Consider the following 56964-nt stretch of genomic DNA (forward strand, 5'->3'; position numbering starts at 1 on the left):
GGTGGGTGGGAGGCGCCTTCGGTGGCTGGGCCTCGCCGGGATGGACGCAGGATGCGCGCCGGCAAGGCATTCGGCCAATTTATCTGTTGAATTTCAGATATATGGAATTCAATATGACTGCATGCGCTACGACCTCAACCTGTTGCCCGTCTTCCTGGCACTCATGGACGAACGCAGCGTGACCCGTGCCGCCGCACGGCTGGGCATCACCCAGCCCGCACTGTCGAATGCGCTGGTGCGGCTGCGCGAGATGCTGCAGGACCCGTTGTTCATCCGTGAGCGCTACGGGATGCAGCCGACGCAGAAGGCGGTGGAACTGGCGCCGGCCATCGCCGCCGCGCTGTCGCAGGTGGATGCGCTGGTGCTGGGCCAGCGGCAGTTCGATCCGGCGAAGGAGGAGCGTCTGTTTACGCTGGCGCCAAACAGCTACGTGGAGTACGTGCTGGTGCCGGCGATCGCGGCGCGGCTGCGGGAACGTGCGCCGGGCATCCGGCTGCGACTGACGCCTTACGGCACCGATCTGGCCGCGACCGGTGCGATATCCGGCGAGACCGCGATGGTGCTGGGTCGCATCGTCGATCCGCCCGAGAACCTGGTGGTGCAGCACCTGATGGATGACGGCCTGGCCTGTGTGGTGCGTGCCGATCACCCGGTGGTCAACAAGCGTCTTTCAAAGCCGCAATACGAGCAGTTGAAGCACGTCAACGTGCTGCCGCCCGGACGGCTGCGCGCCGGCTTGTTCCAGGCGCTTGAAAGACAAGGGTTGCGACGCGACGTGGTCGTGTCGGTTTCGCACTTCCTGTCGGTCCCCGAACTGGTCGCTGCGACCGACTACTGCGCGACGTTGCCCCAGCTGATCTGTCGACGCCTGGCGCGCGATCCGCGTCTGAAGGTGCTGCCTACGCCGGTGGACCTGGGCACGTTCCCGCTGGAGATGGCATGGCACGTGCGCTACCGCCACGATCCGGCGCACCAGTGGCTGCGTGCGCTGGTCGCGGAGGCGGCGAAGGATGTCGCGCGGGGCGCGGCATCCCCTTGACCGGAAAGCCGGCGCCCGTGCAGGACGCCGGCCTCCGTCGATCGATCAGAACTTCCAGCCCACGCGGGCGTAGTAGAAGCCGCCGTTGAAGCCGTACGGCGAATGCACCGGATACGCCGCACCGGCGACCGACGCGCCCCACGGATTGTCGTCCGGGGTCTCGTCGAACAGGTTCTGCGCACCGACGTTGACGTACAGACCGGAGGGGAAGGTCCAGCCCACTTCGGCATCGACGATCAACTTGCTGTCCTCGTAGATCGGCAGGCCACCGTCTTCGATGGTGATCGCGCCGCTGTCCAGGTGATCCTCGTACCACGAGCCGTAGTAGCCCAGGCGCAGGTTGGCGTGGAAGACCTCGCGCTGGTGGTTGACGCTGAAGTAGCCCTTGGTCTTCGGCAGCGATTCCTCGATCTTGTAGACGCGGGCTTCGTTGATGAAGTTGGCGTCGTAGCGGTCCACTTCGGTCTTGTTCCAGTTCACCGCGAGCGAATACGTGGTCTTGCCGCCGAAGTGCGCCGTCTCCACGCTGGTCACCAGGTCGACGCCGGTGGTGGTGGTGTCGAAGGCGTTGCCGAAGTAGGTCACCGAACTGAGCGAGGCGGCTTCCGGATTGCCCGAGGCGACCAGGGCGTCGCGCTCGGCCGGCGTCAGCGCGAAGCTGGTGCTCAACGCAATGCGGTCTTCCACCTCGATGCGATAGCCGTCCACGGTCACCAGCCAGTCGCCGCTGCTCCATACCATGCCCAGCGACAGGTTCTTCGATTCCTCGGGCGTCAGGGCGCGTGCGCCCTTGAGGATCGCGATGGGGTTGGTCGGCGGCAGCGTCGCGATGTCCTCCAGCACGCTGCCGTTGAACGCCGTGCTGATCTGGCTGATGTTCGCCTGGCCGGGCGTGGGGGCGCGGAAGCCGGTGTTGTATGCGCCACGCAAGGCGAAGGTGTCGGACACGTCGAAACGCGCGGTCAGCTTGCCGTTGGTGGTGCTGCCGAAATCGTCGAAGTCTTCATGACGTACTGCGGCGGCCAGCAGCAACTGTTCGGTGAACTGCGCCTCCAGGTCCAGGTAGACCGCCCAGTTCTTGCGATCCCACTCGCCGGCCGTGCGCGGACTGAACCCGTTGAAGCCGTTCGAGCCCAGCGCGAAGCCCTGTTGCGTCAGCGGGCCGATCGCGGTGGAAGGACCGTCGCCGGCTTTCACCTCGAAACTTTCCTCGCGCCACTCCGCACCGGCCGACAGGCGCAGGGGCTGCGCGGTGAACGAGGTCTCGAAGTCGGTGCCGACGTCGAAATTCACGCCCTTCTCGGTCTGCGTGTTGCCGCCGGGACTGAAGCGCAGGCCTTCCGGCTGCGCCGCACCGAGCGATGCGTTGACCGTGTTGTAGATAGTGAAGTCGATGTCGTTGCGGCCGTAGGTCACGCTGGCATCCCAATGCCAGCCGTTGCCCCACGTGCCCTTGATGCCGCCGACCACCGACACGTCTTCCAGGCTGCCGCCGAAGCGTGGCGTGAAGCCGCCGGGCAGCGACGAGAGGAAGGTGAAGCAGTTCGACGGCAGCGCCGACACGGCCGAGCTGACCGTGCTGTACGGAATCAGGTTGCCGTTGGCATCGCGCAGCGCGATGGTCGGGCAGGTGCCGACGCCCGTGGTGTTGCCGATCAGCAGCGTTTCGCCGCCGTCGTTGGAATACACGCCCGAGCGCGCGGTGGGATCGCGGAAATAGAAGCCGCCATCGACGTCGCGCTTCGCGTAGTTGCCGAACAGGTAGAGGTCGACGCTCTCGCCGGTGATGCCAAGGTTGGCGACGAACTTGAGGTCGTCGTTCACCTCCGGCGAACCCCAGATCTGCGCCGGGACGGGCACGCCGGGATAACCGGCGGCGATCGCGGCCGCCGCATCGTCGCGCTGCACGCTGCGCGAGGTGGCATCGGCATTGCGCCATTCGGCAGTGAACGTGGCGTAGCCGTTCGCGGTCAACGGCAGGCCGATCTGCACCGAGTACTGGGTGGTGAAGCCGTCGCCTTCGTAGTACTGGCCGGCGAAGGCTTCGAACGCGCCACCTTCGCTGATCTTCTTCAGGCCGAAGTTGACCACGCCGGCGATGGCATCGGAACCGTACTGGGCCGCCGCGCCGTCACGCAGCACTTCCACCTGCTCCAGTGCCATCGACGGGAACACCGAAAGATCCGGGCCCTGGGAGCCATCGGACAGGCCATGGCCGAGGAAGGTGATGACGGCCGAGCGATGGAAGCGCTTGCCGTTGACCAGCACCAGTGTGTTGTCCGGCGGCAGGCCACGCAGGTTGGCGGGACGCACCAGGCTGGCGGCGTCGTCGATCGGAATGGTGCTGACGTTGAACGACGGCACGAGCACGCGCAGCTGGTCGAGTGCGTCGGTGGCGCCCTGGTTGCGGAATTCCTCGGCGCTGATGATGTCGATCGGCACGGCCGACGACGAGACGGTGCGGGGTTGGCCGCGACTGCCGAGGACCGACACCGTATCGAGCGTGGTCGCCTCCCCGGTTGACGGCGGGGTGGCCGGCTCGGCGGTCTGCGCGATGGCGGTGCCGCTGCCCGCCAGCGTGGCGGCGATCAAGGCCCATCTGACAGCGGACGCCAGCGGCGTCCTGGAAACACGTGCGTACGGCTGCTCTCTCTTGCCCATGCGATGCGCCCCTGAATAGTGCGTTGGAAGTGGTGGATCCCTCTCGTGTGCGGGATGCAACGAATGAAGCGTTGTCCCAGGCACATCGGTAACCGGCGTAACGCTGTTGCGCAACAGCATCGGGTTACTCGAATCACCTTAGGCGGCGGCGAAGTGTGCGAAGTGAGGTGGCGATCACATGGCGACGCGCGATGACGCGAAAGTAATCGACGTTATTTCCAGAACACCCGTGTCTCCATACGGTTTTTCGACGGCGCACTCGCGTGGTGCGCAAAGCATCATTCCTGTGCATGCACTGCTGAACGCGTGAACGAGGCGGATAAACGGATGCGGTCGCCGTGTTCGTACGGCGATGTGCGGCATGCCGTCTTCACGACGTACATCCGCGTGTCCGGTCGATGGTGTCGGCGCCGGAGCGGAACGAATTCCGCTCCGGATGCCGCGATCAGGCGCGCAGGTCGACCACCGGCATAAAGCCGCCATAGACCATGCGCTGGCCGTCGAACGGCATCGGCGTGTCGCCCTGATTGGCGGGGTCCATGCGCGGATCTTCCATCACCTTCCTGGTGCCGGCATCGCGCGACGCCTTGTCCGGCCATTCGATCCACGAGAAGGCGACGTTCTCGCTCTCCGTGGCCTGCACGGCGCGGAAGAAGTCGGTCTGCGTGCCGCGCGGCACGTCGTCGCCCCAGGCCTCGATGATGCGCGCCGCGCCGTACTCCATGAAGATCGCGTCGAACGTGGCGGCGAAGTCGGTGAACGCCCCCTTGCCGTCCGCGGGTGCGGCAAGGATGAAGCCGTCCACGTACGACGACGGCGCGCCTTCCGGCCCCAACGTCACCGTGGGGACGAAGCCGCCGTAGATCAGCCGCTTGCCGTCGAATGGCATCGGATTGACCTCCGGCGTCATCCGCGGGTCGTCCATCATCTTCTTCATGCCGACATCGCGCGTGGCCTTGTCGGGCCATTCGATCCAAGAGAACACCACGCTCTCATCCGCCTTCGCCTGCACGGTCCTGCGGAAATCGGTGACCTTGCCGTCGGATACGTCGTCCTCCCAGCATTCGACCACGCGCGTCGCGCCCTGCTCGATGAAGACGGGATCGCCGAGGTTGGCGTGGTCGATGAACTTCTGCTTGTTGGCGGTGGGCACGGCGGCCACGAAACCATCGATGTACGGCATGGAAACCTCCGGGGATGCGGCACCGGAATGGCGCCTTCCTGAACGCGACGAGCGGGCCGGGCCGATTTCGACATCCCGCCTCGCATCCCGTGCCCAACCTGCACGAGCGGGCGGAACAGTGGCGTGACGATCTCCGTGCGCGCCGGCGGAGGGAACGGCTCAGCGCTGCAGGCAGTTCCGGTAGCGCTCGTCCACGCGGGTGGCGAACCAGGCGGTGGTCAGTTCGCGGGTGATCTTGGGGCTTTCCAGCCGGATGCCGGGGATAACGGCGCGCGGCAACGGTTTTCCTGCACGCGCTTCGGCCAGGGCATAGACGCGTGCGTACAACTCGGTATCGCCGAAGTCGAGCCGGTTGCCGCGCTCCAGTGCATCGCGGATGGCGCGGTCGTCCATGCGCAACTCGGCCGCCAGCGTCCGCACCGCGCGCTCGGTCTGGCCAGGCCTGGCCAGTGGCGCCCCCGGAGTCAGCAGATCGCCATCGAGCGCGAGCGTGGCACCGGTCGCGATGCCGACTGCGCTCTGGAACGCCGCGTTGCGGCTGGCGTACCAGCCGGCGTTGTAATCGGCGAAGCGGTGCACCTTGCGGGTGTAGGGCGTGTCGTAGCCCAGCAGATGGGCGATGCCGAAGTACAGGCCACCGCGTCGGGTGAACACTTCGTCGCGGATGCTGCCGTCGACCGGATACGGATAGCCGGCGGCTTTCGATTCGGCGAACGGAATGCCGACCTGCATCGGGCCGCCGGTCTGCACCGGGTTGTAGTCCGCGAACAGGCGCTTGCCCAGCGGCACGCTGCCGATCATGTCCTGGTAGATGTCGCTGAGGTCGCGCTCGGTGCGCACCACGCGCAGGCGTTCCGAGTACGTGCGTCCGTCCGGTGAACGCAACGCCAGCGCGGCGTCGACGAGGAACGTCGGCACGTGCATGGCCGCGGCGCGACGGTCGATCTCGCCACGCGCGATCTTCGGCAGGTTGGCGACGGCAGGATTGGCGACGTAGCCCGACTCCTGTTCGGTGACGGCCAGCACCGCGCAGATGTTTTCGCTGTTCGGGGCGATGCGCTGTGCGGCGAACGCGGTTTCGATGTCGGCCGCCCAGCGTTCCCGGTCGGCCACGGTGGCCGGCATCCGTCGCACGATCTCGCTGCGGGTGTCGGCGGGCGGTCGGGTCGGCGCGGGTGGTGCGGTGACGCAGCCGGCGAGCAGCAGCGCGAGCCACGGTGCGATGTGGCGCAATGGACGACAGGTGGCAGGCAGGGTCATGCGCGCAGCATACGAAGCGCGCCGTCCGGATGCACCCGCGTGCAGCGCAGCGGTGGGCCGCCATGGATAATCGGGGCTCCCCCGACAGCCGCCGCCATGGACACTGCCCTCGACAATCCCTTCTGGTCGGCGCTGGATTCGATCCATCGCGAGGTCGCCGTGCGCTCCGGCGACTTGTCGCGCTACCCCGCGGCGTTCGCCCCGTTCCTGGGCGTCGCGTCCGTCGACACGGCGGCGGGGGACGCATTCGACCTGCTGGTCGCGCCCGGCGAATCCGTCTACCTGCTCGGCATCGCGCCGGTATTGCCCGCGGGTTGGCGGCTGCAGGCCTTCCGCCCGCTGGCGCAGATGGTGTGCGACGCGCCGTTGCCGATGGCCGACGGCCCCGACATCGTGCCGCTCGGCGATGCGCAGCGCGAGGACGTGCTGGCGCTGACCGCGCTGGTGTACCCGCATTACTTCCGCGCACGCACGATGGACCTGGGTCGCTATTTCGGCATCTACGAACAAGGCCGGCTCGCGGCGATGATCGGCGAGCGTCTGGGCAGCGCCGGCAGCCGCGAGATGAGCGCCATCTGCACGCATCCGGATTTCACCGGCCGTGGCTACGCACGGCATCTCACCGCATGGCTGACCAACGCGACGCTGGCGCGCGGCGTGCAGCCGTTCCTCCACGTCAGCCATGAGAATGCGCGCGCGAAAGCCCTGTACGAGCAACTCGGCTACCGGGTGCGGCGCGATATCGAGTTCTGGTCGCTCACGCGCGAAGCGCGCTAGCGCGTGCCGGCACGATGCAGCTTCGTGAAGCGGATTTGACACGCGGTGCCGCCGGCACGGGCTAAGGTCGCCGCTGGTTTTCATGGAGCGCGCGCATGATCGAGATCCTGGCGAGCCCGCCGCACGTCGCGGGGTACCGCTTTACCGATGAACTCACCGGCGCCGACTACGCCGCCTGCATCGCCGACCTCGAATCGCGGCTGGCGCGCTTCGAGCGCATCGCCGTGGTCAGCGACATCAGCGACCTGCATGGGCTGGCGCTGGACGTGATCGGCAAGGATCTGCGCTATGCGTTGTCCAGACGCGGCGAGTACGACCGCTTCGCGCGCGCTGCGGTGGTCACCGACAAGCGCTGGCTGGTGACGGTCACCGGACTGGCGGACAGGGTGATGCCGCGGACGGAAATGCGCACCTTCGCCCCCGAGGAACGGACCGTGGCCCTGACGTGGGCGACAAACCTGGAGCCGGCGCCGCCGACGTCCTGATCGCTCAGGGGAACAGCGCCGCGCTGAGCACCGCGAGCGTCATCCCCAGGCCCATGAAGGCCAGGCGATGCAGCAGCGAGAACGGGGCAGGTGCGCGGTGCATGGCGGTATCCAAACCTGAGTGGCGCGAACGCGCCGTGAAGCCCTGTTCTCCCTGGAACGCCTGTGTCGGGAGCGACCGGCCAGCCCTGCCGATGGACGGCGCGCAGCGTCGTTGCCTATAGTGGAGGCATCGGGGAGGGGCCTATGGAGCTGCAGGGACGCGGGGACGCCGTTGCACACGGCCGGAACGTCGCATGGACGAGGAGCAGGCATCGCGGATTCAAGGGCCTGCTGCTGGCGATGCTGTTGCCGGTGCTGTCCCAAGCGTCACCTTCCACGCCGCCCACCCTGATTACCCTCGCGGGAGGCGGTAGCCAGCTGGGCGATGGCGTGCCGGCGACGCAGGCCGCGCTCGGCCAGCCCGTCGACGTCGCCATCGATGGCCACGGCAACACCTACATCGCCGATCGCGGGCACGCGCGCGTGCGGAAAATTTCCGTCGACGGGACCATGACCACGGTCGCAGGCAATGGTTCGACGGCCTACAGCGGAGACGGCGGCGCCGCCACGGCGGCGGGCATGCAGCCCGTTGCGGTCGCCGTCGATGCGTCCGGCACCCTCTACATTGCCGACCACGCGGGTTCGCGCATACGCAAGGTCACCCAGAACGGCATCATCTCCACGATCGCGGGCACCGGTACGCGTGGATACAGCGGCGACGGTGGGCCAGGCGTCGCCGCGTCGCTGTACGATCCGGCGGACGTCGAGGTCGATGCGGCGGGCAACGTCTACATCGCAGACTTCGGCAACCATCGTATCCGCAGGCTCGCGCCGGGTGGCACGATCACCACCATCGCCGGCACGGGATCGGACAGCTTTGGTGGCATGGGCCTGCCTGCCACGCAGGCCGATGTGGGCTATCCGCAGGGCCTTGCCGTCTCGCCGCAGGGCGAGGTTTACGTCGTGAACGGCTTCGTCGTCAGCCGGATCGATAGCAGCGGGATCATGGTGATGGTTGCGGGTCAAGGGAGTATCAGTGGGGATCCGGCGGCCAACAGCAGCATGAGCGACGTCCGTGACGTCGCGGTCGATGGGCGCGGCAACGTCTATGTCTCGACCAGCCATACCATCCAGATGGTGACCCCGGAAGGCGGCATGCACCACGTGGCGGGCACGCAGGACACGCGTGATGGCCAGCGGAACACCGCCTATGGTTTCGGCGGCGACGGTGGGCCGGCCACCGGGGCATGGCTTTCCGGTCCGTCGGGCATCGCACTGGATGCCGCTGGCAACCTGCTGATCGCGGACCGCTATAACGCCCGCGTCCGTCGGCTCAGTCCGGTCCCGCATCCCGAGCCGCCTCCGGGGATCGGCGCCTTCCATGGCCAGGTCAACCGCTACAACAACTTCTACAAGGACATGGTGACCGGCGACTTCAATGGAGACGGTCGCGACGATGTCGCTTTTTCGACTGCCAAGGACGCAACGACGGAGTACAGCACCAGTATCCCGAGCCGGGTAGGCATCATGCTGCAGACGGCGCAGGGCACCTTGTCGCCGCCCGTCTACGTCGACTTCCCGGCCGTCGTCCGACCTTCCTCGGTCATGGATTTCCACGGAGGCGGCCTGGCGGTCGCCGACATGGATGGCGACCGCATCGTCGACATCCTGGTGGCGCAAGGGGATGGCATTGGACTGATCGCGGGATCGCGGTCCGGACAGTTCTGGCGGACGTCGTTCAGCGGTGCCCATGGCGTGCCCGCCGATCGGCTGCTGGTCATGGATGTCAATCGCGATGGGCGCAAGGATGTCGTCGCACGCAGCCTTGAGGCCCCCGGCAGCGCGCAGGTGGGAGTGAGCATCTACGTCGGCGGTGGTGCGCAGGCCGTCCGGAGGGATTTCATCGCGCTGCCACACCTCCCGTTCGGCAGCATGGCGGCAGGCGACTTCAACGGAGATGGATTGCCTGATCTCGTGCTCGCCTACACCTTCACGTTCACGAATACGAACACGGACGATGGCGGCGCCGCGCTGCTCCTTCAGGACGGCCGGTCCGGTTTCGAGCCCCCTGCGCTCTATCCCGCGCCTGGCACTGGAAAAGCCAATCTGGCGATCGGAGATCTGGATGGCGATGGCATGCTCGACATCGTCATCACGCGTAATCGCACGAGGACGAATGCGGACATCCTGGTCCTATACCAGCGCTTCGCCGGGCAGTTCCAGAGAATCCCGCTGGCGACGGCGCCGGAACCCGACAACCTGGTCATCGCCGACATCGACCGCGATGGGCGGCAGGACCTGATCGTCCTCCACGTCAACAATTCGTCGGTCGGCTACTTCCAGCAGCATCCTTCGCGGGGCCTGACCACCGAGGCGCGATACTCGGGTGGTGGCATGTACAACCATGCGTTCAATCCCGTCGCGGTCGGTGACGTCAACAGCGATGGTCACCTGGACCTGGTCCTGCGCGAGGGCAACAGTGGCGTCTACGTGCGACTCGGCACCGGACGCAAGATCGGACTGCGCGTGAATGGAGGTCAACCTTTGATGCCTTCCGGTGCTGGCGGCAGCATGCCGCTCGTGCCGTCGGTGGCGAATGTCGCAGCGCCGACCCGCGTGCCGCTGTTAACCGCCGACAATGCATCGACGGCCATTGATACCCGCGAGACGGGCGTCGTGTCGCGTGGCGCGAGCTGGGTGCGGGCCTGGCAGCCACAGGTCGCGATCCGGCGCATCCAGCAGGTCGTCCAGCCATGGACGGCGAGGGCGGCCGTCATCGCCCGCCGGTGGTTCGGCACGCCGCAGGAAGAGGCGCGCGTGTCCGCGCCCGTTCGGGCCGTCCGCGTATCGACCGCCTCCCTGCCTGTACGGGTAGTAGCGGCTGCAGCGCCGGCCACGGTCGCGTGCCCCCTGTTCGTCCGCCGTTCCATCGTCTGCGAGCGGCTGCGTTGATGTGCCGGGTCGCGCGGTGACGGTGTCAGGCGCGGAGCGGCTCCACCCTGCATCCGTCGCCATCGCAAGCGGGCGCATGTTCCGTCGGGTCCGCTGGTAGCGGCAGTCGCGAGGTGGCTTCCGCCTCATGCACCAGCGATGCGATCTGCGCGCCCAGCACCAGATCGCCGACCTGGCCGAAGTGCTGGTGGCGGATCCGGCCCTGTGCGTCGATCAGCACCAGCGTCGGTGTGCCGCGCATCGCGTAGGCCTCCATCGTCTGCGGAATCGGGCCGCGCGTGCCGGGCCGGTCCACGCCGACGGGGAAGCCAATGCGGTACTCGTGCAGGAACGCTTCCAGCGCGACCGGCGTCATCGCCGCGTGGTGCTCGAAGACGGTGTGCAGTCCGATGACGGCGACCTGGTCGCGCGGGAACGTGGCGTGCACGCGCGCCGCCTGGGGTAGGCCGTGCGCGACGCAGCCGGGGCAGAGCATCTGGAAAGCTTCCAGCACGACGACCTTGCCGCGCAGGGATTCGAGGGTGATGGCGTCAGGCGTGTTGAACCAGCGGTCCACCTGCAACGGTGGCGCCGGGCGATCAATGGCGTTCATCGGGATGTCTCGTGGGTTCGCGACCGGCCTGGTGCAGGCCGGCGCGAGGGAGAGGGATTACTTGTTCGGCTTGCCCGGCAGACTGAGGTTGCCGGAGGCGACCTTGAGCACGTCCGCCACGCACAGCAGCGGGGCATGCACGCTGGCGTTGACGCGCAGGCCGGCGGTGACGCCGTCGAAGCTGCCGGCGGTGACCACGCCGATGTCGTCGAACGGCACCTTCACTTCCACCGTCTCCGCATTGAGCGTCGGGCTCCAGCCGGGGCTGTCGAGCAGGATGGGGAAGCCCGGCCAGGTCTTCGGCAGGCGCGGCTTGCTGCCTTCCGGAATGTCTACCACGCCCAGCGCGCCCGGACCGCAGGCCTCGTTCGGCTGCAGCACGACCCAGTGGCTGTGCCAGAGGTCGCCATCGTTGTCGAGCTTGCCGTCGCCGTTCTCGTCGTACAGCGGCGTGTCGTCGAAGTCGGGATGCGCGGTGACCGCCATCGCGAGGATGCCGGCGCCCTTCTCGAAGCCGACCTCGTACGGGTCGATGGTGGTCGGCCACACGTAGGAGAACACATCGCTGCCGGCCAGCTTGCCGGTCGCCGCCGGCGTGGTCTTGCCGGCCTTGCCGGAGACGGCCATGTGGAAGGTGGCGATGTTCTTCTCGGTGGTGATCTTGGTGTGCACGATGTCGAAATCGGCCGTCACGGCTTTGTTGGCGGCTGACGCGATGCCGCCGGTGTGGGCCTTGCCGTCGTGGGCGTGCGCGCCGCCGATGGCCAGCGCGAGTGCGGCGGCCAACGCGAAACGTCGGGTGGTGTTCTGGCGCATAATTGAACTCCTCTTGCTTGCTCTCTCAGGGTGGGTGGGAGGTACCGGGCGGCGTCCGATTGCAGTCGGGCGCCGCCCATCTTTTTCCGCCTAGGGCGGAGTCGGTTGCCGGAAGCACAGGACGCTTGCCTCGCGTTGATCGTCATCGGCGGGCTGCTGCTCCGCGCAGTCCACGCGCAGTTCCGCATCGCCGAACGCCTTGTCCAGAAACGCGCAGACATGCGGCGCGTCGCGTCGGCCCGAGGCGAACGGACGGAAGAACCCGCAGCCCAGGCAGGTGCGCAGGCCGGTGGCCAGGCCCTGTTCCTGCGCCTCGTTGACCAGCAGCTGGGTCACGCGCAGCAGCGCGCCGAGATCGGCTTCGCCCAGCGACTCCACCAGCGAGCCCATGCCCTGGTCGGGGCGCTGCAGCTGCGTGGCCATGCGCGAGCCGGCGGACGTCAGGCGTACGCGCGCGGCGCGCGCATCGTCGGGGTCGGGCGTGCGACGGATCCACCGTTTGCCTTCCAGCGCCTTCAGCGAATCGCTGAGACTCGCCGCCGAGACCCCCAGGCGCTCGGCGATCTGGCGTGCACGCAGGCCGTCCTGCACGCCTTGCAGCATGCGCAGCACGGCGGCTTGGGTCGGTGGCAGCGACGGTGTGCCGTCCTGGCGCCAGGACTGCGCACGGACCAGCGAGGACAATTGCTCGAGTCCGCGCGTGGCCTGCCTGCGTTGGAAGGGGGTATCGATCATGGCGTATAAGTTAGGACTCCTAACTATATAAGTCAACGACCGTCCGTCGGCGTGGGCAGGACTGGCCTGCATGTCACCACCGCATCATCGGCAGCGGCGAGAAGGGATGCCGATACAGGCGTTGCAGGGTGAACTGCAGCAGGCGGCGATGGAATCCCGCATCGGGAAACCTCACCCTGACCTCGTGCACCACGTCGCGGCTCAGGCCGAAGCGCAACGCGCCGTTGCTGACGTCGATCCAGTCGGCACGCCGAAACGTCTCCACGCTCGCATGCGTGTCCGTTGGCATGCGCCGGATCCGGTGGTGATGGTCGATCATCGCGTCCACGTCCTCCTGCCACTCCGGCCTGCCGATCGCCTGCAGGTGGTTCCGGGCGAGCAGGCGCGACGGCGGGAGATAGTCGAAAGTGCGTGCCGTCCAGATGCCGAGGTCGTGGAACGCCACGGCGATGCAGAGCTTCTCCAGCGCCTCCGCATCGCCGGGCGCCAGCAGCCAGTAGAAATTCGCGACCCGGTATGCGTGATGGCGGTAGCCGGCCGCATCGCCGCCGAGGTGCGGGGCGTGCGCATGGAGCAGGGCATCCAGCGTGGGCAGCGACGTCAGCATGGCCGCTGCACGCCAGCGCTCAGGTCGCAGGATGGGCCAGCTGCACCCGCCCGCGGCGCAGTGCGCGCACCTGCAGGACCATGCCCACGAGGAACACGAGGAACGTCGCGCCCACCAGCTTCTGCAGCAGCGGATCCTGCGGACCCGACACCAGCGGTGCGCCGATCGGCACGCGCGTCAGCGTTTCGGTGAAGCCGGGGATGAAGTGGAAGTACACGGTCAGCGTGAAGGCCAGCGATGCCGCGACATGCCGCCACGAACCGAGCACGGCGTTGCGGCCCAGCAGCACCGCGATGGCGAGCACGAGCAGGGTCAGCACGGTCAGGCCATGCGCTTCGCTCAGCTTGCCGGTCCGCATCAGGAAGAAACTGGTCAGGCAGGTGGCGACGGTGAACCAGGTGTAGGTCTTGCCCAGCGCGGTCGCATAGCGGATGTCGTGGAAGCGCAGCAGCGCGTACAGGCCGCCGAACAGCGACACGAGGCTGATGGCGGTGTGGAACCAGCCGAACGGCGTGATGTTGAGCATGGGAACTCCTCAGCGGGCATGCGGTGGCGGATCGGGAAGGTCGAACTGCATGAGGTTCCAGCGGGTGACGTCCTCCTCCCATTCGTCCCCCGCGACAGGCGTGAGCGGCAGGGCGAGGTTGGCGACGATCATCCGCCGTCCCTGCACGACGGATGCGGCAGGGAACAGCAGCCCACGCGGCAGGCCATCGGCGGTCACGCCGAGGAAATCCCCCGCGCGGTGGCGCAAGCGGCCGCGCTCGTCGAGTGCGACGAGGGTGTCGATCTGGTTCGCCGCCACCCACAGCAGTCCCTGGTGGAACAGCAGGCCGTCGGCGCCGTAGACGCCGTCGGCGAGTACCTCGATGGCACCATCCGGCACGCGCTTGCGCAGGACGCGGCCGTCCCCGGCATTGTTGAGGTAAAGGATCGATTCGTCCGCGTTGAACGCCAGTCCGTTCGCACCGAACGGCAGCGCGCCGGTAGTCGCCAGCAGCGGATCGCGTGCGAACACCTCGACATGGCATGGCCTGCACGTCGCGACGTCGGCGATCCGGTAGATTGCGCCCTGGAAGGAATCCGACACGTAGAGGTCGCCGGCGCGGTCGAAGACCATCCCGTTGATTGCCGGGAATCCCTGCGAGCCGTAGGTGATGGCGTCCTGGCTGCCGTCAGGATTGGCGATCTCGCGCGGTGGCGGGGCCGCAGGTATCAGCGCGGCGAACATCACTACGTCCTCGACCGGCGTACCGGCGGTGAAGCGTGCATCGAGTCGCTGCAGCTTCGACGCACCGAAGTTCAGCACGTATAGCTTGCCGTCGCGGAAGGCGATGCCGGTCAGCGGCGTCGCACCGAACCGGCGCTGGGCGAGCAGGCGGCCGTCGGCATCGAAGCGCAGCAGTTGGTTGTCGCGCGCTGCCGCCGGTTCGCGCGCGTCGAAGGTGCCGGCGTAGACCTCGCCACTGGCGGGATCGGTGGCCAGGCTTTCCGGATGGCGCACGTTGTCGGGCAGCACCACGAAAGGCGTCACCGGCAGGCGCGCCAGGTCCGCCGCCTGTGCGTACGCGCCTGCGAACAGGCCTGCCAGGCATAGCAGCGTGAGTCGAACGGGCATGTCGGGATCCGCGGCGAGACAGCCTGCACGCTCGCATGGCGCCCGCGTCCGCTGCTTGTACCGGCGTGCGGTCGCGGATTCCCACAACGACGAACGCCGGCACGGGGCCGGCGTCGTCCTGTCGCAGGGCTGCGATGGATCAGCTGTTGTCGACGCTCCAGCCGCCGGCACCGCGTGCCGCCAGCGTGATGAAGCCGCCGGCGATGGCGATGTTCTTGAGGAGCATGATCTGCTGGATCTGGTCGCCGAGGTTGCTGTGGAAGATCACCGCGCTGGCGATCGAGAACGCGGCGAGCAGGCTGGCGACGATGCGCGTGCGGTAGCCGGCGACGATGGCCAGGCCGCCGACCACTTCCAGCGCGATGACCAGCGGCAGCAGGGCGCCGGGGACGCCGACCGATTCCATGTAGCCGGCGGTGCCGGCGTAGGCGGTCAGCTTGCCGAGGCCGGAGATGACGAACAGCGAAGCGAGCAGGGTGCGGCCGGCCAGGTCGGCGGCGCCACGAAGGGCAGGGGTACGGGTGAGCGGGGCGGTAACGGTGGACATGATGGACTCCGGGGAATGAGGTAGGTGCAGCGGGTACGGGGCGCAGGTTAGGCCGTCGCCATGCATCCAGGAAGCCTATATATTTCGATGAAATCCATCGTCTGGAGCGATACATGCTTGATGCCGTCACCCTCGACCAGCTGCGCACCTTCGTCGCGGCGGCCGAGCAGGGCAGTTTTTCCGCCGCCGGACGCAAACTGCGGCGTGCGCAATCCGTCGTCAGCCAGACGCTGGCCAACCTGGAACTGCAACTCGGCGTCACCCTGTTCGACCGCAGCGCCCGCTATCCGCAGCTCACCGATGCCGGCCGCGCACTGCTGGTGGAAGCGCGCGCAGTCGCCGAGCGCATGGACACGTTCAAGGCCCGCGCACGGAGCGTCGCCGAGGGGCTGGAACCGGAACTGTCGGTGGCGATGGACGTCATGTTCCCGATGCAGGCGCTGACGCGCGCGGCCGCCTACAGCGGTACCGCCTTCCCGCACACGCCGCTGCGGCTGTATGTGGAAGTGCTGGGTGGCGTCATCCAGCCCGTGCTGGACGGCACCTGCGGCTTGGGCGTCGTCGGCTCGCTGCCGGAACTGCCCGCCATGCTGGCGGTGGAACCGTTGCTGTCGGTTCCGCTCGTCACCGTGGTCGCGCCGTCGCACGCGATGGCGGCCGTGCGCGGTGCAGTGCCGACGAAAACGCTGGTCGGGCACGTGCAACTGGTGCTCACCGATCGCACGCCGTTGACCGCCGGCCGCGATTTCGCGGTGCAGTCGCCGCTGACGTGGCGTCTGGCGGACCTGGGTGCGAAGCATGCGTTCCTGCGTGCCGGGCTGGGCTGGGGCAACATGCCGCTGCATATCGTCGAAGAAGACCTCGCTGCGGGACGCCTGAAGCGCCTGCGCCTCGCCGACGCCGATCCGCGCTATGCGCAGATGCCGATGCGTGCGGTCTGGCGCAAGGACGCGCCGCCGGGCCCCGCGGGTCGCGCCTTCCTCGCGCAACTGCGCGGAGAAGCTCGCTAACCGCCCTTGTTCACGCGAGTGAATCCGCGACGACATCGCTGAAGCTGGTCGGCGCGATGTCAACGCGTGCGCGTACGGCGCGTTGAAACTCCTGTCGTACCCACGGAGCCCCAGCATGATCCGACGTGAAGCCGTCAGCGCCGCCAACCGGTTCGGGCTGGGTGCACGACCGGGGACGCTCGAACGCATCGACGATCCGCGCGCCTGGTTGCAGTCTCAGCTGGGTACGCCACCTGCGACGTCCCCGGCGGCACTGTCGTCCAGCGCGGACTACTTGCAGGCGGAGTACGACTACCTGCGCGAACGGCGCGAGATGCGTGAGGAAGGCAAGCCAGGCGAGGCGGCGATGGGATTCCGCGAACGCTTCGGCAGACAGCAGCAGGCGGAACTCGGATGGCGCTATCGCCAGGCGGTCGTGACCGAACAGGATTTCGTCGAACGGCTGGTACGGTTCTGGTCGAACCATTTCGCCGTTTCCGTCGACAAGCGCACGGCGACGCTCTACGCCGCACCGATGGAGCGCGAAGCGATCCGTCCGCATGCGACCGGCGATTTCGCCGACCTGCTGCTGGCGGTCGAGCGGCATCCGGCGATGCTGCGCTATCTCGACAACGTACGCTCGGTCGGCGAGCAGTCGCGGCTGGCCGAGCGGCAGCGGCAGCGGCGGCGCGCGCAGGACGATGCGGCGCCACGCGCCGGCCTGAACGAGAACCTCGCGCGCGAGATCCTGGAACTGCACACCCTCGGCGTCGACGGTGGCTACGCGCAGGACGACGTGCGCGAACTCGCGCGCGCGATCACCGGCTGGAGCGTGCCGGCGGCGCGCGGCCGCCAGGCCGGCGACGGCAATGCGAGCTTCCAGTTCCGTCCCAATGCGCACGAGGCCGGCACGCGCCAGGTGCTCGGCCGCCGCTACGCCGCCGACGGCGAGGCGCAGGGACGCGCGATCCTGCGCGACCTGGCCGTGCATCCGGCGACCGCACGCCACGTCTGCGGCAAGGTGGCGCGGCATTTCATCAGCGACACGCCACCGCCGGCGGTGATCGAGCGCATGGCCGCCGCATGGCAACGGCACGGCGGTGCGTTGCGGCCGGTGTACACCGCATTGATCGACAGCGACGAGGCGTGGTCCGGCGATGCGCGGAAACTGAAGACGCCGGACGACTTCGTCGTGTCGACGCTGCGCAGTACCGGCACGGCGACGATCGCACAGCCGCGCGTGCTGGCCGGCCTGCTGGGCCGGCTGGGGCAGCCGCCGTTCACGCCGCGGTCGCCGGAAGGCTTTGCCGATGCGGCCGCCGACTGGAGCGGCGCCGATGCGGTGTGGAAGCGCATCCAGGCCGCGCAGTCACTGGCGGAAACCGCTGCAGGCGAAGATCCCGATCCGCTGCGCACCGCGGCGGTCGTGTTCGGCGATGCGCCCGATGCCGACACGCTGACCGCCCTGCGGCGCGCGGAATCTCCTCGCGAGGGACTCGCGCTGCTGTTCGCCAGCCCCGCCTTCCAGTGGAGGACCTGACCATGTCGATCACCCGACGCCATTTCCTCGCCGCCGGTGCGGCCGCCACCACGCTCAGCCTGTGGCCGCGTTTCGCGCAGGCGAGCGGACGAGACGATACACGCCTGCTGGTCGTGCTGCTGCGTGGTGGACTGGATGGCCTGCATGCGGTCGTCCCCACCGGCGATCCGCAGCACGCGGCCTTGCGCGGTCGCCTGGCCGTGGCCGATGCGCGGCGGCTGGATGCGGATTTCGCCCTGCATCCGGCGCTGGCCTTCAGCCATGACCTGTATGCGCGTCGCGAATGGATGCCCGTGCTTGCGGTGGCGCCGCCGTACCGGCAGCGCTCGCACTTCGAAGCGCAGGACAACCTGGAGAGCGGCACGGCCGCCACCGGCGGCGCCTCCGGCGGCTGGCTCAACCGCTGCGTGGCCGCGCTGCCGTCATCGCGCGCGCTGTCGGTCAGCACGGTGATGCCGCTGATCCTGCGCGGTCCGGCCGAGGCGACGACGTGGTCGCCGCCCTTGCCCGACGACGTCAACCCGATCCTGCTGCAGCGCCTGCAGACGCTGTACGCCGCCGATCCGCACCTCGCGCATCCGTTCGAACAGGCGGTCGCCGCGCAGGGCATGCAGGCCGGCGGCAACGTCGCGCGCCTGCCGCAGGCGATGGCCGCGGCGGCACGCTTCATGGCGGCGAACGGCGGGCCGCGCGTCGGCTTCGTCGAGAACACCGGCTGGGACACGCATGCGCAGCAGGGGCCGGTGCTGGCGCGCAAGCTGGCCGAACTCGACCAGGGCCTGCGCCAGTTCCACGACGGTATCGGCGAAGCGTGGTCGCGCACGGTGGTGGTGGTGACCACGGAGTTCGGTCGTACCGCGGCGGTGAACGGCACGGGCGGCACCGATCATGGCACCGGCACGCTGGCGATGCTGGCCGGCGGCGCCGTCGCCGGCGGACGGGTCGCCGGCGATTGGCCTGGCCTGTCGCCATCGCAACTCAACGAAGGGCGCGACCTTCGCGCGACCGCTGACTTGCGCAGCGTGTTCAAGGGCGTGGTGGGCGATCACCTCGGCATCGCGCGCACGACGCTCGATGCCCGGGTGTTCCCCGACAGCGGTGGCACGACCGCGATGAAGGATCTGCTGCGCGGTTGAGCGTCAGCCGGCGCCGTGGCGCAGTTCGCCGCGCGCCAGCGTGGTGGCCTCGTCGACCTCCATCGGTCGGCCGAAGAAGTAGCCCTGCATCTCGTCGCAGCCCATCTGCTGCAATGCCTGCATCTGTTCGGACGTTTCCACGCCTTCGGCGATCGTGCGCATGCCCATTTCGTGTGCGAGCACGAGGATGGTGCGTGCGATGGCGCGGTCGGTGCTTTCGGTGGCGATGCCGTCCACGAAGCTGCGGTCGATCTTGATGATGTCCAGCGGCAGGCGTTGCAGGTAGGCCATGCTGGAATACCCCGTGCCGAAATCGTCCAGCGCCAGCCGCACGCCCAGCGCGTGCAGCGCCTGCAGCATGTCCTGCGCGGCGCCCATGTCTTCCACCAGCACGCTTTCGGTGAGTTCCAGCGTCAGCGCGTCGGCCGGCAGGTCATGGCGCTGCAGGCAGTCGGCGATCCACGGTGCCAGCGTGGGCTGGCCGAGCTGGCTGGGCGACAGGTTCACCGCCATGCCCAGCGTGCGCAGGCCCATGGCGCGCCAGCGCGCCAGCTGTTGGCACGCCTGCTCCAGCACGAAGTGGCCGATGTCCTCCATCAGCCCCGCGCTTTCCGCCAACGGGATGAAGACGGACGGCGGCACGTCGCCCCAGGCGGGATGGCGCCAGCGCGCCAGTGCTTCGAACCCGATGAGCTGCGACGAATCGCCGGCGACCACGGGCTGGTAGACCAGCCTCAACTGGCCCCGGGCGACGGCCTCGCGCAGGGCCGTGACGCGGCTCAGGCGGTCGCTGGTCTCCTGCTGCGTGGTGGCCGACGGCAGGCGCACCTGGTTGCGCCCCGCGCGCTTGGCGAGGTGGCGGGCGTCGTCGGCGCAGCGCAGCAGCGTCTGCAGGTCGGCACCATGCTCGGGTGCGTGTGCCAGGCCGATGCTGGCGGTGACCGTGAACGACGGATGGGTGGAATACAGCGCGACCGGCTGCCCCACGGCGCGACGGATCTCTTCCGCGCACCGGTTGAGCTGGTCGATGTCCATGTCGGGGAACAGCACCAGGAACCCTTCGCCGCCGTAGCGGTACACGCCGCCCTGGTCCTCGCAGGCCGCGGAGATCCGCTGGCCCATCCTGCGCAGCACTTCGTCGCCGCCGTCGTGCCCGAACGAGTCGTTGACCATGCCGAAGCCGTCGAGGTCGACGATCGCCAGCCCGTGCCCGTGCCCGTGCGCCGCCGGCGCGGCGATCCGCTCGGCGATGAGGCTGGCCTGCGCCGAGAAGCGCGGCAGGCCGGTGGCGCTGTCCATCGCGGCGGCATCGTTGAGCCGACGCTGTGCATCGAGGCGGCGTTCGGTTTCCAGCAGCAGCGAGCGTGCGGTTTCCGCCGCTTCCGACGAGCGTCGGCGCGAGATGTCCAGCAGGAACAGCACGAAGGCGATCAGCAGGCCGCTGCTGAGGCCGCCGACCACCAGCGCGCGTGGCAGCGTGAACGAGGTCAGCGATGGCGGCGCCCACAGTTCCAGCTGCACGTCGTGACCCGGCAGCGAGACGCGTTCGATGGACAGTGGCGTGCCCTGCGGCTGCCCCTGTTCCACCGCCGGCATGCCCACGGCGGTAGCGCGCACCGGCCGGTCCGACAGCACCGCCTTGCTCAGCGTCCTGACGAAATCGTCCAGCGCGATGAAGCCCTGCGTGCGGCGCCCTGCGGTGTCGACGGTGAGCCACCAGCCGCCCGCGACCGGCAGCAGGTGGCCCGCGTCCGCGACCGGCACGGGCGGCGAAGGGGCCACCGGCGCCTCGAACCCCGGCTGCACCCAGCGGAACTCGCGACCGTCGTCGCCCACGCTGCGGACCACGCGGAAGCCGGCGAAGGCACCGACCATGTCATGGACGTAGTGGTCGAACAGGGTCTCGGCGGCCTCCGGCGTGGCCGCGCTCAGGGACGCGGACAACTGGCGCAGCGCGCTGCGGCGCAGTTCGATGCCGCGCACGAACGTCGGCGTGGTGGTGGCCGTCTGCGTCTTCATGACGTTGCGCGCCATCGCATCGCGATCGCCGGACGCGGCTGTCCAGTACAGTCCGCCCAGCATCAGCGCCGCCGCCATCGGCAGCACGCCGAACATGCGCTCGCGCAGCGAGTTCTCGCCCGCCACCGCCAGCGCCAGGCCCAGCGCCACGATCTGGGCGGAGGCCGTCAGCGATATCTGGTAGATCGACAGGCCTTCCTGGTGATACGGCAACTGGATCAGCAGTCCCAGCGTCGCCATGCCTGCGACCGATGCCATCGCGATGCCGAGGCCGCGGGTGATGCCCCAGCGCACGCTTTCCCACCGCTGCAACGGCGATGGCAGCACGGCGACCGCCAGCCACGCGGTCAGCACGCCGTAGTCGGTATAGCCACCGATCAGGGGCAGCGTCGGCGTCGGCAGCCAGCCCAACCGGTGAAGCAGCGCGTTGACGGGTGTTGTGATGCCGCCCAGCGTCTGCAACAGCGTGAACAGCAAAGGCACCGTGACCAGGGCCAGCACGATCCACGCGGCGCGCTCCTGTTCGCGCTGCCGCAGCAGCAGCGCGAAGGCGACGCCGGCGACGCACAGGGTGGAGATCGGTCGCATCGGCGGAAAGTCCACGCCCATCTTGCCGACCAGACTGCCGGGCACGTGCCAGCCGATCAGCGCGATCACCGCGAACGCCAGGACGAAGGCGACCAGTTCGGTACTGATGTCCAGCGTGCGCCCTTCGCGCAGCGACGGCGTGTACACCAGCAGGAACATCGCCAGCGCCGACAGCGACAGCGCCCAGCCGATTTCCGGCACGCGGCTGCCGGCCTGCAGCGCGCCCAGTACCGGCTGCATCGCGAGCAGCAGCAGGGCCGCGGCGAAGACGCGCATGACGAATTCCGGCCAGAAACCGCGCCAGACCCGTGCCCAGGCGATCACCGTCGCCGCAATGAGCACCAGGCACGTACCCAGTGCGTGGAACTGCCACGCGTGCAGCAGGAGCAGGATGCTCAGCAGGCCTGCCACGGCCAGGCGGACAGGACGTTGCGTGTTGCGCCACGTGGCGATGGCCACCAGCACGCCGACCACCGGCACGCTGTCGTCGAGGAAATGGCCGCTGCCTGCATCCACCAGGGTCAGCGTGGCGGCCAGCAGCCACGCGAACGCGGCCGCAAAGCGCTGTGCCCATTGGACAGGCCGCCAAAGGTCCTGGTGTATTGCCAATGCATTCCCCTGCGGAGCCGACGCTCCGTGGCACTGTGATACCCAAATCACCTGCTGGCCGCAAGCGCGACCGTCCTCGTTCAGGAAGGGCAGGGCCCTTCGCCCGCAGGCGAGGCGCCGGCGTGGAAGAAATGCGTGTAGTGCAGGCCGGAAGTTCGTGGAAAGCGGCATCGTCATGCGATGCACGCGTGTGACCTGCGTCAATCTTTGGCTGGCTGCGGTGTGCGATCGGGCGCCGCGTCCCATCGACCGGAGATGCCGCCCCGGCCAGCGGCGCATCCAGCGGCGTGCCGTCGAGGTTCGCTTCGTGCAGATCACGCCGCGTCCATGATCCGATGGCTGCCATGTCGCGCGCTGCATGAACGCGAATGACGTTGCGCCGGCCGCTTCCAGCGGCATACCGTTGTTCAGTTCGCCACCCTGTGCGAACAGGCCACACGGCTGCTGGCCGACGTCGTCCGCGTGGTCCGCGCCAACGCCGTATGCGGCGGGTCATCGGTTGCGCCAGCGCGAAGCGCAGCGTGGTGAGGGGAGGCGAGCGGGACATCGTCTCCATGCCGCCGGTCGGTACGGCACGCAGGCCGCGGGCTGCGCTAGAGTGGCGGCCCTTCGCCCAGGAACGCGCTGCCATGCCGATCGAACTGGAAATGCTGGCCTGGTCCGTCGCCCTGGGCCTGGTGCACGTGTTGCTGGGCGCGGCGCTGACCACCCACCAGCGCGGGCTGAAGTGGAATGTCGGCGCACGCGATGCCGTGCTTCCGCCGCTGACCGGCGTGGCGGCCCGCACGGACCGCGCGCTGCGCAACTTCCTGGAGACGTTCCCGTTCTTCGCTGCCGCCGTCCTCGCGGTGGTGGTGCTCGACCGTGGCGATGCCACGACCGCCCTGGGTGCGCAGTGCTACTTCTGGGCGCGACTCCTCTATGTTCCTGTGTATGCGGCGGGCATTCCCTACGTGCGCACCGTGATCTGGGCCGTCTCGCTGTGGGGGCTGCTGCAGGTGCTGTGGGCGCTGTTGTGAGGCGAACCTGCGGTCCCGGGTTCATCGCACGGTGGGCCGGCGCGCGCGATTTGACCCTAGACTAGGTCGCCCCCCTCCATGCCAGGCCCTCGCGGTCTGGCGTCGCGCCGTGATCGACCGGATGCTGTCCCGCAAGCCCCATCTCGCCCTCGCTTCGCTGCTGATCGCTGTCCTGTTGGCCGCCTGTGGTCCGTCGGCTACCGAGGGTGCGCCCGATGCCGTGGCCGAGGCGCCGCCCGCATCGACCACCGACACGCCGGCCAGGCAGGCCGAGCGCGGCGACGGCGCGGTATCGACCGGGCCGGTGGTGTCTGCGCCGGCAGACGCCCCGAGCGCGCGCACGACGACCGACTGGCCGCTGTCGAAGGTGACCTCAGGCAAGGCCTGGATCAGCTGCCAGGCTGAATACAACACCGAAGAGGGCGACGGCACCCCGCTGGAGTCGCTGGCGTTCTTCAGCGTGGTCGATGCGCTGTCGCCGTGCCAGAAGGGCGGGGTGCTGCGGCTGCGCTACCAGGGCAAGATCGCCGCCGATTTCACCGATCTGGTCACGCGGGTCGCCGACATCGCCGGCCGCATGGGCATCCACAAGCGCATCCTGGACCTCGATTCCGCCGGCGGACAGGTCGAGGACGCGATCCGGGCAGGCGACGCCATCGGCGCCGGCGGCTGGACCATCTGGGTGCGCGAGGGCTCGGTCTGCCACAGCGCCTGCGTGTTCGTGCTGGGCGCGGGCGACAACCGGATGATCTCCGGCAAGGTCGGCGTGCACCGCATCATCCGCATGAGTTCCACCGCTACCACCCGCGCCGAACTCAACGAGGAACTGCGCGGCGTCTATGACCGCGTCAAGGACTACCTGTCCCGCAACGGCGTCGCGGTCGCGGTGGCCGACCTGATGATGACCGTGCCCAACCGCCGCCTGCGCCTGCTCAGCAAGGACGAGCTGCAGGAATACGGCCTGGACGGCACCAACGCCGCACAGGACGACCTGGACCGCCTGCAGCTGATGCGCCGCTGCGGCGACGACTTCGTGATGCGTCGCGACGCCTTCATGCGCAGCTTCGACAGCAGCTGCAAGAAGTCGGGCGCCGGGCTGGACGACATGCAGGCGTGCGGCCTGGAACTGCGTACCCAGTTCGGTTTCCCGGACACCAAGTGCCCGGCGGACAGCCCGCTGTCGGAGTTCGACCGCATGGCGGATGCGGACGCCGCGCCCGATGCGGCGGACGACACGCCGGATGCCGCACCACTGGACGCCGGCGCCGCGCATTGAGTTTGAGGTCCGCGCGGGGAGAGAGTCAGCGCGAACCGCGGCAGTCTTTTCCACTGGTACGCCAGGCTGAAAGAGTCAACGCCCAGTCGTCGTGTGACTAGAGCGGGTCTTTTTCACTGGCGCGCGGGGCAGAAAGACTCAGCGGCGAGTCCTTACGTGAGTAGAGCCAGTCTTTTTCACTGGCACGACAGGCAACAAGACGCGACGCCCAGCCGTCGTGTGAGTAGAGCGAGACTTTTTCACTCGCGCGTCAGGCAAAAAGACTGGACGCCCAGTCTTTGTGTGAGGAGAGCGTCGCTGGGCCCTCACAGGGCCATGACGCCGGCGTCTCCTGCGCGTCCCGCGTCCGTCAGCCCTGGATCCGGATCTCGGCGTCGTCGATCCGCACCACCTGCCCGGCACGGATCTTGGCGGTCTTGCGCAGTTCCACCGCACCATCCACCGTCACCGCGCCGCTGGCCACGATCGCCTTGCCCTGGCCGCCGCTGTCGGCGATGCCGACCAGTTTCAGCAGCTGGTTGAGTTCCACGAAGTCGTGGCCGGCGTCCAGGTCGAAGTCGATGCGTTGCATGCACGCCAGTCTACGCGAGGGCCGCTCAGTCGGCTTCGAAGCGTGCGACCTCGTCGATCCGCGCCTGCGCACGCCGCAGGCTGCCGCCGGTGATGCTGGCCTCCATCGCACTGGCCAGCCGCGGCCGCGAAGGATCGCGCGACCAGCGATGGAACCAGGCCGTCGCGGCCAGGCCCGCCACGCCCACGCCCAGGCCGATCCACACCAGCGCCGGCGCCTTCGCATACAGGTCGTTCCCACCCAGCCCGGCCAGCACCATCAGCAGCGGTACCCACAGGAACCACCACGGCAGGCCGGCGAGCATGCCGTTGACGAGGTAGGTGCGGCGTACGGTGGCCAGCCGCTTCTGGATGTCGACGACAGGTTGCGTGCAGTCGATCTCGCGGATGCGCAGCAGGGTCTGGCCGGCCATCGCGATCGTGGCGATGCCGTACAGCTGCACGACGATGCCGGCCACGATCGTCGTCCATGGCAGTCCGCCGGACTGCCCGCCGACGATCCACAGCAGCGCCGCCAGCAGGAGGAAGGGAATGCCGAACAGCGTCTGCACCACCTGGCCCCAGAACAGCGGGCGCAGGCTGGTTAGCGCCTTCTGCTTGCGTTGCTCCAGCAGCACATGGGTCTGCAGGGCGTCGTGGCGTTCCAGGCGGCGCGACAGCGTCTGCCAGGCGAGTTTCAGGTCATCGGGTTCCATGGCGGCGTTTCCGTAGGAAGAAGTCATCGGTCAGAGTTCCTGGCGCAGCCGCTGTTTCAGCCGGCCGATCTTGGTGGCGACATTGGTTTCGCTCAGGCCGAGCACGTCGGCCATCTCGCGGTAGCTGTGGTCTTCCAGGTAGAGCAGCAGCAGCGCGCGGTCGAGCGGCGGCTGCGCCTGGATGAAGCGGTACAGCAGGTCGACGTGCTGGCGGCCCTCGTGGTCGTGCGCCCGCGGGTCGGCCAGGTCGTGGTGGTCCTCGTGCCAGGCCTCCGGCTGCATGCCGCGGGTACGGCTGCGGACGTGGGAGATGGCCACATTCAGCGCGATCCGGTACATCCAGGTGGAGAACGGCCGCGCCGGGTCGTAGTCCGGCCAGGCGCGCCACAGCTGGGTGGCGATCTCCTGCACCAGGTCGTCGCGGTCGTCGGGGTGCCAGGCGTAGGTGCCGGCCACCTTCATCAGGACGCCGCGGTGCTGTTGCAGCAGGCGCGGGAAGTCCGTGGAGGCGTCCGTGTCCGTCAGGGGGTTCATGATCGTGATCGTTTCCATCCCGGCACCCGTCGATTGTGCGGTCTGGAAGGTAATTCGCCGGGGCGGCGGAAAAATCACGGCCCCGGCCCCCGGTTCGTGCTGCAACGCGACAGGAGCCCCCCGAAGGCGCACAATACGCGGCTCGGCGTGCGGCTCCGCGACGCCACCGGAGTGTCCGCATGTCTACCGAATCCCCCTCGTCCGCCCCCCTGTTGTTCGCCGATCTCGGCCTGCCCGCGCCTGTCATGGCAGCGGTCACCGAGGTGGGCTACGAGACCCCGTCGCCGATCCAGGCGGCCACCATCCCCGCCATGCTGGCCGGCCGTGACGTGCTGGGCACGGCGCAGACCGGCACCGGCAAGACCGCCGCGTTCGCGCTGCCGGTGCTGGCCAACATCAAGCCCAACGCCACCAGCCCGCAGGCGCTGGTGCTGGCGCCGACGCGCGAGCTGGCGATCCAGGTGGCCGAGGCGTTCCAGAAGTACGCCGGCAAGATCCCCGGCTTCCACGTGCTGCCGATCTACGGCGGCCAGAGCTACTACCCGCAGCTGCAGGCGCTGAAGCGCGGCGTGCATGTCGTCGTCGGTACGCCCGGCCGTGTGATCGACCATCTCGAGCGCGGCTCGCTGGACCTGTCCGGCCTGACCACGCTGGTGCTGGACGAAGCCGACGAAATGCTGCGCATGGGCTTCATCGACGACGTCGAGACCGTGCTGAAGAAGACGCCCGAGACGCGCCAGGTGGCGCTGTTCTCGGCGACGATGCCGCCGGCCATCCGCCGCATCGCGCAGACCTACCTGAAGGACCCGGTCGAGGTGAACATCGCCTCGAAGACGACCACCTCGGCCAACATCCGCCAGCGCTACTGGTGGGTCAGCGGCATGCACAAGCTGGATGCGCTGACCCGCATCCTGGAAGTGGAACCGTTCGACGGCATGATCGTGTTCGCCCGCACCAAGGCGGCCACCGAAGAGCTGGCCGACAAGCTGCAGGCGCGCGGCCTGGCCGCCGCCGCCATCAACGGCGACATGCAGCAGGCGGCGCGCGAGAAGACCATCCAGCAGCTCAAGGACGGCAAGCTCGACATCCTCGTGGCCACCGACGTGGCGGCGCGCGGCCTGGACGTGGAGCGCATCAGCCACGTGCTGAACTACGACATCCCGTACGACACCGAAAGCTACGTGCACCGCATCGGCCGCACCGGCCGTGCCGGCCGCGCCGGCGACGCGATCCTGTTCGTCACGCCGCGCGAGAAGGGCATGCTGCGCTCGATCGAGCGCGCCACCCGCCAGCCGATCGAAGAGATGCAGCTGCCCAGCGTGGAAGCGGTGAACGACCGCCGCGTGGAGAAGTTCCTGGCGCGCATCACCGACACGCTGGCGTCGGGCAAGGCCGGCGAATTCCGCGCGCTGATCGAGCGCTACGAGCGCGAGCAGAACGTGCCGGCGGTGGACATCGCCGCCGCGCTGGCGCAGCTGGTGCAGGGCGACACGCCGCTGCTGCTGTCGCAGGAACGCACGCCGCGCGAACAGCGCCCGGTGCGCAGCGAGACCTACGGCAATGCGCCGCGCCGCGAGCGCGACGAGCGTCCGCGCCGCGACGACAGCCAGGGCGAACGCCCGGCACGCAGCTTCGACAAGCCGGAGCGCTCGAAGATCGAACGCCCCGACACCGACCGCCCGCGCGCCGACAAGGCACCGCGCAGTGCGCCCGAGGTCGGCATGGAGACCTACCGGATCGAAGTGGGCCATGCCCACGGCGTGAAGCCGGCCAACATCGTCGGCGCGATCGCCAACGAGGCCGGGCTGGAAAGCCGCTACATCGGCCGCATCGACATCCAGCACGACCACACCACGCTGGACCTGCCCGAAGGCATGCCGCGCGAGGTGCTGATGCACCTGAAGAAGGTCTGGGTGTCCGGCCAGCAGCTGCGCATCCACAAGCCGGGCGAGGGGGGTGGCGCCGGTGCGGGCGCCGCGCCGCCGCGCAAGTTCGGCGGGCCGGGCAAGGGCAAGCCGCGCGGCGACAAGCCGTTCGGCGCAGGCAAGCCGCACCGCAAGGGTCCGCCGCGCGAGTGACCGTTGATGTCCACCGGCGCGGACGGGCCGGGGAACGGAGCTGGGCCAGCGTGCCGGCATCGGGACATCCAGTGACGGCGCAGCCATCGCGTCGGCCGTGGCATGGAAATTGCATTTCGTAGGCGCACGCCAGCGCACCGGAGGTCGGTAAGCGGCGACGTACCGGAGTGTCAGTGAAGCGGAGCAGGGGGCGAATCGTCGGAATCACGGGGTGGCTGTGGCTGCTCGTGGCCCTGTCGTGCCCGGCGCTGGCCGCCCCCCAGGTCGGCCGCGACTACCTGGTCACCGGCGCACCCACGTCCGAACAGGCCCCGCAGCGTCACTGCACGCCCGAAATGCAGGCGGAACTGACCGAACGCGTCGAGATTCCCGCGCCGCCCGGCGGCTGGTCGGGCGCGCCGCAGGCGATCAATGTCTTCAACATCTTCGCTGGCGAGGTGCGCGTGCACCACGGCGACCGCGAGATCTGCGGGCGCATGCACGACGCGCGCACGCGCGACTCGCGCTTCCGCGCAGGCGTCGGCATGGTGGTGGTGCCCCCGGCCGGGAACCATGAGCCGATCCAGGTTGCGTGGGAAAAGCCGCTCAAACCCGGCTGGATCCCGACCGTGCGCATCGGCGCACCCAGCCCCGTGCAGCAGTTCGACACCGCGCGCCTGCTGGTGCGCACCGCCTGCGTGGCCATCGCCATCGCGCTGGCCTTCATGGCGTTGATGGGCTTCCTGAGCACGCGCGACCGCGTCTTCTTCGGCTACGCGCTGCTGTGCGCGTTGAGCGTGCTGGGGCAGTCGGTGCTGAGCGGCCTGAGCGGCTATCCCGAACCGTGGCTGCCGGTCGACGGGCAGGAGACCCGCTGGCTGGTGGCGTTCTCCTGCGTCGGCCTGCCGATCCTGCTGTACGTGATGTGGCTGCTGGTCGGCGGTGCACGCCTCTGGCCGAAGACCCAGCGCTGGTTGCCGTGGTTTACCGCTGGCCTGTGTGCGCTGGCCGTGGCGGCGGCGTGGCTGCCGACCGCGGGCCTGTCGCGGCTGGCGACGGCGATGGACAGCGGCTTCGTGATGGGGGGCGTGGTGGTGTTCGCGCTGGGCGTCGCGCTGCTGCGCCGCCATCGCGCCGACGCCGTGCCGGCGATCGCCGCGGTGCTGCCGTTCCTGGCGATGGCGGCGATGGACCTGGCCGACAACTGCCTCCTGATCGAATACCGCGTCGAAGCCATCCAGCTCTCGATCACCTGGTTCCTGACCGTCAGCGCGTACGTGCTGAACCTGCGCCTGGGCCAGTTGCGTCGCCAGCGCGACGAGATGCGTGCGCTCGCCGACACCGACGAACTGACCGGCCTGCCGAACCGGCGCGCCGGCCTGAAGCGGCTGGAACAGCACATGCGCGACGCGCGCGCCAGCGACGACACGCTGGCGGTGGGCTTCCTGGACATCGACCTGTTCAAGCGCATCAACGACGTGCACGGGCATGAAGCCGGCGACCGCGTCCTGGTCGCGGTCGCGGCGACGCTGACCGCGGCGGTGCGCGATCCGGCGGACGTGATCCGCATGGGCGGCGAGGAGTTCCTGGTACTGCTGCCGGGCATCGGCGGCGCGACCGCGCGTGCGCGGCTGGAGGCGATGCGGAGCCAGGTCAGCGCCGCGGGCGCGAGCCTGGGCGTCGACGGACTGGCCGTCACCGCCAGCATCGGCCTGGCCACGCTGATCGCCGAAGATGCCGATGCCGCCTCGCTGCTGCGGCGCGCCGATGGCGCCATGTACCGTGCCAAGCACGCGGGGCGCGACCGCGTGGTCGATGCCGAGGCCGCGCGCGACGGCGAGGACTGATGCCGCGCAACCGCTGGTCGGCGCGACCTCCCCGGATCCGGCCTGGGTCCTCAAGCCATGCAGACTGCGGCCGATGAACGACGGCAGGGTCCGGCGCGGGAGCCTTCCTGCCGCGCGGACCAAGGGGAGCCATCAGTGGACAACGGAATAGCCAGGGACCGGGGACGGCCCGGCCGTCAGGGCGACGATCGCGGGCTGCAGCGGCTGCCTGCACGCGTGGCGGCCCTGATCCTGCTGTCCGCGCTCGGCGCCCTGCTGACGGCCGCCGTGCTGGAAACGCAGGCAGGCGCGACGGCCTACATCATCGGCGAGAGCCACTGGTCCAAGGCTCAGCAGCGCGCCGTGCATGGCCTGTACCGCTATGCCAGCCATGCGCAGCCCGCCGACCTTGCCGAGGCACGCGCTGCGCTGCGCATCCCGCTCGGCGATCGCGACGGCCGGCTTGCGCTGGAGCGCGATCCCGTCGACCTCGCCGCCGCGCGTGCCGGGTTCCTGCAAGGCAACAACGCACCGGACGACATCGGGCGCCTGATCTGGATGTACCGCGTGCTGGCCGACGCACCGTATTTCCGCGACTCGGTGCGCCTGTGGCGCGAAGCCGAGGTGGAACTGCAGCATCTCGTCACGCTCGCCGACGCTCTGGAAGCGGAGCAGGCGCGGGGTGCGCTCGATCCCGCCAGCATCGAGGCCTACCAGCGCCAGCTGATGGTGATCGACGCACGCGTGCGCCCCAAGGAACTGGCGTTCTCGCGTTCGCTCGCCGATGGCGCCAACTTCATGCGGCGTGTGCTGCTGGCGCTGAGCGCGCTGGTGGTCGTCGTCCTGTGCGCCTATGCCCTGTACGTCGTGCGCAGCACCCTGCGTCGCGTGCGCGAGACGGAGAGCGAGTTCCGCATGGCCTTCCACCAGTCGATGGTGGGCATGCTCAAGCTGGACCGCGACGGCCGCCTGACCCAGGCCAACGAAGCGCTCGCGCAGATCCTGTCGCGCCCGCTGCCGGAACTGCGCGGGCTGGGCCTGGCAGACGTGCTGCACGCCGACGACCTGCCGCGCGATACGGCGGGCGGCATCGACTGGGACCGCGTGTGCGAGCCGGGCGAGCGCCGTTTCCTGCGGCCCGGCGGCGATGTGCGCTGGGTGCGCTGGACCGCCTCCGTGGTGGACGCGCGTACGGGATGCGGCGAAGGCGTGTTCGTGCTGGCGGAAGACGTGTCCGAGGCGCACGAACTGGCCTGCGAGATCGCGCACCAGGCCAGCCACGACGAGCTGACCGGCCTGATCAACCGCCGCGAGATCGCGAGGCGGCTGGGCAGTGCCCTCGGCAGCGCACGCGGCTGCCGCCGGCGGCACACGCTGTGCTTCATCGACCTGGACCAGTTCAAGCTGGTCAACGACACCTGCGGCCACGAGGCCGGTGACCGCTTCCTGTGCCAGTTCGCGCAGCGCCTGGCGGCGCAGCTGCGCCGCGACGACTGGGTGGGGCGGCTGGGCGGCGACGAGTTCGCCGTGCTGCTGCACGACACCACGCTGGAAGAAGCGGAGACGGCGATGGCACGGATCCATGCCGCGCTCGGCGAGGACGCCTTCCGCTGGAACGGCCGCATGTTCGGCCTGAACTGCAGCATCGGCGTGGCCGAGATCAACGACGACGCGGTGGATGTCGACTGGTTGCTGCGCGCCGCCGACGCCGCGTGCTACGTGGCCAAGGAAGAGGGCCGCAACCGCATCCGCTGCTACCGCGATTCCGATCCCAGCCTGTCGCGTCGACGGCGCGAACTGGAGTGGGTCGCCCACACGCAGCTCGCCATCGCCGAACAGCGCCTGCTGCTGTACGCGCAGCGGATCGTTCCGCTGGCCGGCGAGGGACGCCTGCAGTACGAAGTGCTGGTGCGCCTGCGCGATCGCGAGGGCGAGGTGCATGCGCCGGGCGTCTTCCTGCCGGCGATGGAGCGTTATGGCCAGGGCATGGCGGTGGACCGCTTCGTGGTGGATGCGGTGTGCGGGTTCCTTTCACGGCATCCCGGCCATCTCGCGCAGGTGGAGCTGTGCCACGTGAACGTGTCCGCGCAGTCCATCGCCGATCCGGCGTTCCTGGAACACGTCGGCCTGCTGCTGGACCGGCATCCGGGCGTCGCGACGCGGCTGTGCTTCGAGATCACCGAGACGGCGGTGATCGCCAATCTGGACGATGCCTGCCGCTTCATCGATGCGATGCGCGCGCGCGGTTGCCGGATTGCGCTGGACGACTTCGGCAGCGGACTGTCGTCGTTCGCCTACCTCAAGCGCCTGCCGGTGGACATCCTGAAGATCGACGGCGCCTTCATCCGCGATCTCGCCCGCGGCGAGTCCGACCTGGCGCTGGTCCGCTCCATGAGCCAGATGGGCCAGGCGCTGGGCAAGGTCACGGTGGCGGAGTGGGTGGAAAGCGAGGCCGTGCTCGCGCAGCTGAGCGAGGTGGGCATCGGCTATGCGCAGGGCTATGCCGTCCATGTCCCGTGCCCGATCGGCGAACTCGTGGTCGACGAAAGCGTGGACGCGGTGCCCGCCGGGGCGCTGGCCGAACCCGCCTGAGGCCCCCGCCGGGCGGCCGATCCCGGATAATGGCGGCATGACCACCCGCCTCAACAAACACATCGCCGAGACCGGCTTCTGTTCCCGCCGCGAGGCCGACCGCCTGATCGCCGAGCGCCGCGTGACCGTCAACGGCCTCGCAGCCGGCATGGGCGCGGTGGTGGGCGAGGGCGACGAAGTGCGTGTCGACGGCCAGTCGATCAAGCAGCGCGCCGCCAAGGCCGGCAAGCGCAAGCACGTGTACATCGTGCTCAACAAGCCGGTCGGCGTGACCTGCACCACCGAGTCGTCGGTGAAGGACAACATCGTCGACTTCATCGGCCACGAGCAGCGCATCTTCCCGATCGGCCGCCTCGACAAGGATTCGGAAGGACTGATCCTGCTGACCAGCAACGGCGACATCGTCAACCAGACCCTGCGCGCGGAGAACCGCCACGAGAAGGAATACCTGGTCGCGGTCAACAAGCCGGTGACCGACGAGTTCCTGCGCGGCATGGCGCGCGGCGTGCGCGTGCACGGGCAGATGACGCTGCCGTGCCGCACCAGCCGGATCGCCAAGTTCGGCTTCCGCATCACGCTGACGCAGGGCCTGAACCGGCAGATCCGGCTGATGGCGGCCGCGTTCGACTACCGCGTCACCCAGCTTCGGCGCGTGCGCATCGACAACGTGAAGCTCGGCGACCTGAAGGCCGGACGCTGGCGCAACCTCACCGACCAGGAACTGCGCGGCCTGCTGCCGCAGCAGGACACGTGGTGACGCGATAGCGTGACGACGGTCGCGTCAGTGCGGCTTACCTCGGCAGCACCCGCAGGCATACTGCGGCCGTCTTCTTTCCGGTAGACGGCATGAGCCGACCCCCCAAGCCCGACAACGAGGAAGCGCGCCTGGCGGCGCTGCACGGTTTCGACATCCTCGACAGCGAGCCCGAGCGCGCGTTCGACGACTTGGTCCGCATCGCCGCCGGCATCTGCGGCGTGCCGATGGCCGCGGTCACCCTGATCGACCGCGACCGCCAGTGGTTCAAGGCGCAGGTCGGCATGGGAAGCCCGGATCCCTCGCTCGACACCTCGTTCTGCGCGCACACGGTGCTGGATCCGACGGCCGCGACGGTGGTCCCTGACGCGACCCGCGACCACCGCTTCGCCGACAACCCGCTCGTGGCCACCGCCAACGGCATCCGTTTCTATGCGGGGGCACCGCTGGTGACGCAGGAGGGATTCGCGCTCGGCGCGTTGTGCGTGGTGGACGATCAACCGCATGAGCTCGCGCCGTTCCAGCTGCAGGCGCTGGATGCGCTGTCGCGGCAGATCGTGCAGTTGCTGGAACTGCGCCGCGTCAGCAAGCAGCTGCGACACCAGTTGCAGGAGCGCGCGTGGTACGAGCAGCAGATGCAGCATTACCAGGACCAGTTGGAACAGCAGAACGCCGACCTGTCCGAGCAGACGAAGACCGATCCGCTGACCGGGCTGCCGAACCGCCGCGCGTTCGCCGCCGCACTGGACGGCGCCATGCGGAAAGCCGCGCAGAGCGGCGATCCGCTCGCCGTCGCGGTGCTCGATGTGGACCACTTCAAGACGGTCAACGACCTCCATGGCCACGACGAGGGCGACCGCGTGCTGGTCGCGCTGGCCGACATGCTGAAGTCGCAGGCCGCGGGTCGCGGTATGGCGGCCCGCCATGGCGGCGAGGAGTTCGTCATCCTGATGCCGGGCGCCTCGCTGGAAGAGGCCCGCCTGCAGTGCGAGTTCATGCGCCAGGCCGTGGGCCTGCTGCCGATCGGCCTGCCGGTGTCGGTCAGCATCGGTCTGGCGGCACGCTCGCGCGACGATACGTCGGAGACCCTGTTCCGCCGCGCCGACCAGGCGTTGTACGAAGCCAAGCGCAGCGGCCGCGACCGGGTGGTGGCCGCCGCCTGACTTGATCCCGATCAATGCGGGCTGCGACCGGCGGCCGCATCGTGGCGGTGTCGGCGGCGCATCGTGCGCTCGCCCGGTATGCGGAGCACGACGATGAAGATCCTGTTGGCCGTGGATGGAAGCGAAGTGGGCCTGGCGGCGGTGCGTCAGCTGGTCGAATTCGGCAAATCGCTGGCCGAGCCGCCGGAGGTGACGCTGTTCTACGCCGACCCGCCGCTGCTGCGTTCGGTTGCCCTGAACCTGGGCAAGGATGGCGTGGCGAGTTACCACGCGGAGAACGCCGCCTACGCGATGAGGAAGGCGCGCACGGCGCTCAAGCGCGCGCGGTTGCCGTTCCGCGAGGCCTATCTGGTCGGCGAGCCGGCGGAAAGCATCGTCAAGCAGGCGAAGGCATCGAAGGCCGACCTGATCGTCGTCGGCACGCATGGCCGTGGCGCGCTGAAGCAGCTGTTCGTCGGCTCGGTCGCGTTGAAGGTCATCGCACTGAGTCCGATGCCGGTGCTGGTCGCGCGCTGACCGGCTTCAGTCGATGATGTTTCAGTCGACGACGTTCTTGGCCTCGGAAGTGCCCAGCATCTCCGGGTGCTCGATGCGCTTCGGGCGCTGCACCAGCGGGTGCAGGAACACCGCGGCCAGGATGATGCCCACGCCCAGGTAGAACAGCGGCGTCAGTTCGCGCTGTTCGCCCAGCAGCACGATGGCCAGCACGATGGCGTAGACCGGTTCCAGGTTGGTCACCAGCTGCACGCCGTACGCGCTCAGGTGCTTCAGCGCGACCAGCGACAGGGCGAAGGGCAGCAGCGTGCACGCCAGCGACAGCACCACCAGCAGTGCGCCATCCTTCAGGCCGGGCAACACGAACAGGTCACCGGCGAAGGCGGGGAACAGCATCGGCATCAGCGGCGCGAGCAGGGTCAACAGGAGCGTGCCCGCGCCGAGTTCCAGGCCGGTGATCGTCAGCGGCTCGCCGTGGTCGATCAGCCGCTTGTTGAGCGGGCCGAACACCGCCACCAGCAGGGCCGACAGCGCACCGACCAGCACGCCCAGGCGCATGCCGTCGGGAATGCCGCCGACCACCAGCGCCACGCCGGGCAGCACCGCGACACCGAACAGCAGTTCGCGCCAGGAGAACGGCCGCCGCGTCAGCCAGGGTTCGATCACCGAGGTGAAGGCCGGGGCCAGCGCGATGCAGGTCACCGCCACCGATGCGTTGGAGAGCTTGATGGCGCCATAGAAGGTCAGCCAGTGCAGCGCCACGATCAGGCCGATGCCGCAGTAGGCGAGGATCAGCTTCGGCGACATCGCGCGCAGCCCGCGCCAGACCCGCGGCAGGAAGGCGAGGGCGACCACCACGATCAGCATGCGCCACCACACCAGCGGCAGGGCGGACAGGCTGATCAGCTTGCCCAGGATCGGAGTGAAGCCCCACAGCAGCACGCACAGGTGGATCTGCAGTTGGGCTTTGGCGGTCGGGGTCATCGGCATGCGTGCATTGTCGCCGACGCCCGCATGGCTGGCGATGGCCGGCCGTGCACGGAACGTCCGTGGCTTGGGGACAGGCCCCTGCGGAATGACCATGCACGATCCCGCCCCGCTTACCCCCTTCGCACGCCGCGCACTGCTGGCGCTGGCACTGCTGGTGGCCGGCTCGCTGGCGGTGGAGTACCTGCTGCTGTTGCGCGCCACCTGGACGGAGCTCGGGCCGGTGTTGGGCAGCGTGCGCTACGTCAGCTACTTCACCATCCTCAGCAACCTCGCCGTGCTGCTGGTCTGCGTCTCGGCGCTCACCGGGTGGCCGGCGTTCTTCGCCCGCCCGGCCGTGCGGGGCGCGGTGACGCTCTACATCGCCCTCACCGGCGTGATCTATGCGCTGCTCCTGCGCGACACCTGGGAGCTGGAAGGTATCCTGCGCCTGACGGATGCCAGCCTGCACTACGTGGTGCCCGCGGTGTCCGTGCTGGCCTGGCTGGCGTCGCCCGGCCACGGCACCCTGCGGTGGCGGCTTGTGGTCTCGTGGCTGGCGTTCCCGGTCGTCTACCTGACCTGGGTACTGCTGCGCGGCGCGAGGTCGGGCGAGTACCCCTACCCCTTCCTGGATGTGGCGGAGCTCGGCCTGTCCGTCGTGCTGTTCAACGCACTCGTGCTGCTGGGGGTGTTCCTGGCTTCCGGCGGGATGCTGGTGGCCGTGGACAAGGTCGCCGCGCGCCGCCTGGCGTCTGCGCGCGCACCCACCTGACACCGGCTGGACGGCGTGCGCGTCGCGTGCGATGGTCGCGCGCCGCGCCTCGTGCGCCCGAGGACGCAGCACCGATGTCTGGCGAGGATTCCGTGTCGCTCCGCCCGTTCAACCGCCATGACGCGAGGACCCTGGGCCTGTCCGCGCTGGGCGGGGCGCTGGAGTTCTACGACTTCGTCGTCTTCGTGTTCTTCGCCAAGGCGCTGGGCGCGCTGTTCTTCCCGCCGGGGACCGAGCCGTGGCTGGCGCAGCTGCAGGTGTACGGCATCTTCGCCGCGGGGTATGTGGCGCGGCCGCTGGGCGGGATCGTGATGGCGCACTTCGGCGACCGGCTGGGACGCAAGCGCATGTTCACGCTGAGCGTCTTCATGATGTCGGTGCCGACGCTGCTGATCGGCCTGCTGCCGACGTATGCGCAGGTCGGGGTACTGGCACCACTCCTGCTGCTGGCGATGCGGCTGGTGCAGGGCATCGCGGTGGGCGGCGAGGTGCCGGGCGCGTGGGTCTTCGTCGCCGAGCACGTGCCGCGCCGTCGGGTTGGCATCGCCTGCGCCACCCTCACCGCGGGACTGACGGCCGGCATCCTGATCGGCTCGCTGCTGGCGGCATGGATCAACACGAGCTACACCCCGGACGAGGTGCGGGCCGGGATCTGGCGCGTGCCGTTCGTGCTGGGTGGCGTGTTCGGCTTCATCGCCGTGTGGCTGCGTCGCTGGCTGGAGGAAACGCCGGTGTTCGTGGAGATGCGCGAACGCAAACTTCTCGCGCGCCAGTTGCCGGTGAAGCAGGTGCTGGCCGCGCACCGTCCGGCTGTGCTGCTGTCGATGCTGGCGTCGTGGCAGCTGACGGCGGCCATCGTGGTGATCGTGCTGCTGACACCGACGCTGGTGCAAACCAGTTTCGGCATCGGTGCCGCTACCGCGTTCCATGGCAACAGCGTGGCGACACTGGCACTGATCGCCGGCTGCCTGGCGGCAGGCTGGGCGGTGGATCGCTTCGGCGTTGGCCGCGCGCTGCTGGCCGGCTCGCTGGGATTGGGCGTGTCCGCGTATGCGCTCTACGGCGCACTGGTGTCGGGTCACCACGATCAGTTCGTGGCCTGGTACGCGCTGGCCGGCTTCTGCTGTGGCGTGACCGGGGTGACGCCGGCGTTGATGGTGGCCGCGTTTCCGCCGGAGGTGCGCTTCTCCGGCCTGTCGTTCTCGTACAACGTCGCCTACGCGGTGTTCGGTGGACTGACGCCGCCGATGATCGCGTGGCTGTCGACGTCATGGGGCCCGATGGCGCCCGCGCACTATGTGGCCTTCACCTGTCTTGTCGGTATGGGTGTCGCGCTGCAGTGGCTCAGGCAGCCTGTGTCGCGATGAACCCGCTCTTGTAGGAGCGCGCATGGGCGCGATGCGCTCTATTGATGGGGCGCCAAGCGCAGAAGCATCGCGCCCATGGGACGCTCCTACAAAGAAGGGGGCTCCAGCTCGTGCGCGCGGCGCTGCTACAGCCGCCGGATCAGTTCCATCGCGGCGGCCGGATTGCGCTCCTTTGCACTGCTGATGAAGTAGACGAACACGTCGCGCCGCGGCAGCGCCGGTGCACGCTCGCCCACGTGCGGCAACTCGGCGATGTCTTCGCCGCGCGACCAGGCGCGTGCGCGCTCGGCCCACAGGTCCAGTTCCTTCGACGGATAACCGGTGTCGATCGGCTGCGAGCGCATCAGCCGCGCGTAGACGAAGTCGGCGGTGAGGTCGGCGAACGAGGGATAGTCGGTGGAATCGGTGAACACGGTCGCGACCTGATGGCGGCGCGCAAGCTCGATGAACTCCGCGTCCACCGCGGCAGGATCGCGGACCTCCAATGCATGCCGCAACGGTCGTCCGTCCATCGCGGGCGGCAGCAGCGTGAGGAAGCCATCGAGTTCCTCGGCATCGACGCGGCGTCCGGCTTCGAACTGCCAGACCAGCGGTCCGAGCTTTGCGCCGAGCTCGGCGATGCCGCCGACGAAGTCCTCCACCTGCGTCTGCATCGACGCCAGCGAGCGCGACTGCATGATGCGCTTGGGCGCCTTGGCGGAGAACACGAAACCGTCGGGCGTCAGGTCGCGCCAGTTCGCATAGGTCGCCGGCTTCTGCACCCCGTAGTACGTGCCGTTGATCTCGATGGCGGTCAGCTGGCGGCTGGCGTATTCCAGCTCGCGCCGCTGCACCAGCCCGGCCGGGTAGAAGTTGCTGCGCCAGGGCGCGAAGGTCCAGCCGCCGATGCCGACGCGGATGCCTTCGGTCGCGGTGGGCGGTGCGGAAGCGAAGAGGTCGGCCATGCGCGCCAGCATAGCCCGGCGCGTGTCGCGCCCGCGTTACCATGCGGTCAACCCGCGCCCTCGGAGATGCCGCATGACCTGGACCACGCCCGACCTCTGCGACCAGTTCCCCGACGTGCAGGTGGCCGAGCCGGTGTTCCGCAGCTTCGGCGGCCAGGCGCGTTTCGCCGGGCCGGCGGTGACGGTGCATTGCCTCAACGACAATTCGCGTGTGCGCGAACTCGCGGCGACGCCGGGCGAGGGCAGGGTGATCGTTGTCGATGGCGGCGGATCGCTGCGACGCGCGCTGCTGGGCGACATGATCGCGGCGAATGCGGTGAAGCACGGCTGGGCCGGCTTCCTGATCTTCGGCTGCGTGCGTGACGTGGAGATCCTGTCGACGCTGCCGCTGGGCGTGCTGGCGCTGGCCGCACACCCGATGAAGACGGATCGTCGCGACCTGGGCGAGGTCGATGTGCCGGTCGCGATCGCAGGCGTGTCGATCACGCCAGGGGACTGGATCTATGCGGATGCCAATGGCGTGATCGTCGCGAGAACCCGGCTTCTGTAGGAGCGGGCCATGCCCGCGATGCCTTTCGCTGTTCCGGCATCGCGCCAAGCCGGGCAAGCTCGGCTCTACGCGGAGCCGTGCAAGCGCCAGGATCCGTAGAGCGGAGCTTGCTCCGCTGCTTTCGCTTCGGTGTTCGTGCGGAGCCGGGCAAGCTCGGCTCTACGGTGAATCGGTGCAGGGGGGGCGACGTAGAGCGGAGCTTGCTCCGCTGCTTTTGCTCCGGTGTTCGTGCGGAGCCGGGCAAGCTCGGCTTTACGGGATAGCGGTGCAGGCACGGGGCCGACGTAGAGCGGAGCTTGCTCTGCTGCTTTTGCTTCGGTGTTCGTGCGGAGCCGGGCAAGCTCGGCTTTACGGGATAGCGGTGCAGGCGCGGGACCGACGTAGAGCGGAGCTTGCTCCGCTGCTTTTGCTTCGGTGTTCGTGCGGAGCCGGGCAAGCTCGGCTCTACGGGGGTGTCGGCGGTGCGGTGAAGGCGCTGGACCCCCGCGTGCGCGGGGGTGACGTCGCGGCACAGGCGCGCTGGCGCGCGCGCCGCGACGTCACTTGATCGGTTCGTCCAGCATCAGCTGGCGCACGAAGCGCACCGGCGGCGCGCCGTACGACAGCACCTGGTCGTGGTACGCCTTCAGGTTGAACTGTGCGCCCTGCTTGGCCTCTGCGGCCTTGCGCAGGTCGAAGTGCTCCTGCACGCCGACGAAGTAGGTCGGCAGCTGCGCCGAGGTCAGCTGCGCGCGCGTCCACTTGCCCGCGGCTTCGCGTTCCTGCTGGAAGGTCTGGCGTACCATCAGGTCCATCGCCTGCTCGCGCGTCCAGCCGTCCACCTGCACGCCCTGGTCCAAGATCGCGTTGGCGATCGTGCGCAGGTAGAACTTCATCTGCACCAGGTGGAACAGCGGATCGTTGTCCAGGTAACCGGCGTCGGACATCATCTTCTCGGTGTACACCGCCCAACCCTCGGCGAACATGCCGGAGCGCAGCACGGCGCGCAGCGTCGACGGGAACTTGGCCGAGTGCCAGCCTTCCAGGTAGTGGCCCGGCGTGCCTTCGTGGATGCTCAGCAGGTGGATCATCCGGCTGTTGTATTCGCGCAGGAAGGAATCGACCTGCGTCTTGTCCCAGTCTTCCGGGATCGGCGACACGGCGTAGAAGGTCTTCAGATGCTTGTCGAGCGGGCCGGGCGAATCGCAATAGGCCACCGCGACGCCACGCTGGAATTCCGGCATCTCGATGATTTCCACCGGCGCGTCGGGCAGGGTGACCAGATCGTGCTTGCGCACGAACTCGGTGGCCTGCGCGAGTGCTGCTTCCGCGTCCGGCACGACCTTGTCGCGCGCGGGACGTTCGGCGTACGCCAGCTCGAGCGCGGCTTCGATGGCCTTCTGCTGTTCGTCGGCGGTCGGCGCTTCCGGCAGCGCGGGTGCGCCCGGCTTTTCCTTCAGCACGGTGCGCGCGATGCCGTACATCGCCTCGCGCACGCGCTTGAGTTCGCCCTCCGCACGCTGCTTGATGTCGGCACGCGACAGCGACGACAGCAGGGCGAACTGCAGCTTCTGGTCGTACAGCGTCTGGCCGATGCGGAAGTCGCCCTTCGCGTTCGGCACCAGCGTCTTGTCCAGCCAGGCCTGGTGCTCGGCGACCGCCTTCTTCAGGCCGTCGATGGCGGCCTGCGCCTGCTGGCGGTCGGCCTCGGACAGGTCCTTGAGGTTCGGTGTGATGAACGTGTCGACGATGCTGAGGATGCCGGCGTTCTGCCTGGCGACGGTTTCGGCATGCACCTTCGGCACGCGCGCGGGGTCGAGGTTCTCGCGCGCCTGCGCCAGCAGCGCGGGAATCTTCTGCATGCGCGCGGTCGCCGACTTCAGGCGTTCCGGCAGCGGCGCGAACTCGCGCGCCATCAGGCCGTAGATCGCGCCGCCGGCGACGTTGTTGTAGACCTGTGGGTCCCACGCCCAGCTCTCCAGCGTTTCCGCCGTCCAGATGTCGTACTGCAGCTGGTTGCGCAGGATGGCCGCATCGACCTGGTTCTCGCGCGACAGTGCGGTGACATCCATCGCATCCAGTTCGCCGAGGGTCTTCTTGCTGAAAGCGAGGCTCTTCTGCCGGCCGTCCGCGCTGAGGTCGTCCAGCTCTCCGTCGTACTTGTGCTCGCCGATCTGGGTGGCGCTGACCGGCGAGAGCTGCAGCCAGCCCTCGAGCGCACGCTTGGACAGGTCGGCGAAGGCGGCGTCGGCCTTGGCGGTATCCGTGGCCGTGGCGGCGGTATCCGCACCGGAGGCGGCGACGGGAGCTTCACTCTTCTGGCAGGCGGACAGCGAGGCCAGCAGGGCGGCGGCGAGCAGGGTCTTGCGCATGGGAATCCTGTTGCGGTGCAGGGTGGGTCGGGACCGACAGCATAGGCCGAAGGTCATGCCCGGACCCGTGCCATTCGATATACGCTGGCGCCCCCGGGCCAGGAGTCGCTGTCATGAAGCATGAAGGAAGCTGCCACTGCGGTCGTATCGCGTTTGAGGTCGAGGGCGATATCGGCGACGTGATCGATTGCAACTGCTCGCTGTGCCGTCGCCGTGGCGGCCTGCTGTGGTTCGTGCCGCGCGAGGCGCTGGTACTGAAGACGCCGGAAGGCGACCTGTCCACCTACACGTTCAACAAGCACCACATCCGTCACCACTTCTGCGCCGTGTGCGGCATCGCACCGTTCGGTGAAGCGGCGCATCCGAAGACCGGCATGCAGATGGCGGCGGTGAACGTGCGTTGCCTGCCCGACGTGGACCTGGCCGGTCTCAGGGTGAACCCGTTCGACGGGGCCGCGCTCTGACGGGGAAGGACCGGCGCAAGGAGAACATCATGCCTTCGTTGATATCGCTGGTACTGGCAGGAATGCTGCTCCCATCGTCCGCCCAGGCGGCGTGCCCGCCGGCAGGCACCGACGCGGCATCGCTGCGGTTGCTGCGCGAGCAGCGGTTCGTTGTCCCCGACGACGTGCGCGCCGCGTTGGTGGAGACGCTTCCCGCCTGCCTGTCCGATCCCGACCCGACGCTGCGCGACGGCGTCGCCTACGAGGCACTCAGTGCGTGGCTGCGTGCGGGACTGCTGGATGCCACCCAGCGGCGCACGCTGCGTGACCGCCTGTATGCCGTGCTGGAGGAAGACGATGCGAACGGCTTCGGTCGGCCCTTCGCCGCGTTGGTGTTGTCGGAGATCGCACGGACGGACCGTGTGGAACCCTGGATGTCGCCCAGCGAGCGCGATGGCATGGTGATGCATGCATCCGCGTATCTGTCGTCGGTGCGCGATTACCGTGGCTTCGACGCGACCGAAGGATGGCGGCACGGCGTGCCGCATGGTGCGGACTGGCTGATGCAGCTGGCGCTCAACGACCGCCTGGGTCCCGCCCAACTGGAGGCCTTGTTGCAGGCGGTCGCCGAGCAGGCGGTGCCTGAGAGTGCGCATGCCTATGTATTCGGCGAACCCGGGAGGCTGGCACGCCCCGTGCTTTATGCCGCCAGGCGCGGCGTGCTGGGCGAGGACGCGTGGATGCGCTGGTTCGCGGCATTGCCGCTCCGGCTGGGCAATCCGGATCACGCCTACGCGGATGCCGCCTGGCTGGCGCGCAGACACGACCTGATGGCCTTCCTGATGAGCGTCCATCTGGAGGCCGACCAGTCCAGCGACCCCAACATCCGTGCGCTGAAGCCGGCGGTGATCGCGGCGCTCAAGGCCGTGCCGTGACCGCTGGCCGCGTCATTCGCGGCCGCGTCCCAGGAAATCGTCCGGCATCGGTGGCAGCGGCGTGCGTTCGTCGCGCGCCTCTTCCTTCAGCCAGTCGATGAACACCTGCGCAGCGGCACTCGGCTGCCGATGCGCGGGATGCACCGCGTAATACGCGAACCGTGCCTTCAGCGCGGGACCCGGCAGCCGGACGAGTTCGTAGCGTTGCAGGTAAGGCTGCGCCACATGGCGACGTGCCAGTGCCGCGCCCACGCCATACACCGCGGCGCGCATCGCATCGGTGCTGTCGTTGAAGCTGTGCATCGGCGGCAGCCGCAGGCCGCGCACGCCGGCGCCGCGGAACCAGTCGCGCCAGCCCTGCAGCGCCAGGTCGGTGACCAGCGGCAACTGCGCGATCTGGCGCGGCTCCCGCACCGCATCGAGTCCGGGCAGGGCGGGCGAGGCGACCGGGAACAGTTCGTCGTCCATCAGGTGATGCGACGTCAGCCCGGCCCACTGCCCCGGACCATGGCGGATGCCGAGTTCGGGGCCGTCGTCGTCGAAGCGCGTCAGCGCGATGCCGGTATCCACGTGCAGGCGCACATGCGGGTGACGCGCGCAGAAGCGCGGCAGCCGTGGCAACAGCCAGCAGTACGCCAGCGAGTGCAGCGTGGTGATGCGCAGGGTCGCGGTCTTGCCGGCCAACCGCAGGTGCGAGGCGACGGCGTCGATGTCGCCGAGCGCCGCATTGGCCGCGTCGGCCAACTGCCGGCCTTCGGCGGTGAGCTTCACCCCGCGTGCATGGCGCTGGAACAGCACCACCCCGAGCAGCCCCTCCAGCTTGCGTACGTGGTGGCTGACCGCGCTCGCGGTGAGGTGCAGTTCGTCGGCCGCGTGGGCGAAGTTCTGGTGGCGCGCGGCGGCCGCGAACACGCCGAGGGCGGGCAACAGGGCAGGGCGCAGGCTCATGGTCGCTCCAGGCACAAGCCAGATTTGTGGCTCGCCCGCATGCTACGCGCTTGTGGGCGCCTACGGGTGATCCAGAATAGCCCCAGTCACGAACGAGGGCTGCCGCGATGGCACAGGGAGACAGCATGGCCATGACCCCGCCGCAGGCACTGGAGCGCGACTGGCGCACCCCGCTGGAACTGCTGGTATTGGGCGCGATCTGGGGCAGCTCGTTCCTCTTCATGCGCATCGCGGCCAACCCGTTCGGTCCGTTTGCGCTGGTGGAAGTGCGGCTCGCGCTCGGCGCGCTGGTCCTGCTGCCGTTCCTGTGGCGCGAGCGCGCGCATTTCCGTGCTGGCCTGTGGCCGAAGCTCGCGATCATCGGCGCGATCAACTCGGCCATTCCGTTCCTGCTGTTCGCCTGGGCCGCGCAGCGTTCGCCGGCGGCCATCGGTGCGATCTGCAACGCGATGACGGTGCTGTTCGCCGCGATGGTCGGCTTCCTGTTCTTCGGCCAGAAGATCGGCCTGCGCCGCTCGCTGGCGTTGCTGGTCGGCTTCATCGGCGTGGTGGTGCTGGCGACCAGCAAGGCCGGCGGCCTGAGTGTCGGCGGTGCCGTCATGGCGGGCGCGACCGCGGCGCTGCTTTACGGTGTCGGCGTGAACCTGGTGCGCAAGCACCTGGCCGGTATTCCGCCCGCGGCCGCGGCGGCGGCGACATTGAGTTGCGCAGCGCTGCTGGTGCTGCCGTTCGCGGCGACGCACTGGCCCACGCATGCGATCGGCGCCGGCCCATGGGGTGCGGCGATCGCCATCGGCGTTGTCTGCACCGGCTACGCCTTCCTGCTGTACTACCGGCTGATCCACCGCATCGGTCCCGCGCGCGCGGCGACGGTGACCTACCTGGTGCCGCTGTTCGGCGCCGGCTTCGCCTGGCTGTTCCTCAATGAGCCGGTGACGCCGGCGATGCTGGCGGCCGGCGCGCTGATCCTCGGCAGCGTGGCGGTGAGCCAGCGGGCGTCGTGAAAGTCAGGATTGCACCCCTGTAGGAGCGACGTAAGTCGCGACCACACGGCGTCACAGTCGGGCGATGTCGGTCACACGCGCCTCGATCATTCTTCAGAACCACTGTGTGCTGGATCGTGCGGACATCCTGCGGTCGCGACTCACGTCGCTCCTACAAGAAGCAGTCGACGACTCAGCGCTTGGCCTCACGCACCGGCAGCGGCACGTTGCACAGGTCGATGTGGCCGGCGGTGCGTACGTACCAGTCGTCGCGGCGGTTGCGGCGCGCTTCGGTGGCGGCGGCGAAGGTCTTCGAGTCCGTGCGCAGCACCTGCAGCGGGACGCGTTCGTTCTCCGGCACGTCGCTGGCCAGGCGCACGGCGGTGATCGGCGTGCGCTCTTCGGCCTTCTCGTAGAAGCCCATCGGCTCGGGGCCGCGCGGGGTCGCGCTGAGCAGCTCCATGCCCTTCACCACGCGGCCGACCAGGGTGATGTTGCGGTCGAGCTGGCGCGGCGACTGGCCGGTGACCACATACAGCTCGCTGCCATTGCTGCTGTCCGGCGGGCCGCCGCGGCCGGCGCCGAGCGCGCCGTAGCAATGCGTCAGCCACGCCTCGCCTGCCTTCGGGTCGCGCGCGGCGGGAAAACCATCGACGAAACCCACCTGCGGCGCCCAGCCATCCACGTCGGGCAGTCGGGTGAACTCCAGTCCCGCCGACTTGCGCGCGAACTCGGCCGGCAGCTTCGTCTTCGCCGTGCCCAGCGATTTGGCCTTGGCGGTGTCGTCCGCGTCGGCATCGCCGAACTGGACGACGAAGTTGTCGTGCGAGCGGTAGATGGCCAAGCCGTTCCAGAATCCTTCGTGCGCCAGCGTGCGGATGTTGGCCACGTGTTCGGGTGCGAAGGCCGGCGCCAGTTCGATCACCACGCGGCCGCCGGGCACGTCCATGTACAGCGTGTTGGCCGGATCCAGCGTGCGCCAGTCCGCGTCGGGCGAGGCGTCGAGGATTTCCTTCGACGTCAGCGGCTTCGGTGGTTCGGCCGCCTGCAGCGTGGGCAGGGCGAGCAGGCAGGCGAGCAGCAACGGGAGACGGCGCATGGGCATTCCTGGGCACGGGATGCCCGGATTGTAGTGCGCCCGGCGCGCAGTCTGTCGTCCCGGTGACGAGAGATCAGGACTTGTAGTTCTTCGCGCGGTTGATGCCGAGCGCGATCAGCGTGCCCAGCGCACCCGACAGCAGGTAGGCGCCCAGCCACGACAGGCCGAAGTTGGCGCACAGACCCAACGCGACCAGGGGGGCGAAGCCGGCACCGATCAGCCAGGCCAGGTCGGAGGTCAGCGCGGCGCCGGTGTAGCGGTAGCGGCGACCGAAGTTGGCGGTGACCGCACCCGCGGCCTGGCCGTACGACAGACCGAGCAGGGCGAAGCCGATCAGGATGAAGGCGCCCTGGCCGACCGGGCCGCCCTCCATCAGCGTCGGGGCGAAGCCACTGAACATCGCGATGCCGACTGCCAGTCCGCCCAGCGTGCGCGCGCGACCGACACGGTCGGCGATCAGGCCCGAGACCACGATCGCGCCGGCGGCGATGAAGGCGCCGAGGATCTGCACCAGCAGGAAGCTGACGACCGATTGCTGCGAGTACAGCAGGGTCCAAGACAGCGGGAAGATGGTGACGATGTGGAACAGCGCATAGCTGGCGAGTGCGGCGAACGCGCCGATCACCACGTGGCGGCCCTTGGCCTGGAACAGCTGGCGTATCGGCGTGGGTTCCAGTTCCAGCTCGCCCATCTTGTCCTGGTATTCGTCCGCGACCACGATGCGCAGGCGCGCGAACAGCGCCACCACGTTGATGGCGAACGCGACGAAGAACGGATAGCGCCAGCCCCAGGTCAGCAGGTCGGTTTCTTCCAGGTTGGCGTAGAGGAACGCGAACACGCCGGCGGCGACGATGAATCCGACCGGCGCACCCAGCTGGCCGAGCATGGCGTACCAGCCGCGGCGCTCCTTCGGTGCATTAAGTGCGAGCAGCGACGGCAGGCCATCCCACGAACCACCCAGCGCCAGGCCCTGCAGCACGCGCAGGAAGGCCAGCAGTGCGATCGAAGCGGCACCGAGTGAGGCGTAGCCCGGCAGGAACGCGATACCGGCCGTTGCGGTGCCCAGCAGGAACAGCGCGACGGTCAGCTTGAGTCCGCGACCCCAGCGATCCTGGATCTTCATCGACAGCATGGTGCCGAACGGACGCGCGACGAACGCCAGCGCGAACAGCGCGAACGACCATAGCGTTCCCTCCAGGCGGTCCACGAACGGGAAGAACACCGACGGGAAGATCAGCGCCGAGGCGATGCCGAAGACGAAGAAGTCGAAGTACTCGGACGCGCGCCCGATCACCACGCCGACGGCGATCTCGCCCGGGGCGACATCGGCATGGGCCTTGGTGCCATGGTCGTGGGTGGAAGTCGTGGGGCTGATGGACGCCATGGGAACGGGGCTGCCGGGTCGGACCAGGGGAAAGGTACGCCCATAGGGTCGCAGACCGCACCCGCCGTCGCGATAGGACAAAACGTCCAATACTCCGCGCAGGGCCGGCGCACTACATTGATCCAGATCAATCCGTAAGCCCCACGCCCATGTCCCTCATGCGCAGAGCCCTGCAGGCCGCCGTGGCGATGTCCGCCGCCGCCGTGCTGTCGGGGTGCAACCTGCAGGTCCTCAACCCCGCCGGCGACATCGCCGCCCGCCAGGGCCACCTGATCCTGGTGGCGACGGCGCTGATGCTGATCGTGATCATCCCGGTGATCGCGCTGACGTTCTGGTTCGCCTGGCGTTACCGCGCGTCGAACACGCAGGCCACCTACAAGCCCGACTGGGACCACTCCACGCAGCTGGAGCTGGTCATCTGGGGCGTGCCGCTGCTGATCATCATCGCGCTGGGTGCGGTGACGTGGATTGGCACGCACCTGCTGGATCCTTACCGTCCGCTGGGCCGTATCGCCGAAGGGCGGCCGGTGCCGGAAGCGGTCAAGCCGCTGGAAGTGCAGGTGGTCGCGCTGGATTGGAAATGGCTGTTCGTCTATCCGGAATACGGCGTCGCCTCGGTCAACCAGATGGCCGCGCCGGTCGACCGTCCGATCACCTTCCGCCTGACCTCGTCGTCGACGATGAATGCGTTCTACGTGCCGGCGCTGGCGGGCATGATCTACACGATGCCGGCGATGGAGACCAAGCTCCACGCGGTGATGAACAAGGCAGGCGACTACGAGGGCTTCTCGTCGCACTACAGCGGCGCAGGCTTCTCGCACATGCGCTTCCGTTTCCATGCGTTGTCCGATGAAGGCTTCGACCGCTGGATCGAAGAAACCCGTGCCGGCGGCCAGGCGCTGACCCGCGCCGAGTACCTGCAGCTCGAAGTGCCCAGTTCGCGCGAGCCATCGCGCCTGTATGCGTCCGTCGATGCCGGCCTGTTCGACGCGGTGGTGAACCGCTGCGTCGATACCGATCGCCTGTGCATGGACCAGATGATGGCCTACGACGCGATGGGCGGGCGCGGACTGGACAGCACCGATCCGCTGCAGCGGCCGCGTCGCGGCAACCTTGCCAGTGGCCCCTTCGTCCGTTCCGATCTCTGCACGGTCGAGACCGCGCAGGCCGCGGCCCGCATGTCGCCCATTACCACCGCTGGCGGTTTGAAGGCGCCCTGACGCGCTTCGCCGCCGCACCCCTGGATTCACCGGATTCGCCCGATGGCTTTTGATACCAGCACCGTCACGCACTCCCCGATCACCGGTCGCCTGGCCTGGGATGCGATTCCCATGCTGCACGACCCGATCATCGCCGCGACCTTCATCGGTACCTGCCTGGGTGGCCTGGCGCTGGTCGCGGTGATCACCCGGTACAAGCTGTGGGGCTGGCTGTGGCGCGAGTGGTTCACCAGCATCGACCACAAGAAGATCGGCATCATGTACATGGTGCTGGGCCTGGTGATGCTGCTGCGCGGTTTCGCCGACGCGATCATGATGCGCCTGCACCAGGCGATGGCCTTCGGCGACAACATGGGCTATCTGCCGCCGCACCACTACGACCAGATCTTCACCGCCCACGGCGTGATCATGATCTTCTTCGTGGCCATGCCGCTGGTCACCGGTCTGATGAACTACCTGGTGCCGCTGCAGATCGGCGCGCGCGACGTGGCGTTCCCGTTCCTCAACAACTTCAGCTTCTGGATGACCACCGCCGGCGCGGTGCTGGTCATGCTGTCGCTGTTCCTCGGCGAGTTCTCGACATCGGGCTGGCTGGCGCTGTCCAACCTGGGCAACCAGGATCCCGGGGTGGGACTCGACTACTACATCTGGGCGTTGCAGATCGCCGGCGTCGGTACGTTGTTATCAGGCGTCAACCTGCTGGTGACCATCCTCAAGATGCGTGCGCCCGGCATGGGCCTGATGAAGATGCCGGTGTTCACCTGGACGGCGCTGTGCACCAACGTGCTGATCGTGGTGTCGTTCCCGGTGCTGACCGCCGTGCTGGTGCTGATGACGCTGGACCGCTACGTCGGCACCAACTTCTTCACCACGGACCTTGGCGGCAACGCCATGCTGTACGTCAACCTGATCTGGATCTGGGGCCACCCGGAGGTCTACATCCTGATCCTGCCGCTGTTCGGCGTGTTCTCCGAGATCGTGTCCACGTATTCCGGCAAGCGCCTGTTCGGCTACTCGTCGATGGTCTACGCCACGGTCTGCATCACCGTGCTGTCGTACCTGGTGTGGCTGCACCACTTCTTCACCATGGGCTCGGGCGCCAGCGTCAACTCGTTCTTCGGCATCACCACGATGATCATCTCGATCCCGACGGGCGCGAAGATCTTCAACTGGCTGTTCACCATGTACCGCGGCCGCATCCGCTTCGAAGTGCCGATGCTGTGGACGATGGGCTTCATGGTGACTTTCGTGATCGGTGGCATGACCGGCGTGCTGCTGGCGGTGCCGCCGGCGGATTTCGTGCTGCACAACTCGCTGTTCCTGGTGGCGCACTTCCACAACGTCATCATCGGCGGCGTGGTGTTCGGCCTGTTCGCGGCGATGACGCACTGGTTCCCGAAGGCCTTCGGCTTCAAGCTCGACGACTTCTGGGGCAAGGTGTCGTTCTGGTTCTGGCTGGCCGGCTACTGGTTCGCGTTCACGCCGCTGTACGTGCTGGGGCTGATGGGCGTGACGCGCCGCATGAGCCACTTCGACGATCCGTCGCTGCAGATCTGGTTCCAGATCGCCGCCTTCGGCGCGGTACTGGTGGCGATCGGCATCGCCGCGTTCCTGTTCTGCATCTACATCAGCTTCCGTCGCCGCGAGCAGCTGCGCGACCACACCGGCGATCCGTGGGGTGGCCGCACGCTGGAGTGGTCCACGTCGTCGCCGCCGCCGGATTACAACTTCGCCTTCACCCCGGTGGTGCACGACACCGATGCCTGGACGGACATGAAGCAGCGCGGTTTCCAGCGTCCGCGTGACGGGTTCAAGGCGATCCACATGCCGCGCAATACCGGGGCCGGCGTCATCCTGTCGGTGCTGAGCACGCTGCTCGGCTTCGCGATGATCTGGCATGTGTGGTGGCTGGCGGGCGTGTCGCTGCTGGCGACGATCGTCTATGCGATCTGGCACAGCTTCGACCGCGACCGCGATTACTACATCCCGGCCGACGAGGTCGCGCGCACCGAGACGGCGCGTACCGGACAGCTGGAACGCGCCCTGTTGAACCAAGGCCTTGCGGATCACGCCCATGTCTGAGTCCATCGCCCTCAATCGACCCGACGGCTCGCCGGTGTTCCTGGACACCGACGGCAGGCATCATCCGGAGAACGGCACGCTGCTGGGCTTCTGGATCTACCTGCTCAGCGACCTGATGATCTTCGGCAGCCTGTTCGCCACGTTCGGCGTGTTCTCCGGCAGCTACGCCGCCGGCCCGTCCGGTCGCGACCTGTTCCTGCCGAACCTGCACCTGATCGCGATCAACACCGGCATCCTCCTGGTGTCGTCGATCACCTACGGCTTCGCCATGCTGGCGATGTTCAAGCGCAACGCCCGCGCGACCATCGGCTGGCTGCTGGTCACCGGCCTGCTGGGCCTGGGCTTCCTGTCGATCGAGATCTACGAGTTCCACCACCTGATCCATCTCGGCGCGGGTCCGCAGCGCAGCGCGTTCCTGTCGGCGTTCTTCACCCTGGTCGGCACGCACGGCCTGCACGTGCTGTTCGGTGTCGTCTGGCTGGTCGTGCTGTGCGTCCAGGTGCGCAAGTGGGGACTGAACCGGACCACCACGCGCCGCATCGCATGCCTGTCGATGTTCTGGCATTTCCTGGACGTCGTCTGGATCGGCGTCTTCACCTTTGTCTACCTGATGGGCGTGCAGTGATGAGCCATCCTTCCTCCGATTCGCACCACGACGACGATTTCCTCGAGGACGGCATCCCGCACGCCAACCTCAAGGAATACGCGACAGGCTTCGTGCTGTCGGTCATCCTGACCGCGATCCCGTTCTGGCTGGTCATGGCCAAGGTACTGCCCACGCCCGCCATCACCACGCTGGTGATCCTGGCGTTCGCGATGGTCCAGGTCGTCGTGCACATGGTCTATTTCCTGCACATGAATCCGAAGTCGGAAGGCGGCTGGAACCTGTTCGCGCTGATCTTCACCGCGGTGCTGCTGGTGATCGTGCTGAGCGGTACCTTGTGGGTCATGCACAACATGAACACCAACATGATGCCGGGCACTCACGACATGCATCGGATGCAGGAAGCGGCCCAGAGCCTGCCGTGACCGCTTCGGCCACCGCGACACCGGTTCCGCCGCGCAGGCGGTGGCTGGTCGCGTTCGCCGTGTTGCTGGCGGGCGCGTTCTGCGGATTCATTGCGCTGGGCGTGTGGCAGGTGCAGCGGCTGGCGTGGAAGCACGAGTTGATCGCCCGCGTCGATGCGCGCATCCACGCGAAGGCCGTGCCTTCGCCATCTCGCGCGCAGTGGCCTGCCGTCAGCGACGCGAACGACAGTTACCGACGCGTGTCGGTCAGCGGGCGCTTCGTTCCCGGCAGCGAAACGCGCACGCAGGCCGTCACCGAGCTCGGCGGAGGGTTCTGGCTATTGCAGCCGTTGCACACCGACGGCGGCGATTACGTGCTGGTGAACCGCGGCTTCGTGCCGACCAGTGCGCCATCAGCGCCGGCGCCGGCAGGCCGGGTGTCGGTGCAGGGCCTGCTGCGCATCAGCGAACCGGAAGGCGGCTTCCTGCGCCACAACGTCCCGGAACAGGACCGCTGGTACTCGCGCGACGTCGCCGCCATCGCGCGGAAGCACGGCTTGCCTGCGGAACAGGTCGCGCCGTTCTTCATCGATGCGGACCGCGATGCGGCGTCGCGCGACTGGCCGCGCGGCGGCATGACGGTGGTGAAATTCCGCGACTCGCACCTGTCCTACGCGTTGACCTGGTTCGGACTGGCGCTGCTGACACTGCTGGCCGGCGGCTATCTGGTCGCGTCGGAGCGCCGATTGCGCCATGATCGGCGGCGAAACGACTCGCGCCCCGATCATGCACGCACCCACGAGCCAGGATGAGGTCGGCACCGCACGCAGGGCCTCCAACGTGAGCAGCTCCCGCGACCGGGCGGGGCTGCGCAACATGCAGCAGCTCATCCAGCTGCGCTGGATCGCCGTGGTGGGGCAGGTGGCCACCATTTTCGTGGTGCATCATGGCCTCGGCATCGCGCTGCCGCTGGGCCTGATGTGCGGCGTGCTGGCCGCGTTGGCCGTCTTCAACCTGGTAAGCCAGTTGTGGTGGCGACGGCGCGAGCACGTGTCGAGCACCGCCCTGCTGGTCGGCCTGCTGGTCGACGTTGCGTCGCTGACCATCCAGTTGTACCTGTCCGGGGGCATCACCAATCCGTTCGTCTTCCTCTACCTGCTGCAGGTCGTGCTGGGCACGGTGCTGCTGCGCGCCACCCTGAGCTGGGTGATCGCCGCCGCCGCCGCGCTGTGCATCACCGGACTGACGCTGGTGCGCACGCCGCTGGAACTGACGGTGGCACCGGCACGCGGGCTGGCCGATCACTATGTGCAGGGACTGCTGATCTGCTTCCTGCTGATCGCCGGCCTGCTGGTCGTGTTCATCACCCGCATCGGCCGCATCCTGCGCGAGCGCGATGCGCGCCTGGCGGAACTGCGCCAGCGCGCCGCCGAGGAAGATCACATCGTCCGCATGGGCCTGCTGGCCTCGGGCGCGGCGCATGAGCTCGGCACGCCGCTGTCCACGCTGTCGGTGATCCTGGGCGACTGGCAGCACCTGCCGACGATGGCCTCTGATGGCGAACTGCACAACGACGTGCTGGAAATGCAGGCGCAGGTGGCGCGCTGCAAGTCGATCGTCACCAACATCCTGCTCGCCGCCGGCGGACCCCGCGCCGAGGCGCCGACCGAGACCACGCTGCATGCCATGCTGGACGACCTGGCGGCCGAATGGCGCGACGCGCGCAATCCGCCGTCCTTCCGTTACAGCAACCGCTGCGACACGGATCCGGCCATCGTCTCGGATGTCGGCCTGCGGCAGATGGTCTTCAACGTGCTGGACAACGCGCTGGAATCGTCGCCGGAATGGGTGGCGATGGAGGCGCGCTGCGACGGCGACACGCTGGTGATCGAGATCAGCGACGCGGGCACGGGCTTCGTCGCCGACGTGCTGCAGCGGCTGGGTACCCCCTACAACACCAGCAAGGGGCGGCCGGGCGGCGGCCTGGGCCTGTTCCTGTCGGTGAATGTCGCGCGCACGCTGGGTGGTAGCCTGACGGCGAAGAACCGGCCGCAGGGCGGCGCCGTGGTCACGCTGGCGCTGCCGCTGGCCACCATCGCCATCGAGGACGACGATGATGAGCAAGACTGATCGCCGCCTGCTGATCGTCGAGGACGACGCGGCCTTCGCGCGCACGCTGGTCCGCTCGTTCGAACGCCGTGGCTACCAGGTGCGCCATCTGGCCGGCGAGGATGGCATGCCGGCGCTGCTGGAGGACTTCGCGCCGACCCACGCCGTCGTCGACCTCAAGCTCGCCGCGGGTGCGTCGGGCCTGTCCAGCGTGAAGCACCTGCATGCCTTCGATGCGGAGATGGTCATCATCGTGCTGACCGGTTACGCGAGCATCGCCACCGCCGTGGAGGCGATCAAACTGGGCGCCCGCCACTATCTGGCCAAGCCGTCCAACACCGACGACATCGAAGCTGCCTTCCAGCGCGCCGCCGGCGACACCGAGGTGGAACTGACCGAGCGCACGACGTCGATCAAGACGCTCGAGTGGGAACATATCCACGAGGCGCTCGCCGCCAGCGACTTCAACATCTCCGAGGCCGCGCGCCGGCTGGGACTGCACCGGCGCACGCTGGCACGCAAGCTCGAGAAGCGGCGGGTCAAATAGCAGTCCGCGGCTGCGTGCCCGCATCCACGCGCCACGGCGTCGCGTACCGGCATCAGTTCCCTCTGGTACGACGCGATGCGTCCCGAATCGAAACGCCTGCTCTTCAACCTGCTGGGAAACCAGGTCGTCTGGTTCATTGCTGTCATCGCCGCCGGACGCGGCCATGCCTGGCCCGGCATGCTGGCAGCGGCGGTGTTCGTCTGCCTGCACCTGTGGAGCGTCGCTCGGCCCGCGGACGAGGTCCGTCTGGTGATGCTTGCCTTGCTGTGCGGACTGGTTATCGACGGCGTGGCGTCGGCGCAGGGCTGGGTGGTCTACCGCGCCGCGACCTTCGGTGGCTCGCTGGCGCCGCCATGGATCCTGGCCTTGTGGGCATCCCTGGCGGTCACGCTCAACACCGGCATGCGGGCGCTGCAGTCGCGGCTGTGGGCGGGCGTATTGCTCGGCGGCATCGGCGGACCGCTGGCCTATCTCGCGGCGGCGCGGGGATGGCAGGCCGCGGAGTTCGCCATGCCTGCGTGGCGGGGATGGACGTGGCTCGCGACCGCGTGGGCACTGGCCTTGCCGACGCTGCTGTGGGCGGCGCGGAGGTTGGCGGCACGAACGGCAGTGCGCTGAAGTCGAGCGCCTGCCGGTCGGGTGGATGACTACTGGCACATTCGCTATATCAAAGTTCGCAATAGCATCGTCTCCAACCTAGCGGGGGTCCCGCAGAGGGGGAGCGATGAACGAACCCGACATCCACCTGAAGAAGTTCCAGAAGGAGCTCAGCGCCGGCACCGTGTCGCTGGCCCTGCTGGCGGTCCTGGCCCGCGCTGGCGAGCCGCTGTACGGCTACCTGATCGCCAAGCAGCTGGAGCGCGTCGGCGACGGTGTGCTCAGCGGCAAGCAAAGCGCGCTGTACCCGGTACTGCGCAACCTGGAAGGCGGCGGGCTGCTGGACAGCTTCGTCGAACCCTCGGTGGCGGGGCCGCCCCGCCGCTACTACCGCATCACCGAAGCAGGGCGGCAGACCCTGCAGTCCTGGGCCGCCGCCTGGCGCGCCACCCGCGATTCCGTCGATTCCGTGCTTGAGGGGATTCCCGCATGAACACCACCACCGCCCCGGGCAGCCGCCTGCCCACCACCATTCCGGAATACCTCGATCAGCTGCGCGCCGCGCTGGCCGGTGCCGACAAGGCCATGATCCAGGACGCCGTCTACGACGCGGAGGAATACCTTCGCTCTGAGCTGGCGGAGAACCCCGGCAAGTCCGAAGCCGAGGTGATCGCCTCGGTCGCCGGCAGCTATGGCGCGCCTGAGGAGGTCGCCGACATCTATCGGGAAACCGAGGTAACGGTCGCCCGGGCGCTGCGCCCGCCGGTGCCGCCGAAGCGCAAGTCCGTGTTTGGTCGATTCTTCGGTGTCGCCGCCGATCCGCGCACGTACGGCGCGCTGTTCTACATGCTGCTGTCGGTCGTCACGGGTACGTTCTATTTCACCTGGGTCGTCACCGGCGCCAGCCTGTCGATCGGCCTGCTGATCCTGATCATCGGCATTCCGCTGCTGCTGCTGTTCCTGATGTCGGTGCGGCTGCTGTCGCTGGTGGAAGGTCGCGTGGTGGAAGTGCTGCTCGGCGAGCGCATGCCGCGCCGTCCGCTGTACACGCAGCGCGACAAGCCGTGGATGACACGCCTGAAGGAACTGTTCACCGATGGCCGCACGTGGACGGCGGCGCTGTACCTGCTGCTCATGCACCCGCTGGGCGTGCTGTACTTCTCGGTCGCCATCACGCTGCTGGCGCTGTCGCTGGGGTTGATCGCCGCACCGGTGGCGTTCTTCCTGCCCTACGGCTACGTGATGAACTTCGGCGACTGGAACCTCGTTACCGAAGCACCCTGGTTGCTGCCGCTGGCATCGGTGGTCGGTTTCATCCTGCTGTTCGCCACCCTGCACCTGGCGCGCGTTGTCGGCATCTTCCACGGCTGGTTGGCCAAGCACCTGCTGGTGCGTACGCCGGTGGTGTGAGGAGCGAGCACCGAAACGAAGAAAGCCGTCCTGTGGCGGCTTTCTTCTTGTAGAGCGGAGCTTGCTCCGC

Annotated in this window: 51 protein-coding genes and 1 pseudogene; 31 read left to right on the top strand and 21 right to left on the bottom strand. The window is 68.5% G+C overall.

Annotated elements, in window-relative coordinates; translation table 11 throughout:
* The first annotated feature begins 121 nt into the window (after positions 1–121).
* Positions 122–1039 carry a LysR family transcriptional regulator gene (locus CSC78_RS14515; protein WP_162338579.1) on the top strand — a complete coding sequence of 306 codons (918 nt, stop codon included), beginning with the start codon at positions 122–124 and terminating at the stop codon, positions 1037–1039.
* A 45-nt stretch (positions 1040–1084) separates the two neighbouring features.
* Here CSC78_RS14515 and CSC78_RS14520 read toward each other — a convergent pair whose 3' ends face one another.
* From CSC78_RS14520 to CSC78_RS14530, 4 genes and pseudogenes are all read right to left on the bottom strand, one after another.
* Positions 1085–3631 (bottom strand): TonB-dependent receptor plug domain-containing protein, encoded by a 2547-nt coding sequence (locus tag CSC78_RS14520; protein ID WP_238391290.1) that lies wholly within the window; start codon positions 3629–3631, stop codon positions 1085–1087.
* A gap of 514 nt (positions 3632–4145) precedes the next feature.
* Positions 4146–4535, bottom strand: coding sequence for a DUF1428 domain-containing protein (locus CSC78_RS18895; protein WP_238391296.1), 390 nt, complete (start codon positions 4533–4535; stop codon positions 4146–4148).
* Positions 4530–4883: pseudogene (locus tag CSC78_RS19095) on the bottom strand (DUF1428 domain-containing protein); the annotation flags it as partial. The pseudogene CSC78_RS19095 and the gene CSC78_RS18895, both read right to left, overlap by 6 nt.
* A 159-nt stretch (positions 4884–5042) precedes the next feature.
* Positions 5043–6143: a DUF1615 domain-containing protein gene (locus CSC78_RS14530; protein WP_162338582.1), complete on the bottom strand. Its 1101-nt coding sequence runs from the start codon at positions 6141–6143 to the stop codon at positions 5043–5045.
* Between the two features lie 96 nt (positions 6144–6239).
* Here CSC78_RS14530 and CSC78_RS14535 point away from each other — a divergent pair, with 96 nt between their 5' ends.
* The 3 genes from CSC78_RS14535 (at position 6240) to CSC78_RS14545 (ending at position 10399) form a co-directional block, all read left to right on the top strand.
* Positions 6240–6920, top strand: coding sequence for a GNAT family N-acetyltransferase (locus CSC78_RS14535; RefSeq protein WP_162338583.1), 681 nt, complete (start codon positions 6240–6242; stop codon positions 6918–6920).
* A 95-nt stretch (positions 6921–7015) separates the two neighbouring features.
* Complete coding sequence (locus CSC78_RS14540; RefSeq protein ID WP_162338584.1) at positions 7016–7405, top strand: SpoIIAA family protein; 390 nt, start codon at positions 7016–7018, stop codon at positions 7403–7405.
* 354 nt (positions 7406–7759) lie between these two features.
* Positions 7760–10399, top strand: coding sequence for an NHL domain-containing protein (locus CSC78_RS14545; protein ID WP_238391297.1), 2640 nt, complete (start codon positions 7760–7762; stop codon positions 10397–10399).
* A gap of 25 nt (positions 10400–10424) precedes the next feature.
* On the opposite strand, the gene CSC78_RS14550 is transcribed toward CSC78_RS14545, so the two are convergent.
* The 7 genes from CSC78_RS14550 to CSC78_RS14580 form a co-directional block, all read right to left on the bottom strand.
* On the bottom strand, positions 10425–10991 hold the full coding sequence (locus tag CSC78_RS14550; protein ID WP_162338586.1) for a redoxin domain-containing protein: 567 nt from the start codon (positions 10989–10991) through the stop codon (positions 10425–10427).
* 57 nt (positions 10992–11048) lie between these two features.
* On the bottom strand, positions 11049–11807 hold the full coding sequence (locus tag CSC78_RS14555) for a hypothetical protein (protein WP_162338587.1): 759 nt from the start codon (positions 11805–11807) through the stop codon (positions 11049–11051).
* Between the two features lie 90 nt (positions 11808–11897).
* Positions 11898–12542, bottom strand: coding sequence for a MarR family winged helix-turn-helix transcriptional regulator (locus tag CSC78_RS14560; RefSeq protein ID WP_162338588.1), 645 nt, complete (start codon positions 12540–12542; stop codon positions 11898–11900).
* Positions 12543–12615: 73 nt separating this feature from the next.
* Positions 12616–13149: a hypothetical protein gene (locus CSC78_RS14565; protein ID WP_162338589.1), complete on the bottom strand. Its 534-nt coding sequence runs from the start codon at positions 13147–13149 to the stop codon at positions 12616–12618.
* Between the two features lie 19 nt (positions 13150–13168).
* The gene (locus tag CSC78_RS14570) at positions 13169–13675 is read right to left on the bottom strand and encodes a hypothetical protein (RefSeq protein WP_162338590.1); all 507 of its coding nucleotides are present in this window, start codon (positions 13673–13675) and stop codon (positions 13169–13171) included.
* Between the two features lie 9 nt (positions 13676–13684).
* Positions 13685–14767: an SMP-30/gluconolactonase/LRE family protein gene (locus CSC78_RS14575; protein ID WP_162338591.1), complete on the bottom strand. Its 1083-nt coding sequence runs from the start codon at positions 14765–14767 to the stop codon at positions 13685–13687.
* A gap of 139 nt (positions 14768–14906) precedes the next feature.
* Complete coding sequence (locus tag CSC78_RS14580) at positions 14907–15314, bottom strand: DoxX family protein (protein ID WP_162338592.1); 408 nt, start codon at positions 15312–15314, stop codon at positions 14907–14909.
* Between the two features lie 113 nt (positions 15315–15427).
* On the opposite strand from CSC78_RS14580, the gene CSC78_RS14585 reads away from it, so the two are divergent.
* From CSC78_RS14585 to CSC78_RS14595, 3 genes are all read left to right on the top strand, one after another.
* A complete protein-coding gene (locus CSC78_RS14585) occupies positions 15428–16324 on the top strand; it encodes a LysR family transcriptional regulator (RefSeq protein WP_162338593.1) in 897 nt (298 codons plus the stop codon).
* A gap of 115 nt (positions 16325–16439) precedes the next feature.
* On the top strand, positions 16440–17843 hold the full coding sequence (locus CSC78_RS14590) for a DUF1800 domain-containing protein (RefSeq protein WP_162338594.1): 1404 nt from the start codon (positions 16440–16442) through the stop codon (positions 17841–17843).
* Between the two features lie 2 nt (positions 17844–17845).
* Entirely contained in the window at positions 17846–18979 is a 1134-nt protein-coding gene (locus CSC78_RS14595; protein WP_162338595.1) for a DUF1501 domain-containing protein, read from the top strand.
* A gap of 3 nt (positions 18980–18982) precedes the next feature.
* On the opposite strand, the gene CSC78_RS14600 is transcribed toward CSC78_RS14595, so the two are convergent.
* Positions 18983–22195: a putative bifunctional diguanylate cyclase/phosphodiesterase gene (locus CSC78_RS14600; protein WP_162338596.1), complete on the bottom strand. Its 3213-nt coding sequence runs from the start codon at positions 22193–22195 to the stop codon at positions 18983–18985.
* A 629-nt stretch (positions 22196–22824) separates the two neighbouring features.
* Here CSC78_RS14600 and CSC78_RS14605 point away from each other — a divergent pair.
* Together CSC78_RS14605 and CSC78_RS14610 are read left to right on the top strand one after the other, a co-directional pair.
* Entirely contained in the window at positions 22825–23214 is a 390-nt protein-coding gene (locus tag CSC78_RS14605) for an MAPEG family protein (RefSeq protein ID WP_162338597.1), read from the top strand.
* A gap of 121 nt (positions 23215–23335) precedes the next feature.
* Entirely contained in the window at positions 23336–24490 is a 1155-nt protein-coding gene (locus CSC78_RS14610; RefSeq protein WP_238391298.1) for a COG3904 family protein, read from the top strand.
* A 349-nt stretch (positions 24491–24839) separates the two neighbouring features.
* Here CSC78_RS14610 and CSC78_RS14615 read toward each other — a convergent pair whose 3' ends face one another.
* The 3 genes from CSC78_RS14615 to CSC78_RS14625 are packed head-to-tail and all read right to left on the bottom strand — an operon-like array spanning position 24840 to position 26289.
* Positions 24840–25061 carry an RNA-binding S4 domain-containing protein gene (locus CSC78_RS14615; protein ID WP_162338599.1) on the bottom strand — a complete coding sequence of 74 codons (222 nt, stop codon included), beginning with the start codon at positions 25059–25061 and terminating at the stop codon, positions 24840–24842.
* A 25-nt stretch (positions 25062–25086) separates the two neighbouring features.
* Positions 25087–25755 (bottom strand): serine/threonine protein kinase, encoded by a 669-nt coding sequence (locus CSC78_RS14620; protein WP_162338600.1) that lies wholly within the window; start codon positions 25753–25755, stop codon positions 25087–25089.
* Positions 25756–25785: 30 nt separating this feature from the next.
* Complete coding sequence (locus tag CSC78_RS14625) at positions 25786–26289, bottom strand: RNA polymerase sigma factor (RefSeq protein WP_162338601.1); 504 nt, start codon at positions 26287–26289, stop codon at positions 25786–25788.
* Between the two features lie 179 nt (positions 26290–26468).
* Between CSC78_RS14625 and CSC78_RS14630 the strand changes: the two genes are divergently transcribed.
* The 6 genes from CSC78_RS14630 to CSC78_RS14655 all read left to right on the top strand — a co-directional run bounded on the left by CSC78_RS14630 (position 26469) and on the right by CSC78_RS14655 (position 35197).
* Positions 26469–28367, top strand: coding sequence for a DEAD/DEAH box helicase (locus CSC78_RS14630; protein ID WP_162338602.1), 1899 nt, complete (start codon positions 26469–26471; stop codon positions 28365–28367).
* 227 nt (positions 28368–28594) lie between these two features.
* Positions 28595–30193: a sensor domain-containing diguanylate cyclase gene (locus CSC78_RS14635; protein ID WP_238391291.1), complete on the top strand. Its 1599-nt coding sequence runs from the start codon at positions 28595–28597 to the stop codon at positions 30191–30193.
* Positions 30194–30328: 135 nt separating this feature from the next.
* The gene (locus CSC78_RS14640) at positions 30329–32764 is read left to right on the top strand and encodes a putative bifunctional diguanylate cyclase/phosphodiesterase (protein WP_162338603.1); all 2436 of its coding nucleotides are present in this window, start codon (positions 30329–30331) and stop codon (positions 32762–32764) included.
* 37 nt (positions 32765–32801) lie between these two features.
* A complete protein-coding gene (locus CSC78_RS14645) occupies positions 32802–33521 on the top strand; it encodes a pseudouridine synthase (RefSeq protein WP_162338604.1) in 720 nt (239 codons plus the stop codon).
* A gap of 89 nt (positions 33522–33610) precedes the next feature.
* A complete protein-coding gene (locus CSC78_RS14650; RefSeq protein WP_162338605.1) occupies positions 33611–34681 on the top strand; it encodes a GGDEF domain-containing protein in 1071 nt (356 codons plus the stop codon).
* Positions 34682–34774: 93 nt separating this feature from the next.
* Positions 34775–35197 (top strand): universal stress protein, encoded by a 423-nt coding sequence (locus CSC78_RS14655; RefSeq protein WP_162338606.1) that lies wholly within the window; start codon positions 34775–34777, stop codon positions 35195–35197.
* A 21-nt stretch (positions 35198–35218) separates the two neighbouring features.
* On the opposite strand, the gene CSC78_RS14660 is transcribed toward CSC78_RS14655, so the two are convergent.
* Positions 35219–36166, bottom strand: coding sequence for a DMT family transporter (locus CSC78_RS14660; RefSeq protein ID WP_162338640.1), 948 nt, complete (start codon positions 36164–36166; stop codon positions 35219–35221).
* Between the two features lie 91 nt (positions 36167–36257).
* On the opposite strand from CSC78_RS14660, the gene CSC78_RS14665 reads away from it, so the two are divergent.
* Together CSC78_RS14665 and CSC78_RS14670 are read left to right on the top strand one after the other, a co-directional pair.
* Positions 36258–36917, top strand: coding sequence for a Pr6Pr family membrane protein (locus tag CSC78_RS14665; protein WP_162338607.1), 660 nt, complete (start codon positions 36258–36260; stop codon positions 36915–36917).
* Between the two features lie 74 nt (positions 36918–36991).
* Positions 36992–38284 (top strand): MFS transporter, encoded by a 1293-nt coding sequence (locus CSC78_RS14670; protein ID WP_162338608.1) that lies wholly within the window; start codon positions 36992–36994, stop codon positions 38282–38284.
* Positions 38285–38409: 125 nt separating this feature from the next.
* On the opposite strand, the gene CSC78_RS14675 is transcribed toward CSC78_RS14670, so the two are convergent.
* Positions 38410–39228, bottom strand: coding sequence for a DUF72 domain-containing protein (locus CSC78_RS14675; RefSeq protein WP_162338609.1), 819 nt, complete (start codon positions 39226–39228; stop codon positions 38410–38412).
* A gap of 73 nt (positions 39229–39301) precedes the next feature.
* Between CSC78_RS14675 and rraA the strand changes: the two genes are divergently transcribed.
* Positions 39302–39778 (top strand): ribonuclease E activity regulator RraA, encoded by a 477-nt coding sequence (gene rraA, locus CSC78_RS14680; protein ID WP_162338610.1) that lies wholly within the window; start codon positions 39302–39304, stop codon positions 39776–39778.
* Between the two features lie 539 nt (positions 39779–40317).
* Here rraA and CSC78_RS14685 read toward each other — a convergent pair.
* A complete protein-coding gene (locus tag CSC78_RS14685) occupies positions 40318–42129 on the bottom strand; it encodes a DUF885 domain-containing protein (protein WP_162338611.1) in 1812 nt (603 codons plus the stop codon).
* 113 nt (positions 42130–42242) lie between these two features.
* Here CSC78_RS14685 and CSC78_RS14690 point away from each other — a divergent pair, with 113 nt between their 5' ends.
* Together CSC78_RS14690 and CSC78_RS14695 are read left to right on the top strand one after the other, a co-directional pair.
* Positions 42243–42593 carry a GFA family protein gene (locus CSC78_RS14690; RefSeq protein WP_162338612.1) on the top strand — a complete coding sequence of 117 codons (351 nt, stop codon included), beginning with the start codon at positions 42243–42245 and terminating at the stop codon, positions 42591–42593.
* Positions 42594–42622: 29 nt separating this feature from the next.
* Positions 42623–43507, top strand: a complete 885-nt coding sequence (locus CSC78_RS14695) for a DUF2785 domain-containing protein (protein ID WP_162338613.1) — start codon at positions 42623–42625, stop codon at positions 43505–43507.
* A 12-nt stretch (positions 43508–43519) separates the two neighbouring features.
* On the opposite strand, the gene CSC78_RS14700 is transcribed toward CSC78_RS14695, so the two are convergent.
* Complete coding sequence (locus CSC78_RS14700; protein ID WP_162338614.1) at positions 43520–44455, bottom strand: LysR substrate-binding domain-containing protein; 936 nt, start codon at positions 44453–44455, stop codon at positions 43520–43522.
* Between the two features lie 125 nt (positions 44456–44580).
* Between CSC78_RS14700 and CSC78_RS14705 the strand changes: the two genes are divergently transcribed.
* Positions 44581–45459: a DMT family transporter gene (locus tag CSC78_RS14705; protein ID WP_202924182.1), complete on the top strand. Its 879-nt coding sequence runs from the start codon at positions 44581–44583 to the stop codon at positions 45457–45459.
* Positions 45460–45631: 172 nt separating this feature from the next.
* On the opposite strand, the gene CSC78_RS14710 is transcribed toward CSC78_RS14705, so the two are convergent.
* Together CSC78_RS14710 and CSC78_RS14715 are read right to left on the bottom strand one after the other, a co-directional pair.
* Positions 45632–46543 (bottom strand): peptidylprolyl isomerase, encoded by a 912-nt coding sequence (locus CSC78_RS14710; protein ID WP_162338615.1) that lies wholly within the window; start codon positions 46541–46543, stop codon positions 45632–45634.
* A 67-nt stretch (positions 46544–46610) separates the two neighbouring features.
* The gene (locus CSC78_RS14715; RefSeq protein WP_162338616.1) at positions 46611–47921 is read right to left on the bottom strand and encodes an MFS transporter; all 1311 of its coding nucleotides are present in this window, start codon (positions 47919–47921) and stop codon (positions 46611–46613) included.
* A gap of 158 nt (positions 47922–48079) precedes the next feature.
* Between CSC78_RS14715 and cyoA the strand changes: the two genes are divergently transcribed.
* From cyoA to CSC78_RS14765, 10 genes are all read left to right on the top strand, one after another.
* Entirely contained in the window at positions 48080–49141 is a 1062-nt protein-coding gene (gene cyoA, locus CSC78_RS14720) for a ubiquinol oxidase subunit II (RefSeq protein WP_238391293.1), read from the top strand.
* 42 nt (positions 49142–49183) lie between these two features.
* Complete coding sequence (gene cyoB / locus CSC78_RS14725; protein WP_162338618.1) at positions 49184–51223, top strand: cytochrome o ubiquinol oxidase subunit I; 2040 nt, start codon at positions 49184–49186, stop codon at positions 51221–51223.
* Positions 51216–51848, top strand: coding sequence for a cytochrome o ubiquinol oxidase subunit III (gene cyoC / locus CSC78_RS14730; RefSeq protein ID WP_162338619.1), 633 nt, complete (start codon positions 51216–51218; stop codon positions 51846–51848). Before cyoB ends, cyoC begins: the two co-directional genes overlap by 8 nt.
* Complete coding sequence (cyoD, locus tag CSC78_RS14735) at positions 51848–52252, top strand: cytochrome o ubiquinol oxidase subunit IV (protein ID WP_162338620.1); 405 nt, start codon at positions 51848–51850, stop codon at positions 52250–52252. Before cyoC ends, cyoD begins: the two co-directional genes overlap by 1 nt.
* Positions 52249–53043, top strand: a complete 795-nt coding sequence (locus CSC78_RS14740) for an SURF1 family protein (protein ID WP_162338621.1) — start codon at positions 52249–52251, stop codon at positions 53041–53043. The genes cyoD and CSC78_RS14740 overlap by 4 nt, the downstream gene beginning before the upstream one ends.
* Before the next feature lie 28 nt (positions 53044–53071).
* On the top strand, positions 53072–54361 hold the full coding sequence (locus CSC78_RS14745; RefSeq protein ID WP_238391294.1) for an ATP-binding protein: 1290 nt from the start codon (positions 53072–53074) through the stop codon (positions 54359–54361).
* Complete coding sequence (locus tag CSC78_RS14750) at positions 54348–54887, top strand: response regulator transcription factor (RefSeq protein WP_162338623.1); 540 nt, start codon at positions 54348–54350, stop codon at positions 54885–54887. Before CSC78_RS14745 ends, CSC78_RS14750 begins: the two co-directional genes overlap by 14 nt.
* A gap of 75 nt (positions 54888–54962) precedes the next feature.
* Positions 54963–55505 (top strand): DUF2878 domain-containing protein, encoded by a 543-nt coding sequence (locus CSC78_RS14755; protein WP_162338624.1) that lies wholly within the window; start codon positions 54963–54965, stop codon positions 55503–55505.
* A 106-nt stretch (positions 55506–55611) separates the two neighbouring features.
* Complete coding sequence (locus tag CSC78_RS14760) at positions 55612–55977, top strand: PadR family transcriptional regulator (RefSeq protein WP_062355736.1); 366 nt, start codon at positions 55612–55614, stop codon at positions 55975–55977.
* On the top strand, positions 55974–56894 hold the full coding sequence (locus tag CSC78_RS14765) for a sensor domain-containing protein (protein ID WP_162338625.1): 921 nt from the start codon (positions 55974–55976) through the stop codon (positions 56892–56894). The genes CSC78_RS14760 and CSC78_RS14765 overlap by 4 nt, the downstream gene beginning before the upstream one ends.
* The last annotated feature ends 70 nt before the right edge of the window (positions 56895–56964 follow it).

It is taken from the genome of Pseudoxanthomonas japonensis, assembly GCF_010093445.1.
GTDB lineage: Bacteria > Pseudomonadota > Gammaproteobacteria > Xanthomonadales > Xanthomonadaceae > Pseudoxanthomonas_A > Pseudoxanthomonas_A japonensis.

Bases quoted from the DNA above. Each gene is read 5' to 3' on its own strand.
- CSC78_RS14515 (WP_162338579.1), top strand. From the start codon at position 122: ATGCGCTACGACCTCAACCTGTTGCCCGTCTTCCTGGCACTCATGGAC.
- CSC78_RS14530 (WP_162338582.1), bottom strand. From the start codon at position 6,143: ATGACCCTGCCTGCCACCTGTCGTCCATTGCGCCACATCGCACCGTGG.
- CSC78_RS14535 (WP_162338583.1), top strand. From the start codon at position 6,240: ATGGACACTGCCCTCGACAATCCCTTCTGGTCGGCGCTGGATTCGATC.
- CSC78_RS14540 (WP_162338584.1), top strand. From the start codon at position 7,016: ATGATCGAGATCCTGGCGAGCCCGCCGCACGTCGCGGGGTACCGCTTT.
- CSC78_RS14550 (WP_162338586.1), bottom strand. From the start codon at position 10,991: ATGAACGCCATTGATCGCCCGGCGCCACCGTTGCAGGTGGACCGCTGG.
- CSC78_RS14555 (WP_162338587.1), bottom strand. From the start codon at position 11,807: ATGCGCCAGAACACCACCCGACGTTTCGCGTTGGCCGCCGCACTCGCG.
- CSC78_RS14560 (WP_162338588.1), bottom strand. From the start codon at position 12,542: ATGATCGATACCCCCTTCCAACGCAGGCAGGCCACGCGCGGACTCGAG.
- CSC78_RS14565 (WP_162338589.1), bottom strand. From the start codon at position 13,149: ATGCTGACGTCGCTGCCCACGCTGGATGCCCTGCTCCATGCGCACGCC.
- CSC78_RS14570 (WP_162338590.1), bottom strand. From the start codon at position 13,675: ATGCTCAACATCACGCCGTTCGGCTGGTTCCACACCGCCATCAGCCTC.
- CSC78_RS14575 (WP_162338591.1), bottom strand. From the start codon at position 14,767: ATGCCCGTTCGACTCACGCTGCTATGCCTGGCAGGCCTGTTCGCAGGC.
- CSC78_RS14580 (WP_162338592.1), bottom strand. From the start codon at position 15,314: ATGTCCACCGTTACCGCCCCGCTCACCCGTACCCCTGCCCTTCGTGGC.
- CSC78_RS14585 (WP_162338593.1), top strand. From the start codon at position 15,428: ATGCTTGATGCCGTCACCCTCGACCAGCTGCGCACCTTCGTCGCGGCG.
- CSC78_RS14590 (WP_162338594.1), top strand. From the start codon at position 16,440: ATGATCCGACGTGAAGCCGTCAGCGCCGCCAACCGGTTCGGGCTGGGT.
- CSC78_RS14595 (WP_162338595.1), top strand. From the start codon at position 17,846: ATGTCGATCACCCGACGCCATTTCCTCGCCGCCGGTGCGGCCGCCACC.
- CSC78_RS14605 (WP_162338597.1), top strand. From the start codon at position 22,825: ATGCCGATCGAACTGGAAATGCTGGCCTGGTCCGTCGCCCTGGGCCTG.
- CSC78_RS14610 (WP_238391298.1), top strand. From the start codon at position 23,336: ATGCTGTCCCGCAAGCCCCATCTCGCCCTCGCTTCGCTGCTGATCGCT.
- CSC78_RS14615 (WP_162338599.1), bottom strand. From the start codon at position 25,061: ATGCAACGCATCGACTTCGACCTGGACGCCGGCCACGACTTCGTGGAA.
- CSC78_RS14620 (WP_162338600.1), bottom strand. From the start codon at position 25,755: ATGGAACCCGATGACCTGAAACTCGCCTGGCAGACGCTGTCGCGCCGC.
- CSC78_RS14625 (WP_162338601.1), bottom strand. From the start codon at position 26,289: ATGAACCCCCTGACGGACACGGACGCCTCCACGGACTTCCCGCGCCTG.
- CSC78_RS14630 (WP_162338602.1), top strand. From the start codon at position 26,469: ATGTCTACCGAATCCCCCTCGTCCGCCCCCCTGTTGTTCGCCGATCTC.
- CSC78_RS14645 (WP_162338604.1), top strand. From the start codon at position 32,802: ATGACCACCCGCCTCAACAAACACATCGCCGAGACCGGCTTCTGTTCC.
- CSC78_RS14650 (WP_162338605.1), top strand. From the start codon at position 33,611: ATGAGCCGACCCCCCAAGCCCGACAACGAGGAAGCGCGCCTGGCGGCG.
- CSC78_RS14655 (WP_162338606.1), top strand. From the start codon at position 34,775: ATGAAGATCCTGTTGGCCGTGGATGGAAGCGAAGTGGGCCTGGCGGCG.
- CSC78_RS14660 (WP_162338640.1), bottom strand. From the start codon at position 36,166: ATGCCGATGACCCCGACCGCCAAAGCCCAACTGCAGATCCACCTGTGC.
- CSC78_RS14665 (WP_162338607.1), top strand. From the start codon at position 36,258: ATGCACGATCCCGCCCCGCTTACCCCCTTCGCACGCCGCGCACTGCTG.
- CSC78_RS14670 (WP_162338608.1), top strand. From the start codon at position 36,992: ATGTCTGGCGAGGATTCCGTGTCGCTCCGCCCGTTCAACCGCCATGAC.
- CSC78_RS14675 (WP_162338609.1), bottom strand. From the start codon at position 39,228: ATGGCCGACCTCTTCGCTTCCGCACCGCCCACCGCGACCGAAGGCATC.
- rraA (WP_162338610.1), top strand. From the start codon at position 39,302: ATGACCTGGACCACGCCCGACCTCTGCGACCAGTTCCCCGACGTGCAG.
- CSC78_RS14685 (WP_162338611.1), bottom strand. From the start codon at position 42,129: ATGCGCAAGACCCTGCTCGCCGCCGCCCTGCTGGCCTCGCTGTCCGCC.
- CSC78_RS14690 (WP_162338612.1), top strand. From the start codon at position 42,243: ATGAAGCATGAAGGAAGCTGCCACTGCGGTCGTATCGCGTTTGAGGTC.
- CSC78_RS14695 (WP_162338613.1), top strand. From the start codon at position 42,623: ATGCCTTCGTTGATATCGCTGGTACTGGCAGGAATGCTGCTCCCATCG.
- CSC78_RS14700 (WP_162338614.1), bottom strand. From the start codon at position 44,455: ATGAGCCTGCGCCCTGCCCTGTTGCCCGCCCTCGGCGTGTTCGCGGCC.
- CSC78_RS14705 (WP_202924182.1), top strand. From the start codon at position 44,581: ATGGCCATGACCCCGCCGCAGGCACTGGAGCGCGACTGGCGCACCCCG.
- CSC78_RS14710 (WP_162338615.1), bottom strand. From the start codon at position 46,543: ATGCCCATGCGCCGTCTCCCGTTGCTGCTCGCCTGCCTGCTCGCCCTG.
- CSC78_RS14715 (WP_162338616.1), bottom strand. From the start codon at position 47,921: ATGGCGTCCATCAGCCCCACGACTTCCACCCACGACCATGGCACCAAG.
- cyoA (WP_238391293.1), top strand. From the start codon at position 48,080: ATGCGCAGAGCCCTGCAGGCCGCCGTGGCGATGTCCGCCGCCGCCGTG.
- cyoB (WP_162338618.1), top strand. From the start codon at position 49,184: ATGGCTTTTGATACCAGCACCGTCACGCACTCCCCGATCACCGGTCGC.
- cyoC (WP_162338619.1), top strand. From the start codon at position 51,216: ATGTCTGAGTCCATCGCCCTCAATCGACCCGACGGCTCGCCGGTGTTC.
- cyoD (WP_162338620.1), top strand. From the start codon at position 51,848: ATGAGCCATCCTTCCTCCGATTCGCACCACGACGACGATTTCCTCGAG.
- CSC78_RS14750 (WP_162338623.1), top strand. From the start codon at position 54,348: ATGAGCAAGACTGATCGCCGCCTGCTGATCGTCGAGGACGACGCGGCC.
- CSC78_RS14755 (WP_162338624.1), top strand. From the start codon at position 54,963: ATGCGTCCCGAATCGAAACGCCTGCTCTTCAACCTGCTGGGAAACCAG.
- CSC78_RS14760 (WP_062355736.1), top strand. From the start codon at position 55,612: ATGAACGAACCCGACATCCACCTGAAGAAGTTCCAGAAGGAGCTCAGC.
- CSC78_RS14765 (WP_162338625.1), top strand. From the start codon at position 55,974: ATGAACACCACCACCGCCCCGGGCAGCCGCCTGCCCACCACCATTCCG.